The following is a 55,256-nucleotide window of genomic DNA, read 5'->3' on the forward strand; positions in this document are numbered from 1 at the left end:
CGGCCCTCGACCTGGTCGGCGGCGACACCCTCGAAGTCTCCACCGCCCTGGTCAAGGACCCGGCCCGGATCGCCTCCACCGTCGACTACCGGGTCACCGCGCTCGGCGGCCACTACATCTGGACCCGCCCCGACCCCGAGGACCTGGCCGCCGTCGCCCGGCTCGCGGACGACGGGTTGCTCACCGTCCCGGTCGCCTCCACTTTTCCGCTCGGCCAGGCCGCCTCCGCCCAGGCCCTCAACGCCGAAGGGCGCACCCGCGGCAAGATCGTGCTGCTGGTGGACTGAACGGCGCCCGGCGTCGGCGAGAATGGGCCCGCAGAGTCCGCCCCTGAGCGGGGGCCGCGGCTCGCCCACCCTCACCCGTACCACCCGTGGAGCCCCGCCATGAGCACCCACCGGCCGCCCGACCTCGGCCAGGCGGTGATCGGACAGGCCCTCGACGACACCGACCGCCTGCTGCTGGAGCACCTCAGCCGCGACGGCCGCGCCTCCTACGCCGAGATCGGGTTGCTCACCAACCTGTCCGCCACCGCCGTCCGCCGCCGCATCGACCGGCTGCGGGCACGCGGCGTGGTCCGCGGCTTCACCGTGGTGCTCGACCCCGCACTGCTCGGCTGGGGCACCGAGGCGTTCGTCGAGGTCTACTGCCGGCCCCGCACCTCGCCCGAGGAGCTGCTCGCCTCGCTGCGCCAGTTCCCCGAGGTCGCCGCCGCCTGGACGGTCACCGGCGACCCCGACGCGCTTGTCCACCTGCGGGCCGCCGACACCCGCCACCTGGAAGCCGTCATCGAACGCATCCGCAAGGAGCCCGGCGTCCAGCGCAGCCGTTCTTCCGTGGTGCTCTCCCAGCTCATCTGACGCAGGAATCCTGCGCCGCACCCCCCGAACACGCACGAAACCGGCCCTGACCGGCCCCGTTCCGACGCGCGCCCGCTCTGCCCCGCTGCCTACGCTGATCACGACCCCCACGCACCGCAGCAGCGAAGAGGACACCCGTGTACGCAGCGCCCGACCGCATGCACAAGCCGGACGACGAACTGGTCGAGCTGGTTTTCGACTACATGCGCGAACGGCTCCAGTACGACCCCGTCCCGCTCGACCACCCCGGCGACGGCGCCCACCTGCGGGACGTGCTCGCCGGGCTGCTGAACGACCACGGCAACAGCCCCGCCGACGTGCTCAGGCTGTACGACCACGAGCTGTCCCGCGCCGTCATCTCCGCCGACAGCCCCCGCTACCTGTCCTTCATCCCGTGCGCCCCCACCAAGGCCGCGCTGCTGTTCGACATGGTGGTCTCCTGCGCCTCCCTGCAGGGCATCTCCTGGCTGGAGGCGGCCGGTGCGATCGCCGCCGAGAACCAGGTGCTGCGCCTGATAGCCGACCGGGCCGGGCTGCCCGCCACGGCCGGCGGCGTCTTCGTCTCCGGCGGCTCGGCCGGCAACCTGTCCGCGCTGGTGGTCGCCCGCGACACCGCCCGCCGCCGGCTGAACCTCGGCCCCGGGGCCCGGCTGCGGATCGCCGTCGCCGACCAGGTGCACTCCTCGGTCAAGAACACCTTCAACATCATCGGCGTCGAGGCCTTCCCCGTCCCCGCCGTCGAGCGCCGCCTCACCGGCGCCGCGCTGCGCGCCGCCCTCGACGCCGACCCGCACCCCGAGACCGTCATCGCCGTGGTCGGCACCGCCGGCACCACCAACGAGGGCATCATCGACGACCTCGCCGGCATCGCCGAGGTCGCCCGCGAACGCGAACTCTGGTTCCACGTGGACGGCGCGTACGGCGGCGCCGGACTGCTCGCCCCCTCGGTGCGCGAGCGCTACAACGGCATCGAGCACGCCGACTCCTTCGTGGTCGACCCGCACAAGTGGCTGTTCGCCCCGTTCGACTGCGCCGCGCTGCTCTACCGCGACCCGCGCCTGGCCCGCGCCGTGCACACCCAGGACGCCGGCTACCTGGACGTCCTGCACACCGAGGGCGACGAGTGGAACCCCACCGACTACGCCTACCACCTCACCCGGCGCGCCCGCGGCCTCCCGCTCTGGTTCTCGCTCGCCGTCCACGGCGTCCAGGCCTACACCGACGCCATCGAGACCGGCCTGCGGCTGGCCAAGGACACCGCGCAGCTGATCCGCGACACCGAACACCTCGAACTGCTCCACGACCCGCAGCTCACCGCGGTGTGCTTCCGCCGCACCGGCTGGACCCACGACGACTACTACCGCTGGTCCCGGCAACTGCTCGCCGACCAGATCGGCTTCGTCACCCCGACCGGCTGGGACGGCGAGACCGTCGCCCGGTTCGCCTTCCTGCACCCCGGCACCACCATGGAGATGGTCCAGGAGATCCTCGACACCATGCGGTGACGGACGCGTGAGAACGGCGGCTACAGGTAGCCGCCGTTCGGCACGTACGGCGCCGGCGGGCGCATCCCGCGGACCGCCAGGTACCCGCGGGTGGTCAGCGACAGGCCCAGGTCGAGGCCCACGTCCACCGCCCACTCCTGCTCGGCGGTCAGGAACGACACCTCCGCTTCGACGCCCTCCGGCACCCGGGCCAGCGCCTCCCGCAGCAGCCGGGTGGCGATCCGCTTCGAGGTCGCGGCCACCAGCTGGACGGTCCCGCCGTCCCGGTAGCAGTAGCCGGTACCGGCCAGGGTGTCCGCGATCAGCAGCTCCTCGAAGTGCGCCAGCATGAACAGGTGGTCCGGGCCGTGCGCCGCGCCCCGCAGCCGCCGGTCCACCGAGTCCAGCAGGTGCAGGTGCGAGGCGTTGCCCGCGTGCACCGGAATGTCCCCCGGGTCCAGCAGCCGCTCCCGGTCCACCCGGCCGGTCAGCCGCATCGTCGGATGCAGCGTGAACCCGGCCGCCCGGTAACGCCGCGCCGCCGCCGGGGACGGCGAGGCGCACAGCATCCCGCGCAGGCAGCCCCGCCCGTACGCGGCGGCCCGCTCCAGCAGCAGTCGCCCCACGCCCTTGCCCTGCGCGGACGGCAGCACCACGAACAGCGCCAGCACCCACACGCCCTCGCGGCGCAGCGACAGCGCCGCCCCCACCGGCTCGCCGTCCTGCTCCGCGATCCAGCACCCCTGCGGGTCGGTGACGGCCAGGTGACGCGAGCGCGCGAGCCGGCGGACCCGGGCCGCCGCGTCCCCGGGCTCCGGCTCGGCGTCCAGCGGCCGCCCGTCCAGGTCGCGGAACGCCGCCCGGGAGACCCGGTTCACCGCTTCGGCGTCCTGGGCGGTGTCTCTCAGCTGACGAATGATCACCGTCACATCCTGCTGTGCCCACCACGCGGGCGGTAGCGGTTTGCCCAAGAGGGCGGTGACCGCCTCCGCCCGGTTGTGCGAGCATGGGGTACGTGGGGGAGTGGGCGACGAAAAATGTCCCCCGAACGCACCACCTCCCGGAAATGAATCCGGGAGGCCGCTGGTTGGCACTGGCGGATCACAGTCGTCACAGACCGGGAGTAAGCATGACCGTCCAGGACGAGACCACCGTCGAGAGTGGCATCCTCCTCACCGATGCCGCCGCGGCCAAGGTCAAGAGCCTGCTGGAGCAGGAGGGCCGCGAGGACCTGTCGCTGCGCGTCGCCGTGCAGCCCGGTGGCTGCTCGGGCCTGCGCTACCAGCTGTTCTTCGACGAGCGTTCGCTGGACGGCGACGTCGTCAAGGACTTCAACGGTGTCAAGGTCGTCACCGACCGGATGAGCGCCCCGTACCTGGGCGGCGCCACCGTCGACTTCGTCGACACCATCGAGAAGCAGGGCTTCACCATCGACAACCCAAACGCCACCGGCTCCTGCGCCTGCGGCGACTCGTTCAGCTAAGCCCTCTTACGGCGCGAACGACGAGGGCGGCTCCCCACTCGGGGAGCCGCCCTCGGGGCTTTCCGGGGTCAGCGCGGGCCGCCGTTGCCCACCGAGTCGCCCTGCGGCGGGACTTGGTCGCCGGTGGCGGTGTCCACCACACCGCCGCCGTTCATCGGCCGGGGCAGGGTGACCGTCGCCTGCTGCTCCTTCATCAGCTGCGGGCAGGCCTGGCCGGGCTCGGCGGTCTTGGTGACCACGATCCGCAGCTTCACGGTCGGCGGGGCGTCCTCCTCCAGGCGCACCCCGTACTTGTCGCACACCCCGGCCGTGTAGAACACCGTCAACTGGGTGGGGCTGTCCTGCCGGTAACCCGTCACGGGGATCTTCACCGCCGTCGGCGGGCGCTCGCCCACGGCGATCCCGGGACCGGTCGGCGAGGGCTGGCCGGTACCGGTACCGGCGCTCGGGGACGGGGAGGCGGACGGCGAGTCGGGGGCCGCGGTTCCCGGGCCGGGGGTCGCGTCGCCGGCCGCGGTCGGCGCGGGTGAGGCCGAGGTCGGCGAACCGGAACTGCCGCACGCGGCCAACAGCCCGGCGGCGAGGGACGCGGCGGCGAGCGCCAGGACGGTCCGGCGCGCGTGCGAGGGCTTGGCGGAGACGGCTGCGGTCCTGTCGTCCATGATCTGCGTTCCTCCCGGGGGTCGCGCGGCACCACCGGGAGCGGCACCGCGCCGGTTCGACGTGTTCGGGAGGAAACCGGTTCCCGCTACTCGCCGAACTCCGGCATCCCCGCCACCACCCGGCGCGCCTCCACCGGCACCCGGACGCCAAGCGCCGCCGGCACCGACCGCACCGGACCCGGACCGGTGGCCGGCCAGAACCGGCCCAGCCGCCGCGAGGAGTCCAGCAGATCGGCCAGCGACTCGGCGTCGGCCTCGTCCGGGCCGGTGAGCAGTCGGCGGGGGGAGTGATCGATCACCATGCGGAACTCAGCTCCGATCGCCGCGCCGCGGCCACGGCACCGCGGACTGGACGGGGGCCGCGTCCGGCCCCCGTACTCGCGACCCTAGGACGCTCCGGGCCCCGGCGACAGGCCTACCCATCGGTAGTACCGGATCGGGCGGGTACCTTAGGTGAGTTGATGTTCGTCGCTCCGGCCACCGCCGGGCCGCCCGAGGAGTACCCCCGTGCGCATCGCCGTCGCCGGCTCGATCGCCACCGACCACCTGACGACCTTCCCCGGCCGCTTCTCCGACCAACTGGTCCCCGAGCAGCTGCACACGGTGTCCCTGTCGTTCCTGGTCGACACCCTGGACATCCGCCGCGGCGGCGTCGGCGGCAACATCGCCTTCGGCATGGGCGTGCTCGGCCTGCGCCCGATCCTGGTCGGCGCGGCCGGCGCGGACTTCGCCGAGTACCGCAGCTGGCTCGACCGGCACGGCGTGGACACCGACGCCGTGCACATCTCCGAGACCCGGCACACCGCCCGGTTCATGTGCACCACCGACGAGGACCACAACCAGATCGCGTCCTTCTACACCGGCGCGATGGCGGAGGCCCGCAACATCGAGCTGAAGCCGATCGCCGACCGCGTCGGCGGCCTCGACCTGGTCCTGATCGGCGCGGACGACCCCGCCGCGATGGTGCGGCACACCCAGGAGTGCCGCACCCGCGGCTATGCCTTCGCCGCCGACCCCTCCCAGCAGCTCGCCCGCCTGGAGGGCGAGGAAATCCGGGAGATCGTCAACGGCGCGGCCTACCTGTTCACGAACGAGTACGAAGCCGCACTGATCGAGTCCAAGACCGGCTGGTCCTCGGACGAGATCCTGCGCCGCGTCGGCACCCGGGTCACCACCCTCGGCGCGAAGGGCGTGCGCATCCAGCGCGAGGGCGAGCCCGACATCCTGGTCGGCTGCGCCGAGGAGGAGCTCAAGGCCGACCCCACCGGCGTCGGCGACGGCTTCCGGGCCGGCTTCCTGGCCGGCCTCTCCTGGGGCCTCGGCCTGGAGCGCGCCGCGCAGGTCGGCTGCATGCTGGCGACCCTGGTCATCGAGACCGTCGGCACCCAGGAGTACGAGCTGCGCGGCGGCCACTTCCTGAAGCGCTTCGAGGCGGCGTACGGGCCGGAGGCGGCCGCCGAGATCCGCACCAAGCTGTAAGTATTCAGGGGCTCGGGGGAACGCGAGGCCGAGACCGCTGACGGTCGGAGTCCCCCGTTGCCCGCCGGCAGTCACGTCCCGGCCGTTCCCCGGGCCCCTGACTGCTTGACCACGACGTACGCCGTGCCGTGATCGGCGCCGTATTCGGTGGCCGGGGTCTCGCCCGCGTAGGTGTGGCCACACATCTCGCACCAGGCGGGGATGTCGTGGCGGGCCGCTTCGTCGTCGGAGAGGACGGCGATGCGGCCGCCGGGGGCGACCTCGGGGATGCGCTTGGCGAGCTCGATGACCGGCAGCGGGCAGCGCTTGCCGAGGGTGTCGAGGACCAGGGCGTCGGCGGTGGTGCCGGCCGGGGCGGGGAGGTCGAGGCCGAGCGGGGCGCGGATCTCGGCGACGACGCGGGGGAGCACGTCGAGGAAGCGCTCCACGTCGGCGGCGGCGCTGCCCGGGGGGAGCGAGACGCGGACGTTGCCCTCGGTGAGGACGCCCATCGCGGCCAGGACGTGGCTGGGCGTCAACGTGCTGGAGGTGCAGGAGGAGCCGGAGTTGACCGCGAAGCCGGCCCTGTCGAGCTCGCCGAGCAGCACCTCGCCGTCCACGTACAGGCAGGAGAAGGTGACCAGGTGGGGGAGCCGGAGCTCGGGGTGGCCGACCACCTCCACCGCGGGGACCAGCTGCGGGACCCGGCGCCGGATCAGTTCGACCAGGGCGTGCAGCCGGGCGTTCTCGGCCTCGGCCTCGGCCCGGACGGCGCGCAGCGAGGCGGCGGCGGCCACGATCGCGGGGACGTTGACGTAGCCCGGGACCCGGCCGTTCTCCCGGTCGTCGGCGGGCAGCGGCGAGACGTACCGGACGCCCTTGCGGACCGCCAGCACCCCGACGCCGGCCGGGCCGCCCCACTTGTGCGCGCTGGCCGTCAGCACCGACCAGCCGCCGGGCACCGGCAGCCGGCCGGCGCTCTGCGCGGCGTCCACCAGCAGCGGGACGTCCCCGCTCAGCGCGGCGGTCTCGGTGACCGGCTGCAGGGTGCCGACCTCGTGGTTGGCGGACTGCAGAACGGCCAGCGCGGTGTCCGGCCGCAGCGCGGCGGCGAACTCGGCGGCGTCCACCCGGCCGTGACGATCGACCGGGACGGCGGTGGAGCTGCCGCCGTCGGCCTCCCAGCGTTCGGCGGTGTGCAGCACGGCGGAGTGCTCGACCGCGGAGTGCACCAGGTGGGCGCCGCGCCGGCGGTTGCCGCGCAGGGCGCCGAGGATGCCCAACTGGACGGCCTGGGTGCCGGATGCGGTGAAGACGATCTCGTCGGTCCGGGCCCCGAGGGCCTCGGCGACGGTCTCCCGGGCGGCGTCCAGCAGCATCCGGGCCTGTCGGCCGGAGCGGTGCAGCCGGGCCGGGTCGGCCCAGCCCTCGTCGAGGGCGGCGAGCAGCGCCTGCCGGGCGACGGGGTGCAGGGGAGCGGTGGAAGCGGCGTCGAAGTAGGGCACGGGGCCACCGTAGACGACGCCCCATACGGGGGGATTCCTCCCGGCTTCCGGGGGAGCCGACGGCCCGTCACCCGCGTGTCGTAGTGCGGTCGCCCGTTCGGTCGTGAGAGGCTCGGAAGTCCGCCATGACCTGCGACTCCGTCCGCTCTTCCGGGGTGCTTCACCCCTCGGGGGCTGATCGGGTAGCCGGGCGGCGCGTTAGCGGGGGCTGCCCGTGAGTGCCGCATAAGGATGGAGTAGCGTTTGGCCCGCATAAGCATTCAAACCGTGCCCGTGGCCGGACCGCCGGGGAGACCAGACAACGGACTCCTGAGGGTGGTGCGTTCGCGGGCGAGACTTCGGGAAGGCGCTACGTGAGTCCCAACGGCTCCGACCGCTCGCCGCGGCGCACGATGCGGCGGAAGCTGCCTCAGGCGCTGGCACTGGGCCTCGTCATCGCGACCGCCACCGGCTGCTCGGCCAACGACCTGCCCAGGCTTGGCCTCCCCAGTCCCGTCACCAAGGAAGGCCCGCTGGTCCTTCACATGTGGCAGGGCTCGTGGATCGCGGCTCTGGTTGTTGGTGCATTGATGTGGGGTCTGATCCTCTGGAGCGTGATTTTCCACCGGCGCAGCCGCACCAAGGTGGAGATCCCTGCTCAGACCCGGTACAACGTGCCCATCGAGGCGCTGTACACCGCGGTCCCCCTCGTCATCGTCTCGGTGCTGTTCTACTTCGTCGCGCGCGACGAGTCCACCCTGACGAAGGTCTCCGAGAAGCCCCAGCACACCATCAACGTGGTGGGCTTCCAGTGGAGTTGGGCGTTCAACTACGAGAACAGCGAAATCCCCGACCCGTCGAGCACCACGGCGGCGTACGAGGTCGGCAGCACCAAGGAGGCTCCGACCCTCTACCTGCCGATCAACGAGTCGGTGAAGTTCAAGCTGACCTCCAACGACGTCATCCACGACTTCTGGCCCGTCAACTTCCTGTTCAAGATGGACGTTGTGCCGGGCGTGGTCAACGAGTTCGAGGTGACCCCGACCGCGTACGGCACCTACCGCGGTAAGTGCGCCGAGCTCTGCGGCGTCGACCACTCGCGGATGCTCTTCAACGTGAAGGTCGTCTCGCACGACGAGTACGAGGCGCACCTGAAGGAACTCCGCGACAAGGGCCAGGCCGGCGCGGTTCCCGCAGGCATCCTCCCCACGGGAAGTAGTGAACAGAAGTGACCATCCTCAACGAGCCCGCCGCGGCCGGTGGGGCTGCCGGGGCCGTCACCTCGGGGACCCCTCGCGTGCGCAAGCCGGGCAACGCGATCATCAAGTGGCTCACCACCACTGACCACAAGACGATCGGCACCCTCTACCTGGCGACCTCGTTCGCGTTCTTCCTGATCGGTGGCGTGCTCGCCCTGGTCATGCGCGCCGAGCTCGCCCGGCCGGGTACCCAGATCCTGTCGAACGAGCAGTTCAACCAGGCGTTCACCATGCATGGCACGATCATGCTGCTGATGTTCGCCACCCCGCTGTTCTCGGGCTTCGCCAACTGGATCATGCCGCTCCAGATCGGCGCCCCCGACGTGGCGTTCCCGCGTCTGAACATGTTCGCCTACTGGCTGTACCTGTTCGGCTCGATCATCGCGATCGCGGGCTTCCTGACCCCGCAGGGCGCCGCCGACTTCGGCTGGTTCGCCTACTCCCCGCTGTCGGACGCGGTCCGCTCGCCGGGCATCGGCGCCGACATGTGGATCATGGGCCTGGCCTTCTCCGGCTTCGGCACCATCCTCGGTGCGGTCAACTTCATCACCACGATCGTCTGCATGCGCGCCCCCGGCATGACGATGTTCCGGATGTCGATCTTCGTCTGGAACACCCTGCTGACCGCCGTGCTGATCCTGCTGGCCTTCCCGGTGCTGGCCGCCGCGCTGTTCGCCCTGGAGGCGGACCGCAAGTTCGGGGCACATGTCTTCGACCCGACCAACGGTGGCGCCATGCTGTGGCAGCACCTGTTCTGGTTCTTCGGTCACCCCGAGGTGTACATCATCGCGCTGCCGTTCTTCGGCATCGTGTCCGAGATCATCCCGGTCTTCAGCCGCAAGCCGATGTTCGGCTACTCCGGCCTGATCGCCGCGACCATCGCCATCGCCGGCCTCTCGGTGACGGTGTGGGCGCACCACATGTACGTGACCGGCCAGGTTCTGCTGCCGTTCTTCTCGTTCATGACCTTCCTGATCGCGGTCCCGACCGGTGTGAAGTTCTTCAACTGGGTCGGCACCATGTGGAAGGGCTCGCTGAGCTTCGAGACCCCGATGCTCTGGACGATCGGCTTCCTGGTCACCTTCCTGTTCGGTGGTCTGACGGGTGTTCTGCTGGCCTCCCCGCCGCTGGACTTCCACGTCTCGGACTCGTACTTCGTCGTCGCGCACTTCCACTACGTGGTGTTCGGCACCGTCGTCTTCGCGATGTTCGCCGGCTTCCACTTCTGGTGGCCCAAGATGACCGGCAAGATGCTGGACGAGCGCCTCGGCAAGATCACCTTCTGGACGCTGTTCTTCGGCTTCCACACCACCTTCCTGGTCCAGCACTGGCTCGGTGCGGAGGGCATGCCCCGCCGCTACGCCGACTACCTGGCCGGCGACGGCTTCACCACGCTGAACACGGTGTCGACCGTCGGCTCGTTCCTGCTGGGCCTGTCGATGCTGCCGTTCCTCTACAACGTGTGGAAGACCGCCAAGTACGGCGAGAAGGTCAACACCGACGACCCGTGGGGCTACGGCCGTTCGCTGGAGTGGGCGACCTCCTGCCCGCCGCCGCGGCACAACTTCACCACCCTGCCGCGCGTCCGCTCGGAATCCCCGGCGTTCGACCTGCACCACCCGGAGATCGCCGCGCTGGACTACCTCGAGAACCACGGTGAGATGGCGAAGCACTTCGAGGGTGTGACCCCCGCGCAGTACGACGGCCGCGCCCTGGGCAACGGCAAGGACGGTGGCGCCCGATGAAGGAACAGGGAAAGATCTTCGCGGGTCTGGCCGTCTTCACCCTGGCCATCGCCATCACGTACTTCGTGTGGACCACCAAGTCGGAGCACGGCCTGGAGGCCGCTGGTACGACCGCGCTGTTCCTGGCGTTCGGCCTGTGCGCCTTCATCGGCTTCTACCTGGCGTTCACCGCCAAGCGGGTGGACACCGGTGCGGGTGACAACCCCGAGGCCGAGGTCTCGGACGACGCCGGCGAGCTGGGCTTCTTCGCCCCGCACAGCTGGCAGCCGCTCTCCCTGGCTGTTGGTGGCGCGCTGGCCTTCCTGGGCGTCATCTTCGGCTGGTGGCTGCTGTTCTGGTCGATTCCGGTCCTGCTGATCGGTCTGTTCGGCTGGGTCTTCGAGTTCTACCGCGGCGAGAACCAGAACCAGTAAGGGTTCCGGATCGAGCAAGCCGTACGGCGGGCCGGGTACTCCCCTCGGGGAGTGCCCGGCCCGCCGGCGTTGGGGCCCCTCCCCGAAATTCCCCCGCGCGGGTTACCCGGAGTGCCACCGGGGTGACGCCTTCCTACGCTTCGAGGCAGGTTCCAACCTGGGAGGTTCCGTTGAAGGGCTCTCGGATAGTCAGTACCCGGACCACGCTGGTCGCCCTGCTGGTGATCACACCCGCCGCGGCCTGTTCCACCAGCGGCCCGTCCGCGAAGTACGCGCACCAGATCGACGTGGCACCGCTGATCCACACCTCGGCCGCCGGGGAGAAGGCCGACCCGGCGAAGGCGTTCAGCATCACCACGGAGGGCACCGCCAAGCTCGGCGAGATCACCGTCACCGGCCCCGACGGAAAGCCCGTCGCCGGACAGCTCTCCGCCGACCAGCAGCACTGGCAGACCACCGACCCGCTCCGGGCCGGCGCCGGATACACCGTCAAGGTCACCGCCGAGGACGGCAAGGGCGGTCACGGCGAGGCCGACTCCACCTTCACCACCGCGCCCGCGCAGCACGTCGTCAGCGCCGAACTCGGCCCCGACAGCTCCGGCAGCGGCGTCTACGGCGTCGGCCAGCCCCTCACCGTGACGCTGTCCGAGAAGGTCACCGACCCGGCGGCCCGGCAGCAGATAGAGCGCGGCCTGAGCGTCACCTCGCAGCCCGCCGTGACCGGCGCCTGGTACTGGGTCGACGACCAGAACCTGCACTTCCGCCCGGAGGAGTACTGGCCGGCCAACACCACCGTCAAGCTCGCCTACGACCTGCCCGGCATCCGGATAGCCGACGGTGTCTACGGAGGCGACCAGCAGACCCTGGCGCTGCGGACCGGCGACCGGGTCGAGGCGGTGATCGACGCGGGCACCGACGAGCTGACGTACAAGCGCAACGGCGAGGTGGTCAGGACCATCCCGGTCACCACCGGCAAGCCCGGCTTCGACACCCGCAACGGCGTCAAGGTGGTGCTCGGACAGGAGGCCGACGTCCGGATGAGCGGCGAGACCATCGGCATACCGAACGGCAGCAGCGAGTCCTACGACCTGGACGTGAAGTGGGCGACCCGGGTCACCTGGAGCGGTGAGTACGTCCACGCGGCGCCCTGGTCGACCTGGGCGCAGGGCCGGGAGAACGTCAGCCACGGCTGCACCGGCATGAGCACCGACGACGCGAAGTGGTTCTTCGACAACACCCGGGTCGGCGACCTGGTGCAGGTGGTCAACAGCATGGGCCACGAGATGGAGCCGTTCGGCAACGGCTTCGGCGACTGGAACGTGGACTGGGACGAGTACGTCAAGCACAGCGCCCTCGGCAAGCCGGTGAACACGGCGGAGCCGGGGCCGGAGACGAACACCGCGCCCGTTCCCGACCTCGGCGCACCGGCCGCGGGGCAGTAGCGGCACCGTGGTGAGGTCCGCCCGGTGGGAGCACAGGCTCCTGCCGGGCGGTCCTCGTGCCGCGTGCGCTCAGCGGTGGGCGGCGTCCAGCGCGGTCAGGACGGCGGCCAGCGCCTCGTCGCGGGTGAGGCCGAGGCGGGCGGTGCGGGCGGCGTACTCGGCGGCGGCGTCGGCCGCCAGGCGGTGCGAGGTGTCGCCGGTGGGGGCGATGGTGGTGCCGGCCCGGCCGCGGGTCTCGACCACGCCGTCCGCCTCCAGCTCGCGGTAGGCGCGGGCCACCGTGTTGGCGGCCAGACCGAGTTGCTCGGCCAGCGCGCGGACGGTGGGGAGCTTCAGGCCGATCGGGAGTTCACCCGTGCGGGCCTGGGCCGCGATCTGCGAGCGCACCTGCTCGTAGGGCGGCGTGGAGGACTGGGGGTCGATCGCCACGTGCACCCGGTCAAGATAACAGGGCGTCGGGCCGGTGCCGGAGAAATATGCCAGAACCCCCACCGGCCGGAGCCGATGGGGGTTCTGACGTGGCGTGACAGCTAGGGATCAGTGGTGGCCGTGGCCGCTGGTGATCTCCAGGTACTCCTCGGAGGTGGGCTTGGCGATCTGGTTGCCCTCGCCGTAGAAGCCCTCGGAGAGCTTCGTCCGGGTCTTGGCGACCACGCCGGCCTTGCGGGCCACACCGTTCTCGTCCACCTCGGCGGGCAGCTCCAGCGGCTGGGGCTGCTCGTGCGCGGTGAGGGTGTGCAGGTCCTTCGGCGACAGCGGCGCGTGGACCTCGACGAACTCACCGTGCGGCAGGCGCTTGATGATGCCCGACTCGCGGCCGTGCAGCACCTTGTCCTTGTCGCGGCGCTGCAGGCCGAGGCACCAGCGCTTGGTGACGAAGAAGGTGACGACCGGCACCACGAAGAAGCCGACCCGGACCATGTAGGTGATCGTGTTGATCGACATGTGCAGGTGAGTGGCGAACAGGTCGTTGCCACCACCGACCAGCAGGACCAGGTACAGCGAGATCCAGGCCGCGCCGAGCGCGGTGCGGACCGGGGCGTTGCGCGGGCGGTCCAGGATGTGGTGCTCGCGCTTGTCGCCGGTGATCCAGGACTCGATGAACGGGTAGACCGCGATCGCGACCAGGACCAGCGGGAAGAGCATCAGCGGGATGAACACACCCAGGTTCAGGGTGTGGCCGCCCCAGACGGAGACCTCCCAGCCCGGCATGAAGCGGATCAGGCCTTCGGCGAAGCCCATGTACCAGTCGGGCTGGGCGTCGGTGGACACCTGGTCCGGACGGTACGGGCCGTACGCCCACACCGGGTTGATGGTGGCGACCGCCGACATCACCGCGATGATGCCGAACACCAGGAAGAAGAAGCCACCGGCCTTGGCCATGTAGACCGGCATCAGCGGCATGCCGACGACGTTCTTCTCGGTCTTGCCCGGGCCCGCCCACTGGGTGTGCTTGTGGTAGAAGACCAGGATCAGGTGCGCCACCAGCAGGCCCAGCATGATGCCCGGGATGAGCAGCACGTGGATGGTGAAGAAGCGCGGGATGATGTCGGTGCCCGGGAACTCGCCGCCGAACAGGAACATCTGGATGTAGGTGCCGACGATCGGCACCGCCAGGATCGCGCCTTCCATGAAGCGGATACCGGTACCCGACAGCAGGTCGTCCGGCAGCGAGTAGCCGAAGAAGCCGTCGAAGAAGCCCAGGCACAGCAGCAGGAAGCCGAACAGCCAGTTGATCTCGCGGGGCTTGCGGAACGCGCCGGTGAAGAAGACGCGCATCATGTGCACGAACATCGCGGCGACGAAGACCAGCGCGGCCCAGTGGTGGATCTGGCGGATCAGCAGACCGCCGCGGATCTCGAAGCTGATGTCGACCGTGGAGGCGTACGCCTCCGACATCCGGATGCCGTTCAGCGGCAGGTAGGAACCGTGGTAGACGGTCTCCGCCATGCTCGGCTTGAAGAACAGCGTCAGGTACACACCCGTGAGGATGATGATGATGAAGGTGTAGAGGCAGATCTCACCGAGCATGAAGGACCAGTGGTCCGGGAAGATCTTGCGCAGGTTGGCCTTGGCCAGGGAGTAGATCCCCAGCCGGCCGTCGACCCAGTCCGCGGTCGCCTCGGCCTTGTTGGCGGGCTTGGCGCGCGTGCTGGCCGGCTTGGAGGCACCAGTGGTGCCGCTCGCGGTGCTCATCGCTTGCGCTCCCAGTAACTCGGGCCGACGGGCTCGTCGAAGTCGCCGGTGGCGATCAGGAAGCCCTGCTCATCGGTGGTGATCTTCAGCTGGGGCAGCGGGTGGCCGGCCGGGCCGAAGATGACGCGAGCGCCGTCCGCCAGGTCGAAGGTCGACTGGTGGCAGGGGCAGAGCGCGTGGTGGGTCTGCTGCTCGTACAGCGAGATCGGGCAGCCGACGTGGGTGCAGATCTTCGAGTAGGCGAGGATGCCCTCGAAGCCCAGGCCGGCGGACTTGGCGTCCTTGATGTCCTCCGGAGCGATCCGGACGAGCATCAGGGCGTCCTTGGCGATCTGCTGCTGGAAGTCCTCGTCCGACTCCTCCAGGCCGTGCGGCTTGGCGAAGGTCAGCGAGCCCTGAATGATGTCCTCGGGCTTCATCGGCTGGTCGGTGTTCATGTTGACCAGGCGGATCGGCTTGGCCGGGGTCGCCTCGACCCAGCCGGTGTTGAGGAGCTTCTTCTCCGGCAGCGGGCCGAGGTCGCGCAGCAGCACCACACCGGACAGCGGCACCAGGGCCATCGAACCGATCAGGGTGTTGCGGATCATCTTGCGGCGGCCGAAGCCGGACTCCGCGGCACCGGTCTTGAACTGCTCGATGACGTCGTTGCGGACCTCGTCGGAGGCCTCGATCGGGTGACGCTCGGCGGGCAGCTCGTGGTCCGACATCAGGGTGCGGGCCCAGTGGACCGCGCCCGCGCCGATGCAGAACAGCGCCACGCCGAGGGTCATGCCCAGGGCGAAGTTGAGGGCGCTGACGTGACCCAGCGGGAAGATGTAGACCAGCTTGTCGGCGTCGATCGCGGCGTAGGACGCGATGAAGCCGATGGTCGCCAGCATCGACACCACGAACATCAGCGACACCTGGCGCTCGGCCCGCTTGGCGGCCCGCTCGTCGATGTCGGTCCGACGCGGCTCGTGGGCCGGCAGGCCCGGGTCGGCGAACGGGTCGTCGTGGGTGACGACCTCAGCGCCGTGGGAGGCGTCGTGGGCCTCCGGCAGGTTCTCTGACATGTCGTGGCTCATGACTTCTTGGCCTTGGTGGTGTGGGCGGCGACCCAGATCGCGATCACGATCAGCGTGCCGATACCGAAGATCCAGGCGAACAGGCCCTCAGTGAAGGGACCGAGGCTGCCCAGGGCGAGACCACCGGGGTTCGGCGCGTTGTTGGTGTTCTGGACGTACGCGATGATCTCGCGCTTCTGCTCCTCCGGCATGGTGGTGTCGGGGAACGACGGCATGTTCTGCGGGCCGGTCTGCATGGCCTCGTAGATGTGCTTGGAGTCCACGCCCTCCAGGGACGGGGCGAACTTGCCGTTGGTCAGCGCGCCGCCCTTGCCGGCGAAGTTGTGGCACTGGGCGCAGTTGGTGCGGAACAGCTCGCCACCCTTGGCGACCTGCTCGGCGTTGGTGACCTTGTCCTCGGACGGCTGGTACTGCTCCGTGGTCGGAGTGACCGGGCCCGGGCCGAGCGAGGCCACGTAGGCGGCCAGCTGGTCGATCTCGGACTGGGCGTAGACGGCCTTCTTGCGCGGGACCTGCGCGCCCGGCTGCTGGGCCGGCATGCGGCCGGTGCCGACCTGGAAGTCGACAGCAGCAGAGCCGACGCCGACCAGCGACGGACCGTCAGAAGTGCCCTGGCCGTTCAGGCCGTGGCAGGAGGAGCAGCCGACGGCGAAGAGCTTCTTGCCCTCGTCGATGGCGAGCGACTGCGAGGAGCTGTCGGCCTGCGCCTTCTCGGCGGGCGCGAAAGCGGCGTACAGCCCCCCGGTGGCCGCCAGGGCGAGAAGTAGAACGACGACCGCCGCCAGTGGGTGGCGCCGTCGTGCGGAGAGCTTTTTCACGGAATAACCCCGGTGTCAGGATCTGGTCGGCAGCAGCCTGCCCCCGACTCCCACGCGTCCAGGCGACGCCGGGTCAGGGGCGGGGCGGCTGTTACTTGATCAGGTAGATGGTCGCGAACAGGCCGATCCACACAACGTCGACGAAGTGCCAGTAGTACGACACCACGATCGCCGCGGTGGCCTGCTCGTGGGTGAAGCGCCGCGCCGCGTAGGTCCGGCCGAGGACCAGCAGGAAGGCGATCAGACCACCCGTCACGTGGAGTCCGTGGAAGCCGGTGGTCAGGTAGAACACCGTGCCGTACGGGTCGGAGGACAGCGACAGGCCGTCCTTCTTGACCAGCTCGGTGTACTCGAAGATCTGGCCGCCGATGAAGATGGCGCCCATCACGAAGGTGACCACGAACCAGGAACGCAGCTTCTTCACGTCACCGCGCTCGGCGGCGAACACGCCGAGCTGGCAGGTGAGCGAGGAGAGCACCAGGATCGTGGTGTTGACCGAGGAGAAGGGCACGTTGAGGGCATGGGCCTTCTCGTGCCAGAACTCGGCGCCCTTGACCGAGCGGAGGGTGAAGTACATCGCGAACAGGGCCGCGAAGAACATCAGCTCCGAGCTCAGCCAGACAATGGTTCCCACGCTGACCAGGTTCGGCCTGTTGACCGCTCCGTGCGCGTGTCCGGTTTCTGTTGCTGTTGCTGTCGCCACGACGGACATTATGTCGGTCCCTTATTCCGTCTTCACGCCGGGGGGTCTCCCTCGGAGTGTCCGGTGCGTGAGGTATGCCCGCCTCGCCCCCGGTCCGTTTTCTGACGGTTGTTCGGGCCGGGTGGGCGAACTGGGCTGCCGGGCTGAGCCCGTGGCGCGGCGGCTTGAGCGAGATCGCCTCGGGGTCTCTTCAGGACGGGCCCGCCGGAGTAGCATCCGTCCCAGGACGTGGTCCGGGTCACACTGGGCCGTTCGGCCGGGGGCCGCGCGCGGTCGCGGTCCGCGCGAACACAGTGGACACATATAAGAGGACGAGCACCAGGAAGCAGGGGACATGGCGCAGCACTCCGACGAGACGCTCACCGTTCTCGTCTACAGCGACGACCGCAACACCCGCGAGCAGGTGACCCTCGCTCTCGGCCCGCGCCCCGCCGGGGACGTCCCCGCGCTGGAGTACCTGGAGTGCGCCACCGCTCCCGCGGTGCTGCGGGCCCTGGAGAAGGGTGGCGTCGACCTGTGCGTGCTGGACGGCGAGGCGGTGCCCGCGGGCGGGCTCGGTCTCACCCGGCAGCTGAAGGACGAGATCTACGGCTGCCCGCCGGTGCTGGTGCTGATCGGCCGCCCGCAGGACTCCTGGCTGGCTGCCTGGAGCCGGGCCGACGCGGCGATCTCGCACCCCGTCGACCCGGTCGCGCTGGCCGACGCCGCGACCACGCTGCTGCGGGCCCGGATGGCCCGGCGGGCACCGGCCGTGCGCTGACCGGTCCGCCCGGCGGCCCCGGTCGTCTCAAGCGGCGTCTCAACTGGAGAGAAGGGGACGGCAAGGCAGGGCGGCCGTCCCCGCTCGCTCGATAGGCTGACTCCATTCCTCTGCGACAAGACGAGAGCTGGAGACGGCCATGGTGAACGTGCACTCTGCGAACGGCGGTAGCGACCCCGCGCAGGTGGTCCGCACCTGGCCCGACCTGTTGAGCGCCCTGCTCCGTGGCGAGGACCTCGCCCAGTCCGACACCGCCTGGGCGATGGACCGGATCATGAGCGGCGAGGCCAGCCCGGTGCAGGTGGCCGGCTTCCTGATCGCGCTGCGCGGCAAGGGCGAGACGGTCGAGGAGATCTCCGGCCTGGTCGAGGCGATGTACGCGCACGCCGTACCGCTGGACATCCCCGGGCCGGCCGTCGACATCGTCGGCACCGGTGGCGACCGCGCCAAGACCGTCAACATCTCCACCATGTCGGCGGTGGTCGCCGCGGCGGCCGGCGCGAAGGTGGTCAAGCACGGCAACCGGGCCTCCTCCTCGGCGTCCGGCTCCTCGGACGTGCTCGGGCGGCTCGGCATCAACCTGGACCTGTCGGCCCGGCGGGTCGCGGCGGTGGCCGAGGAGGTCGGGCTGACCTTCTGCTTCGCCGCCAGGTTCCACCCCTCGATGCGGCACACCGCGCAGGCCCGCGCCGAACTCGCCGTCCCCACCGTGTTCAACATCCTCGGCCCGCTCACCAACCCCGCGAAGGTCGGCGCCCACGCGGTCGGCTGCTTCGACACCCGGCTGGCCGGGCTGATCGCCGGCGTGCTGGCCCGGCGCGGCGGACAGGGACTGGTGTTCCGGGGTGACGACGGACTCGACGAGCTGACGATCACCACCACGTCCCACGTCTGGGTGGTCCGGGACGGCCGGGTGACCGAGACCCGGTTCGATCCGCGCGAGGTCGGCATCGAGCTGGCCGGGATCGAGGCGCTGCGGGGTGCGGACGCGGAGTTCAACGCCGGGGTTGCTCGGCGGGTGCTCCACGGGGAGCAGGGGCCGGTGCGGGACGCGGTCCTGCTCAACAGTGCCGCCGCGCTGGTGGCGCTGGAGCTGACGGATGCGCCGCTGAGCGAGCAGCTGGCGGCGGGAATGGTGCGGACGGCGGCGGCGATCGATTCCGGGGCGGCGGGGGAGCTGCTGAAGCGCTGGGCCGACGCGACACAGTGAGCGTCAACGGTCCGCCCGGGGTGGGGAGTTGACCTCCTCGGGCGGACCTTGCCGTTGGTGGGTGGTTGCCCGCGCAGTTCTCCCTCAGCCCTGGCGGGCCGGGAGGTGCCCCCACGCGCCCCTGGCGGGGCGCGGACGGCAGGGCGCGAACTGTGGGGTGGTTTCAGTATGTGGCGCGGGACTTGAGTCAACTGGGGGCTCGTGTATGGTCTTGCGCAGGTCATGAGTGGCAGCGCAAAAGCCCCAGCTTGCTGTCCGGCAACCCTCCGTCCGTGGCGGGGTGCCCTGGGTGAGGACCGGGCTGCGTGGCGATCCGTCCGCGCGGCAAGCGCGGACTTCCGGTTGATGCACCCCGGGGTCCTTACCCTGTGGAGGAGTGCATCCATGTCCGTGACCGCCGAGATCTGTGAGCCGCTGGCCGTGCTGGGCCAGGACGTCGAGGTGCCGTTGGCGTCGGGGGAGAAGGTCGGGTACGCGGCGCTGGACTACGCGGCGAGTGCGCCGGCGCTGGCCCAGGTGTGGGAGGACGTGGCGGCGTACGCGCCGTACTACGGGTCCGTGCACCGGGGGGCCGGGTACCTGTCGCAGCTGTCGACGGACCTGTTCGAGCAGAGCCGGCGGACCGTCGCGGAGTTCCTGGAGCTGCGGGACGGCGACCAGGTGGTGTTCACCCGGGCGACCACCGATTCGCTGAACCTGTTGGCCCGGGTGGTGCCCGCCGGGACCGAGGTGTTCGCGTTCGAGACCGAGCACCACGCCTCGCTGCTGCCGTGGCGGCGCGAGGGCCTGACGGTGCGCTACCTGCGGGCGCCGCGTTCGCACGCCGAGGCGGTGGCCGCGCTGGAGGAGGCGCTGTTGGGGGCCGCCGAGGGGCCGAAGCTGTTCTGCGTGACCGGGGCGTCGAACGTCACCGGCGAGCTGTGGCCGGTCGGCGAACTGACCGGGGTCGCGCACCGGTACGGCGCCCGGGTGGTGCTGGACGCGGCCCAGCTGGCGCCGCACCACCGGGTCTCGGTACGGGAGTTGGACGTCGACTGGATCGCGTTCTCCGGGCACAAGCTGTACGCGCCGTTCGGCGCCGGCGTGCTGGCCGGGCGGTCGGACTGGCTGGACGCGGCGGAGCCGTACCTGGCAGGCGGCGGGGCGAGCCGGACGGTGGCCCGGGAGCTGGACGGCTCGGTGGCGGTGGAGTGGCACACCGGCCCGGCCCGGCACGAGGCCGGTTCGCCGAACGTGATCGGCGCCTACGCGATCGCCTCCGCCTGCCGGGCGCTCACCGAGGCGGGCTTCAAGGAGTTGGAGGCCCGGGAGCGGGCGCTGGTGGCGAAGCTGACGGAGGGGCTGGCGGCGATCCCCGAGGTGCGGGTGCTGAGCCTGTTCGGCGAGGGCTCCGACCGCGTCGGCGTGGTGTCGTTCGTGGTGCGGGGCTGGAACAGCTCGCACTTCTCGGCCGCGCTGTCCGCCGAGTACGGCATCGGCGTGCGGGACGGACTGTTCTGCGCGCACCCGCTGGTGCGGACCCTGCTGGGCGGGGAGGACGCCGCACCGGGCCAGTGCGGGGCGCCCGAGCCGTCGCTGCCGGGGGAGCGCAGCCTGAACGCGATCCGGGTCAGCTTCGGCGCCGGTACCCCCGTCGAGCACCTGGACCGGTTCCTGGCGGCCGTTCGGGACCTGGTGACCGACGGCGCGCGGTGGAGCTACCGCAACGAGGGCGGGCGCTGCGTCGCCACCGAGCGGATCGACCGGGGCCTGCGGCGCTGAGCGCCGGTTACTCGCCCAGGCCGAGTGAGAACGCGGCCTCCAGGTCGTGCTGCGAGTAGGTGCGGAAGGCGATGTGGGTCTCGGTGTTGGAGACGCCCGGGACCTTGTTGAGGCGGCCGGGGATCACGTCGGCCAGATCCTCGTGGTTGCGGACCCGCACCATCGCGACCAGGTCGTAGGTGCCCGTGACGGAGTAGACCTCGCTGACACCCTCGATGGCCGCGATCGCCTCGGCGATCTCGGGGATCCGGTCGACGCTGGTGTTGATGAGGACGATCGCGGTGATCACTGAGCAACTCCTGTTCGAGAAGGTGCGCCCAGGGTATCGCCCGCCGGACGGGCGGCCCAGGCGAACAGCCAGCCCGTCACGAAGCCGATCACATGCACCAGATAGGCCACCCCGCTGCCGCCGGAACTGACGGACCACCACTGCAGCGCGAACCACAGACCGAGCACCAGCCAGGCCGGGAAACGCAGCGGCAGGAACAGCAGGACCGGCACCAGCACCGTCACGCGTGCCCTCGGCCACAGCCGCAGGTACGCGCCCAGCACCCCGGCGATCGCGCCGGACGCGCCGACCAGGGCGCGCATCCCGTCCGCGGTGTGCTCCTCGGCCACCGCGTAGCCGTAGGTGGCCAGGTAGCCGATCGCCAGGTAGCCGGTCAGGAAGCGGATCCGGCCCAGCCGGGCCTCCACGGCCGGGCCGAAGACGAACAGGAACAGCAGGTTGCCCAGCAGGTGCAGCCATCCCGCGTGGACGAACAGCGAAGTGAGGACGGAGAGTTCGGGGATCTTGGAAGGGGTCGGCGGCAGCGCGCAGCCCGGGGTCGCCGGGGCGAGCGAGGACAGCTGCTCGGCCGTCAGGGGCCGGCCGCTCAGCAGCTCGGCGGGCACCGCGCCCCAGCGGTGCTCGTAGCGCTGCTCGGCGCAGATCCGGGCGTCACCACTGCCGTACACCGGGTTCAGGCCGGCCGGGCCGGCCACCAGGACCAGCGCGGACAGCGCGATCAGCAGATGGGCGACGACCGGGGTGCGGGCGGTCCCCCCGGCCGTCGGCGAACCGGCCCGGGCGGGGGCGGAGAGCACCATGCCGGTGAGCATTCCTCGGGGGCGCACCCGCGACACCGGGCGCTGCTCCGATCGGGTGAGCGTCCGGGCAGTGGACCGGTGACCCGGCCGCCCAGGCACAGGCAATAGGGTGGAGGCCCGTAAACGGGGACCAGTCGAGAGGGACCACTGATGACCATTGCCGCGCCGACCGCCGAGACCCGCTGGCGCTGCACCCTGTGCGGCAACCTCACCCGCTTCGACGTCACCCGGTCCGCCCGGGTGATCGACTTCCTGCACTTCGACCTGTCCGGCGAGTCGAAGGTGGAGGAGACCCAGGTGCTCGCCGAGACCATCGAGTCGGTGCGCTGCCGCTGGTGCAACGCCGTGGACCAGGTCGAGCTGGTGGCCCGCCCGGGCGCCGAGGAGCCCACGGACGGCGACCCCGCGCAGGGCTGACGCACTTCCACCGCCCCGCGTCCCCGTCCGCGCCCCGGACCGGGGCGCGGGGCGGACTCGTCGGTGGGGTGCTGTCGGTGCGGCACGGTAGACGGGACAATTGCAAGCAGCGGCGGACACCAACGCCCCCGGCACCCGCCGGGGCCCGCCCGGACCAGGATCGGAGCCGAGAACAGTGGCGGAGGCAGCGAACGCGCCCGCGGGCACGGACGGGACCGCGCACGCTCCGGTCGATCCGGAAACCGGCCCCGTCGAGAGCGCCGAGGCGGCCACCGAGGAGGCCGGCGGTGACACGGCCGGCCGGGTGCTGCCCGAGGGCGTGCGCCGCCGGGTGGTCGGCATCGCCTCCGACGCGCTCGGCGGCATCGCCCCCGGCGAACTGCCTGCCGCGCTGCGCCCGTACGCCAAGTTCACCGCCGCCCGGCGGGCCAAGTACGCGGCCACCGCGCTGGCCGCCGCGCTGGAGTCCGACCCGGCGTTCCGGGTGCGGATAGCCGAGCGGCTGCGGCTCGGCCAGCCCGACCTGGTGCGCGCCCTGGAGGCGGGCACCGTACCGGCCGCCGCCGACCCGATGGACGTGGCCGCCGCCGCCTACCTGGTACGGCCCACCGGCTGGGCCCGGCTGGTCGAGGAGGCCGGCGAGCAGGCCGAACGGGTCGACGCCGAAGGCGCCGCCGCCGAGGCCGCCCGGCTGGCCGAGAAGCTCCAGGAGGAGCTGGCCGAGGCCCGTACCGCCGCCCGCGCCGAACTGGAGCGCCACCGCGCCGAGTCCGAAGGGGTGCGCCGGGAGGCCGACTCGCTGCGCAAGAAGGTCCGCTCGCTGGAGGCCGACACCCGTCGGGCGCAGGCCGAGAGCCGCCGGCTGGCCGCCGAGCTGGAGGCCGCCCGGGCCGCCGCCGCGGCCGAGCGCGGCGCCGCCGAGATCGAGGCCCGTCGGCTGCGGCACCGGGTCGCCGAGCTGGAGGCCGCCGTGGAGACCGGGCGGCGCACCGCCCGGGAGGGCCGCAGCGTCGAGGACATGCGGCTGCGGCTGCTGCTGGACACCGTGCTGCAGTCCGCGCAGGGCCTGCAGCGGGAGCTGGCGCTGCCGGTGACGGCGCTGCGCCCGGCCGACCTGGTGGAGGCGGTGGAGCCCGGATCGGCCTCGCCGCACGACGTGGCCCGGCGCGGCCTGGCCGAGGACGACCCGGCGCTGCTGGACCAGCTGCTGGCCATTCCGCAGGTCCACCTGGTGGTGGACGGCTACAACGTGACCAAGACGGGGTACCCGCAACTGCCGCTGGAGCAGCAGCGGTTGAGGCTGCTGGGCGGTCTGGCGATGCTGGCCCAGCGGACCCAGGCCGAGGTGACCTGCGTGTTCGACGGTCAGGACCTGGACGTTCCGGTGATCATGGCCCCGCCGCGCGGCGTGCGGGTCCGGTTCAGCCGGACCGGGGAGACCGCGGACGAGCTGATCCGCCGCCTGGTGCGGGCCGAGCCGCAGGGCCGGCCGGTGGTGGTGGTCTCCGCCGACAAGGAGGTCGCGGACGGGGTGCGCAAGGCCGGCGCCCGCCCGGTGGCCTCGGTTCTGCTGCTGAACCGGCTGTCGCGCAGCTGAACGTGCTGACGGGCGCTCAGCGTCATTGGGGCGTCCGGAGTGTGTCGGTGTGGTGAAGAGGGGCGGAGAAGCGAATCCGGGAGCCCCCCGGGAGTGGACGCGGAGGTAGGGACTTCACTAGGGTCTGGCGTCAAACCTATATTCCGGACTATCGCTCTAACGGGTGAGTCCAGAGGAAGAAGGAGCACCGCCTTGGCCTCCCACCGCCGTCCCAAGCAGCCGAGTCGCGCCCGGGTGACCGTGCTCACCGCTGCCGCCGCGACCGCGGTCGCCCTGTCGGCCCAGGTGAGCGCGCACGCCGCGCCGGCCCAGCCGAACAAGGACGAGATCAAGGCGCAGGTCGACAAGCTCATGGACGAGCAGGAGCAGGCGGCCGAGAGGTACAACGGTGCCAAGGAGAAGGCCGACCAGCTCCGCAAGCAGGCCGACCAGCTGCAGGACCAGCTGGCCCGCGGCCAGGAGCAGCTGAACGAGCTGGCCTCCGGGCTGGCGGCGGTGGCGGGCGACCAGTACCGGCACGCGGGCGTCGACCCGTCGATGCAGCTGATGCTCTCCGCCGACCCGGACAAGTACCTGGACCAGGCGTCCTCCTTCGACCAGGCCGCCGGCACCCAGGCCGACACCCTGAAGTCGCTGAACGACCAGCAGCGCCGGCTGAACCAGCAGAAGCAGGAGGCGGCGACCGTCCTGGCCGAGCTGGACGGCCAGACCCAGGCGCTGAACGACTCCAAGAACGAGGTCAAGAAGAAGCTGGAGGAGGCGCAGAGCCTGCTCAACCAGCTCTCCTCCGCCGACCGGCTGTCGATCACGCGTGGCGACGGCGCGGCCTCGCGCGGTGCCGAGCGGGTCGACCTGGCCAACCTTCCGAAGGCCGGCGGCTACGCCGGGATCGCGGTGCAGAAGGCGCTCGACAAGCGTGGTGCGCCGTACGTGTGGGGTGCGACCGGCCCGAGCAACTTCGACTGCTCCGGCCTGATGGTGTGGGCGTACGCGCAGGCCGGCGTCTCGCTGCCGCGCACCTCGCAGGCGCAGGGCAGCTACGGCACCAGCGTGGGCACCGACTGGCACAACGCCCAGCCCGGCGACCTGGTGGTCTACTACGGCGACCGGCACCACGTCGGCATGTACATCGGCAACGGCATGGTGGTGCACGCGCCGCACACCGGTGACGTGGTGAAGACCATGAAGGTCGACGCCATGCCGATCTCGACCATCCGTCGGGTCTGACGGCCCGACAAACCAGACATACGCCCTTCAGGGCGACAATTGACGCGCTGTGACACGCCCGGGCGGGTCGAGATCCTGCTGTGATCTCGAACACGTCCGGGCGTCGCGTTTTCCGGGTGGGCGGTGGGAAATGCTACGCACTGTGCAACGGATCCCTTACGTTCGGTCAGATTCGTAATCGAAATTGACTCAGATTCAGATTTTTTTCCGACAAGGATTTGAACGGATCACGGATCGGTTACTAGGGTCATAGTTCGACCGCCGCAGAGTCGATCGCCCAAGGGGGGCGACGGTGGGGGTCGCCGCCGAGTCCGTGACGCAGCGGGCGGATCGTCAGAACGAGATCCGCCGACGGGGATACCCCTGCGGGGGTGCTGTCGAACGGAGCCGGGGAACCACGTTCCCCCGGGGTGAATCGGCGCCAGGTCGGCCGCGACAGTGGCCGGTGAGGCGCTGTAGGGCATCTCTTCCGGCCCGAACCCGTCAGCTCACCCGGTAGGCGGTGTGAGGAAGAAGGAGTCCGCCTTCGTGGCGTCCCATCGCCGTCCCAAGCCCGTCGGCCGTGCCCGGGTCTCGATTCTCACTGCCGCTGCCGCCACCGCCGTCGCGCTGTCCGCCCAGAGTGGTGCGCACGCCGACCCGGCGCCCACCAAGGACCAGGTCAAGCAGCAGGTCGACCAGCTCAACGAGCAGGCCGAGGTGAAGACCGAGGCGTTCAACGCCTCCGTCGAGAAGCAGCAGAACCTGCAGAAGCAGGTCTCCCAGTTGCAGGACCAGCTGGCCCGGCAGCAGGACCAGGTGACCACCGTTCAGGAGCGCCTGGCGACCATCGCGGCCGAGCAGTACCGCAACGGCGGCATCCCGCAGACCATGCAGCTGATGCTCTCCAGCAACCCGGACAACTTCCTCGGGCAGGCCGGTGCGCTCAACACGGTCGGCGCCACCCAGTCCGACCTGCTCAAGAGCTTCAAGGCCGAGCAGGCCAAGCTCGACGGGCAGCGCAAGGAGGCCGAGCAGAAGCTCGCCGAACTGGACACCACCACGAAGGCCCTCAAGGCCGACAAGGAGGACATCCAGTCCAAGCTGGCCCAGGCGCGGGAGCTGCTCAACACGCTCACCCAGAAGGAGCGCGACGAGCTCGCCGCAGCCGAGGCCAAGGCCGCCGACTCCTCCCGCAGCCAGGCCGAGCGCGCCTCCCGCGGCGACAACACCCGCACGGACCTCAGCGCCCCGGCCCCGGCCGGCTACGCGGGTGCCGCGATGAACGCCGCGCTGTCCAAGCTGGGCAGCTGGTACTCCTACGGCGCGGCCGGCCCGACCACCTTCGACTGCTCCGGCCTGATGCAGTGGGCGTACGCCCAGGCGGGTGTCTCGATCCCGCGCACCTCGCAGGCCCAGGCGGGCGCCGGCACCAGCCTCGGCACCAACATCGCCAACGCCAAGCCGGGTGACCTGATCATCTACTACGGCGACCAGCACCACGTCGGCATGTACGTCGGCAACGGGCAGATCGTGCACGCCCCGCACACCGGTGCGCAGGTCCGCTACGAGTCCGCCACCGTGATGCCGATCAACAAGATCGTCCGGATCTGACGGCCGCTCGGAGCCTTCGGCCCGGCACCCCGCGCAAGGGGTGTCGGGCCGCTCTCGTTCCGGTGTCCGATTCGCGGTCGAATATTCGAAGTTGTCAGGGTTTGGACTGAATCCGTCCGACTCGCTAACCTCTGCCCCGGCCCCCCGTGCGGACGGCCGCCCGACCCGCGGGCGGCGGCGGAGGCCGGAGCGCAGGAACGGAGTCGTCGCACGTGCCCGTGCACCGTCGCCCCCCACTGCCCGGTGTCCAACGCCTCGCCCGAGCCCTGGCACTCACCGCCGCCGCGACCGGCGCGATCCACCTCGGCGTCGCCCCGGCCGCCGCCGCCCCGGCCGACCCGCCCGACCGCACCGACGTCAAGGCGCAGGTCGACCAGCTGTACGAGGAGGCCGAGCAGGCATCCGAGAGGTACAACGCCGCCCAGGAGCAGCAGAAACGGTTGCAGCGCGAGGCCGGTGCCCTGCAGACCCAGGTCGCCGCCGGGCAGGACGAGCTCAACCGGCTGCGCGCCGACCTCGGCGCGGTGGCCGCCGCCCAGTACCGCGCCCAGGGCCTCGATCCCACCCTGCGGCTGATGCTCGACAACGACCCGGCGTCCTACCTGGCCGGCGCCCGCTCCCTCGGCCAGGCCACCGCCCGGCAGAACGAGACGCTGCGCGACCTGCACGAACGACAACGCCGGCTGGAGCAGCGCCGTCAGGAGACCACGGTCAAGCTCGACGAACTGGAACAGGCCCGGCACCGGCTGGCCGCCGCCAAGGACGAAGTCCGCGCCCGCCTGGCCCGGGCCCGGCAGCTGCTGGGCGGCCTCACCGCCGCCGACCGCGACCGGCTGGCCTACGACGACGACGCCCGCGCCGCCCGTGGCGCCGGCCGGTTCGACCTCGGCAACGAGCCCCCCGCCTCCGACCGCGCCGCCGCCGCGCTGAACGCAGCCGTCTCGAAGATCGGCTCCTCGTACGTGTACGGATCCACCGGCCCCAGCACGTTCGACTGCTCCGGTCTGATGTACTGGGCGTGGCGGCAGGCCGGAGTGACCCTGCCGCGGACCTCGCAGGGACAGGCCTCGGCCGGCCGGCGGGTGAGCCTCGCCGAAGCCCGGCCCGGAGACCTGGTGATCTTCTTCAAGGACAGGCACCACGTCGGCATGTACGCCGGCGGCGGTGTCGTCGTGCACGCGCCGCACCCCGGCGCCCGGGTCCGCTACGAGAGCGTCAGCGCGATGCCGGTCAACTCGGTGGTGCGGGTCTGAACCAGCACGAGCCCCTGGTCACCGACCTGCCGCAGGCCCCGGCGCCGCGGCAGGCCGGTGCTTCGCCGTCCCGGCGCGCCGCCCTGCTGGTCGCCGCCGGGTGCGCGGCCCAGCTCTCGCTGCCCCGGGTGATTCCCGCCGGGCCCACCGGTCCGGCCGCCGCCCCGCCCGGACCGCCGGTGCAGTCCGGCGTCCGGGACGCCGTGGCGCAGGTGCTGGCACGGCGGGCCGCCGCGATCCTGCTGCGCGACCCCGGCGGGCTGCCGACGGCGGCGGGCGCCGAGGAGGCCGACCGGGACCTGCTCGTCCGTACCGCCGCGATCCGCTTCACCGAGTACACGCTGCGGCTGACCACGTTCACCGAGCCCGCGCCCGGCGCCGAACGGCTGACCGTCGGCGCGGAACTCGGCTACCGGATCACCGGCGTGGACGACTACCCGGCGCTGCTGGAACGGCAGATCGACCTGCAGCGGGAGCCGGCCGGCTGGCGGGTGCTGCGGGAGGTGCCCACCGGCGCGGTGGCGCCCTGGGACCTGGGCACCGTCCGGACCGCGACCGGGCGGCACAGCCTGGTGCTGGGCCTCGGCGAGGACGGCGAACTGGCCGACCTGGCCGCGCTCGCCGACCGTGCGATGCCCACCGTCGAAGGCGTCTGGGGCCCCTGGAAGCCTGGTCGGCTGCTGCTCGAACTGCCGCTCACCGTCCAGCAGTTCGCCCGCCGGATGGACGTCTCGGCGGACGCGTACCAGGGCATAGCCGCAGTCACCCTGGCGGTCGGCGGCGCGCCGACGCACACCCCCGCCGACCGGGTCGTGGTCAACCCCGACGCGTACCGGCAGCTCAGCGAGCTCGGCCGCCGGGTGGTGGTGACCCACGAGGCCACCCATGTCGCCACCCGGGCCGACACCAAGGCGTGCACCCCGCTGTGGCTCTCGGAAGGTGTCGCCGACTACACCGGCTACCAGGGCACCGGACGGACCACCCGGCAGATCGCCCCCGAACTCGCCAAGGACGTCCGGGCCGGGCGGATGCCGGCCGGGCTGCCCACCGACGACGCGTTCACCGCCGGCTCGGCCGGCATCTCCCAGGCCTACGAACTGTCCTGGCTGGCCTGCGACTTGATCGCCCGCCGGTACGGGCCGGACCGGCTGGTGGCGCTCTACCGGGCCGTCGGGCAGAACGGCGCCGGCGGCCTGGAGCGCGCCTTCCGGTCCGAACTCGGCCTCGGTGTCGCCGAGTTCACCAAGGACTGGACGGCCGCGGTGGCCGCCCTGAAGGACTGATCCGGCTCAGCCGGCCAGCGCCCGCTCCAGGCCCGCCGCGTCCAGGAAGGCGGTGTGGGTGCCCGCCGTGGTGCAGGCGAACGCACCGGCCGCCGCGCCCGCCCGCATGCACTCCTCGACCGGGCGCCCGGCCAGCCGCCGGTGCAGGAAACCGGAGACGAACGCGTCGCCCGCGCCGTTGCTGTCCACGATCGGCGCGCCCGGGTCCACCGCCGGGAAGTGCCGGGGGGCCGCGTCCTCGCGGGTGAGCAGGAACGCGCCGTGCGCGCCCGCCGTGGCCACCACCAGCTCGGCCCGGCCCTCGGCCAGGATCGAGCGCATCGCCGCCTCCGGGCGGTTGCCGAGACCGGCCGCGGACAGGAACACCACGTCCGAGCGGAGCGCGTAGAACCGGTGGTGCTCGTTCTCGCCGTTCCAGGCGTGCAGGTCGGTGGAACTGGGGCGGCCCAGGCGCTCGATGTCCGGGTACATGTCCCGGTTGACGCCGGTGATCGACAGGTGGACGTGCTGCGAGCGCTCCAGCAGCGGCAGCCAGAACTCGCGCGGCAGCCGGGCGTCCGCGGGGTGGCGGCCGTCGTAGAAGGAGAACCGCAGGCCGTCCGCGTCCACCAGGTTGACGCTGCGCGGGGTGCCGGCAGGGGCGGGCAGGTGGCTGAAGTCCAGGCCGCGGCGGGCGTATTCGGCCAGCACCAGGGCGCCCTGCGGGTCCTCGCCGAGGAAGTCGGCGAGCTTGGTGCGCAGGCCCAGCGTGTGGCAGGCCAGCGCGACCCCGTTCCCGGTGTGTGCCGGGTAGTCGAGCACCGGGGGGACGTGCACCGAGTCGACGCCCGGCGGGATCTCCAGGCGGTCCACCCGGACGATGGTGTCCACGCCGACGCCGCCGACGATCAGGATGTCGTAGTCGATCATCCGGCGATGGTGGCAGCGAACTGCGCGGCCCTGCAAGCGCTTTCAGAAACTTGCAGGAGGATGCCGGGTGGTCAGGCGCGGTCCGCCGGGGTGAGGTCGTCCAGCAGATCCTGCTCGTAGGCGATGCCCGGCCGCACCGGGTACTGCGGGCCCAGCTGGCCGGCCGGCAGGACCACCGTGGTCAGCACCTCCCGCCGCCGGGTGGAGCGCCAGAGCCGGTACGCCGACAGCAGGGTGGCCGCCAGCAGCACCAGGTTGCGGGCGGTCAGCACCAGCACGCCGGACAGCTCGCTGCGGTTCACCATCCCGAACATCACCGGGAATTCGAGCGTGGTCAGCACCGTGGCCACCAGCACCACCACCGCCACCGGACGCTGGCTGCTGCCCCGTACCGTCAGGCACACCGCCGCCAGGCCGACCACCCAGATCATGTACTGCGGGCTGATCACCCGGCTGGTCGCCGTGAAGATCAGCAGCGCGCACAGCGCCGCGTCGAACGTGGTCGCCGAGGTCCAACGGGCCGCCCGCAGGCGCCAGATCAGCAGCCAGCCGAAACCGGCCACCGTCATGCCGACCATCACCTTGGAGATCACCGGCACCCACGGGCCGAGGAACTCCACCGAGCCGTAGTTCATCGTCACCGTGCCGTGCCACGTCCCCGCCAGCTTCGCGAAGTGCAGCGGCAGCGCGCCCAGCGACTCGATCTCGATGCCCCGCTCGGACTGGAACTTCAGGAACTCGAACGCCCCGTTCATGCCCGCCGTCAGCAGGAAGCCCAGCGCCCCCGCGAAGGTCGCCGCCGAGGTCCACGCCCGCCGGGTGCGCCGGCCGCGCGGCGTGCCGATCAGCGCGATCAGCGGCCAGATCTTCAACAGCCCGCCCAGACCCAGCAGCACCCCGCCCAGCGCCGGGCGGCGCAGCACCACCAGCAGACCCGCCACCGCCAGCGCCGTCACCATGATGTCGTAGCGGCAGTACACCGTCGGCCCGAGCAGCGGAACGCCCACCACCCAGTACCAGGCCCCCAGGTAGCTGCGGCCCTTGCGCACGCCCGCGCGCATCAGCAGCGCCATCGCCGCCGCGTCCACCACCACGCAGATCACGAAGAACGACACCAGGTACGACCACGGCAGCAGCCCCGGCAGCAGGATCACCAGCGCCGCGCCCGGCGGGTACTGCCAGGTCACGTCGTCCAACGGGAACGTGCCGGTGCACAGCACCTCGTACCAGCTGTGGTAGATCACCGAGACGTCCGCCGTCACGTCCGTATTGGCGATCCGCAGCACCCCCGCGACCGTCAGGACGAGCAGCGTCCGGGAGACCGTCCAGCCTGCCGCCAGGGCCCACAGCGGACGACGGCTCGGCGTGGAACCGGACGGGGCAGGCAGCGCCGGGGCCTCCGAGCTGCCGGGCCGTTCGGCCTGGGCTGACTCCACTACGCTCCTTCGGGTCGTCGCGTACGCACCGGTACCGGGCGTCGCGCCGGGGTACCGGTAAGGACCACCAGCACACCGCATCGGTTGCGGCGGTGTCCTCCAACTTCTCCGAACCGTGTCCGAACCGTCCGGTCCTGCGGGTGTCGCCACAGCGGGCGGCACGGGCCGCATTCCCGGCGGACTGGTGCGGTGACCTATCGTACGGACCACTCACGGGTACTCCGAGCACCCCCTGACCGAGCGAGCCGCGGCACATGAACAGAACCCTCATCGTCACCAACGACTTTCCGCCCAGGCCAGGCGGCATCCAGGCGTTCGTCCACAACATGGCCGTCCGCCAACCGGCCGGGTCGATCGTCGTGTACGCCTCCACCTGGCGGGACGGTCGGGAAGTCGCCAAGTTCGACGCGGAACAGCCCTTTCCGGTGATCCGCGACCGCACCAAAATGATGATCCCCACCACCCGGATCACCCGGCGGGCCGTGGAGATCCTGCGCGCCGAGAACTGCACCTCCGTCTGGTTCGGCGCCGCCGCGCCGCTCGGCCTGATGGCCCCCCACCTGCGCCGGGCCGGCGCCGAGCGGCTGCTCGGCATGACCCACGGCCACGAGGCCGCGTGGGCCCAACTGCCCGGCTCCGCACAGCTGTTGCGCAGGATCGGCGGCAACACGGACGTCCTGACCTACCTCGGCGAGTACACCCGTTCCCGGATCGCCCGCGCCGTCGGCCCCCGAGTCGCTGCGCGGATGGTCCAACTGCCGCCCGGTGTCGACGAGTCGACCTTCCGGCCGGACTCCGGGGGCGACGAGGTCCGGGCGCGGCTCGGGCTGACCGATCGGCCGGTGGTCGTCTGCGTGTCGCGACTGGTTCCCCGCAAGGGGCAGGACACGCTGATCCGGGCGTTCCCCCGCGTTCTGGCCGCGCAGCCCGACGCGGTGCTGCTGATCGTCGGGGGCGGGCCGTACCGGGCGGATCTGGAGAAGCTCCTGGACCGGGTCGGGGTGCGGTCGTCGGTGGTGTTCACGGGTGCTGTGCCGTGGGAGGAGCTCCCGGCGCACTACGGGGCCGGGGACGTCTTCGCGATGCCGTGCCGCACTCGTCGCGGCGGGCTGGACGTGGAGGGGCTGGGCATCGTGTACCTGGAGGCGTCGGCCACCGGGCTGCCGGTCGTCGCCGGGGACTCCGGCGGTGCGCCGGACGCCGTCCGGGAGGGGGAGACCGGGTTCGTGGTGCCCGGCAAGAACGGCGAGACGGTGCTCGCGGAGCGGCTCGTGCGGCTGCTCGGGGATGCGGAGCTGCGACGGGAGATGGGCGAGGCCGGGCGCAAGTGGGTCCACGACGCGTGGCGTTGGGACATGCTCGCGGAGCGGCTGACGGGACTTCTTGAGGGGTCGAACAACCGGGGGCGCGGGGAACTGCGCGACTAGCGCAGGTCCGTCCGCAAGGTCGCGATCAAGTGCAGGTCATTGTCCTGCGTCGCGATCTTGCGGGTGGGTGCCTTCCGCTTCGCGCAGTTCTCCCCCAGCCCTGGCGGGCCGGGAGGTACCCCCACGCGCCCCCGGTTTCCCCCTACTTCGCGTAGAGGGCCTCGACGTCGGCCGCGAAGTCCTTCAGGACGACGTTGCGCTTGAGCTTGAGGGACGGAGTGAGGTGGCCGCTGGCCTCGGTGAAGGTGGTGGTGAGGAGGCGGAACTTCTTGACGGCCTCGGCGTGGGAGACGGCCTGGTTGCCGTCGTCGATGGCGGCCTGGATCGCGGCGAGGAGGTCGGGGTCCTCGCGGAGGTCGGCGACGGTCGCGTCGGCGGGCTTGTTGTTGAGGGCCTTCCAGCGGGGGAAGAACTCGTCGTCGACGGTGACCAGGCAGGCGATGAAGGGCTTGCGGTCGCCGACCACCATGACCTCGCCGACGATCGCGTGGGCGCGGATGCGGTCCTCGATCACGGCGGGGGCGACGTTCTTGCCGCCGGCGGTGACGATGATTTCCTTCTTGCGGCCGGTGATGGTCAGGTAGCCCTCGTCGTCGAGGGTGCCGAGGTCGCCGGTGGCGAACCAGCCGTCCTGGAGGGCGTCGGCGGTGGCGGCGGGGTTGTTCCAGTAGCCGGTGAAGATGTTCGGGCCCTTGAGCAGCACCTCGCCGTCCTCGGCGATCCGGACCGCGGAGCCGGGCAGCGGCTGGCCGACGGTGCCGATCTTGGTCTTGCCGTTGGGGTTGAAGGTGGTCGCGGCGCAGGACTCGGTGAGGCCGTACCCCTCCAGGACGGAGAAGCCGATGCCGCGGTAGAAGTGGCCGAGCCGTTCGCCGAGCGGGGCACCGCCGGAGATGGCGGTCCTGCAGCGGCCGCCGAGCGCGTTGCGGAGCTTGACGTAGACCAGCTTGTCGAAGATCGCGTGCTTGATCCGCAGCATGAGCGAGGGGCCGCCGGCGTCCAGGGCGCGGCTGTAGGCGATGGCGGTGTCGGCGGCGCGGTCGAAGATCTTGCCCTTGCCGTCGGCCTGGGCCTTGGCGCGGGCGGTGTTGTAGACCTTCTCGAAGACCCTGGGGACGCCGAGGATCAGCGTCGGCTTGAAGGAGCCGAGCTCCTCGGTGACGTTCCGGATGTCGGAGACGTGGCCGAGCTTGACCGGGGCGATGGCGGCGGCGATCTCGGCGATCCGGCCGAGCACGTGGGCCAGCGGCAGGAACAGCAGGACCGAGGACTCGCCGGTGACGAACAGCTCGGGCATCCGGGCGGTGACGTTGCCCAGTTCGGCGAGGAAGTTGCCGTGGGTGAGCTGACAGCCCTTGGGGCGGCCGGTGGTGCCGGAGGTGTAGACGATGGTGGCGATCGAGTCGGCGTTCGCGATCACCCGGCGTTCGGCGATCAGCTGGTCGGTGACGTCCTGGCCGGCGCGGGTGAGTTCGGCGATGCCGTCGCGTTCGATCTGCCAGGTGTGTTCGAGCTCGGGCAGCGCCTCGCGGACCTCGGCGATCACGGTGGCGTGCTTGTCGGTCTCGGTGACCACGACGCGGGCGCCGGAGTCGCCGAGGATCCACTGCACCTGCTCGGCGGAGGAGGTCTCGTAGACCGGGACGGTGATCGCGCCGGCGGTCCAGATCGCGAAGTCCAGCAGCGTCCATTCGTAGCGGGTGCGGGACATCACGGCGACCCGGTCGCCCGGGCCGACGCCGGCGGCGATCAGGCCCTTGGCGACGGCGTGCACCTCGGCGAGGAACTGGACGGCGGTGAGGTCCTGCCACTGTCCGTCCAGCTTGCGGCTGAGCACAGCGACGCCCGGGTGCCGCTCCGCGTTCTGGTGGACCAGGTCGGCGAGGTTGCCGTCGCTCGGTACCTGGTAGCGGGCCGGAAGGCTGAACTCCTCGAGCAAGACTGCTCCTCGTCTGCGACGCTGCGGGACGACTGGACGTTACTGCTGGGTAGGTAGGTTCGACCAGAGGGGTCGGCCTCGGTGTTCCGATCGTCACATCGCAGGTCGGACGTGCGATGGACCGAAGCGAACCCTACGTCAGACGTGAGGTGACCCGCCGGTAAGGTGCCCGGGCGGAAAGGAGGGGCCCCCGCCCGCGATAGCCTCTGCTGGGCGCACAGCAGCACAGGGAGATCGCGGAGGCCGCAATGGCGGAGCACACCAGGTCGAGCATTGTCATCGACGCCACCCCGGCCGAGGTCATGGCGGTGATCGCCGATTTCGCCGCCTACCCGGAGTGGACCGACGAGCTGAAGGAGATCGAGGTCCTGCAGACCGGCCCCGACGGCCGCGCGGCCGAGGTGCGGCTGCTGCTGGACGCCGGCGCGATCCGCGACGAGCACGTCCTCGCCTACACCTGGGAAGGCGACCGCGAGGTGAGCTGGACCCTGGTCAAGAGCCAGATGCTGCGCTCCCTGGACGGCTCCTACCGGCTCACCCCGGCAGGTCAGGGCCGCACCGAGGTCACCTACCAGCTGGCCGTGGACGTCAAGATCCCGATGCTCGGCATGATCAAGCGCAAGGCGGAGAAGGTCATCATCGACCGGGCGCTGGCCGGCCTGAAGAAGCGCGTCGAGGGCTGACCGGGTTCGTGGCCACCCGCACCGTACTGATCAGCGGCCCGGAATCCGCCAGGATCGCCGCCGCCACCGCCCTGCACCACGCCCGGAGGGGCAGCGAGACCCTGCTGCTGGCCGCCGACGACCCGCACCGGGCCGTCGACGACCTGCTCGGCGTCCGGCTCGGCCCCGACGCCGTCGAACTGGAGCGCTACCTGAGCGCCGCCCGGATCGACGAACAGGCCGCGTTCCGCTCCGCCCTGGACGGCTACCGCGACCGGCTCGCCCCCGCACTCGACCTGATCGGCGCCCAGCCGCTCGACCCCGAGGAACTCGCCCCACTGCCCGGCACCCGCGCCCTCGCCCTGCTGCGCGCGCTGCCCGGGGCCAAGGCCGAGGTCCTGGTGGTCGCCGCCCCGCCGCCCGCCGAACTGATCGCCACCCTCGCGCTGCCCGCCCAGCTGGAGCGCTACCTGACCAGGCTGCTGCCCGAACAGCGGCAGGCCGCCCGCGCGCTGCGCCCGCTGCTGGCCGGGCTGGCGGGCGTCCCGATGCCCACCGACAAGCTGTTCGAGGCCCGGGCCGCCGCTTCCACCGCGCTCGCCGAGGCCGCCGCCGTCATCACCGCGCCCGGCACCACCGTCCGCCTGGTGCTGGACGCCGCCCGCCCCGCGCCGCGCGCCCTCGCCCGGATCCGGGCCGGACTCGCCCTGCACGGCCTGCCGCTGGACGCGGTGGTCGCGCACGGCGCGCACCCCGCCGACGCCGTCGACTCCCCGGACCCGTGGCTGGCCCGCACCGCCGCCCGGCAGCGCGAGCAACTCGACCGGCTGGCAGGGACGCTGGACGTCCCGCTGCTGACCGCCCGGCAGCCCGAGGGCTCCCTGGAAGCGCTCGCCGAGCAGCTGTACCCGGCCGGCGCGCCCCGCATCCCCGCGCCCGCCGAGCCCTGGACCGAGGACCGGCTGGACGCCGAGAACCTGCTGATCTGGCACCTGCCGCTGCCCGGCGCCGACCGCGAGGACCTCGAACTGCTGCGCCGCGGCGACGAACTGGTCCTCGGCGCCGGAAGCTACCGGCGGGTCGTGGCACTCCCGTCCGCGCTGCGCCGTTGCACCGTCAGCGGGGCCGGCCTGGTCGACGGGACGCTGTCGGTGCGGTTCACCCCCGATCCCGCGCTGTGGCCGCGCGGGTAGCGGGATCTGACGGACGGAGCGTGTGATGGGTACGGAACAGCCGGGCGGGACGGGCGAGTTCGCGCCACTGGTGGAAGAGGTCCGGAAGTTCGCGACCGCGCTCGGCGGCAAGGCCGTGGAGATCGGCGGCCGGCTGCGCGAGTCCAACCCCGAGGTGTACGGCCACCTAGCCGCCGCCGGCGGCGAGCTGCTGGCCGCGTACCGGGCCGCGGTGGCCGGTCACGAGCAGCGCTGGTCGGCGCCCCAACACGCCGAGACCGAGCGGGTGGACCTGGACGGGCCCCAAGAGGCCTCCGACAAGTAGTTAAGCCGAAGGTCGGCCAGCGTCACGTTTTGGTTTCAAGCCATCACCGAGCGGGACAGTCGATATGACTTCTGAAGGCAGTTTGCCGCTGAGGCAAGCGTTGCCTTCGGAAAATGTATGCCGGACTGTGTACGTGGGCACCCCTCAGCCGGTACCGTTCCGCCTGAGCGGGAACGAGTGAATAGCTGAGGGACACATGGCTCTGACCATCGGCGTGGACGTCGGCGGTACCAAGATCGCAGCAGGCGTGGTCGACGGGTCCGGCGAGATTCTGGCCAAGACCCGGGTGCCCACCCCGGCCGACCCCCAGTGGGCGGTCGACGCCATCGCCCAGGGCGTGCGGGAGTTGAAGGAGAAGTACCCCGAGGTCGCCGCCGTCGGCGTCGGCGCCCCCGGCTTCGTCAGCCGGGACCGCTCCACCGTCCTGATGGCGCCCAACATCGCCTGGGAGAACGAGCCCCTCAAGCAGCGCGTCGAGGAACTCACCGGCCTGCCCACCGTGGTCGAGAACGACGCCAACTGCGCCGCCTGGGCGGAGTTCCGGTTCGGTGCCGCCGCCGAGTACGAGGACATGGTCCTGATCACCGTCGGCACCGGCATCGGCGGAGGCATCGTCCTCGACGGCCGCCTGCACCGCGGACGCTTCGGCGTGGCCGGCGAGATCGGCCACCTCAACATGGTTCCCGACGGCCTGCCCTGCGGCTGCGGCGGCCACGGCTGCTGGGAACAGTACGGCTCCGGGCGTGCGCTTCGCCGCTACGGCCGCGAGAAGGCCGCCGCCGACAGGATCGCCGGCAAGCGGATGCTCGAACTCAACGAGGGCCTCGCCGAGACCATCCGCGGCATCCACATCACCCAGGCCGCGGAGGAGGGCGACCCGCTGGCCCTCGCCTGCTACGCGGAGGTCGCCGACTGGCTCGGCCGCGGCATGGCCGACCTCGCCGCGCTCTTCGACCCGGCCGTCTTCGTCCTCGGCGGCGGCGTCTCCGACTCCGGCCGCCTGCTGCTCGATCCCGTCACGGCGGCGTTCGAGAAGTACCTGACGGGCGGCCCGGCCCGGCCCCGCGCGAACGTGGTGCTGGCGTCGATGGGGTCGGCGGCGGGGATCGCCGGGGCGGCGGACCTGGCGCGCAGCTGAGAGAGCTGGCGGGCGCGAAACCGGGAGGTGCCCCCCACGCGCCCCTGATGGTGCTCTCCCTGTTTTCGCACCCACCTGCCCCCGATCCAACTGTTACTGTCGGTCAGGTGACGGACACTGATGTTGCGTTGGCGTCCTCCGGGGTGGAGCCGGACGGGGCGCGGCGGGTGCGGGTGATGAGTTACAACGTGCGGTCGTTGCGCGACGACCGCATGGCGGTGGCTCGGGTGATCCGGGCGTGCGATCCGGACGTGGTGTGTGTGCAGGAGTCGCCGCGGTTCTGGAAGAGCGAGAAGGCCGCGGCGTGGCTGGCGCACAGGACCGGGATGGTGATTCTGGCCGGCGGCGGCCGCGTCGCGGCGGGGCCGTTGTTGCTCGGCAGGTTGCGGGTGGACGTGCTGGAGCTGCGGGACGTGCTGCTGCCGAAGACGCGGGGCCTGCATGCGCGGGGCTTCGCGAGTGCGTTGCTGCGGATCGGCGGGTCGCGTCCGTTCTCGGTGACGAGCTGCCATTTGAGTCTTCAACCGGACGAGCGGCTGCGACAGTTCGAGCTGTTGCGGCGTCAACTTCGGCCCGGGGAGCCGGGCGTGGTCGCCGGGGATTTCAACGAGCCGCCGGAGGGCCCGGGTTGGCGGGCGCTCGCGGAGGAGCTGACGGACGCTCACGCGAAGGCGCCGTGGGGCGGGACGTTCACTTCGGTGCCGGCGCAGCCGTATCAGCGGATCGACGGGGTGTTCGCGACGCCCGACATCGATGTGCTGGGTTGTGGGGTGCCGTATCCGCTGCCGGGCGTCTCGGCGGAGGATCTGCGGGCGGCGACGGATCATCTGCCGGTGCTGGCGGCGCTGCGGGTGCCCGCGCCGTGACGGAGCGGTCGGGCCGGGGCTGAGCGGTCGGCGGCCCCGGCGCGCCGGTCAGACGACGGCGCCGCCGTTCGGGTCCTCGGGTTCGTCGTCGTCGCGGTCCTTCATGCGGGAGACCAGGGTGGCGAAGCCGCCGAGGAAGGCGATGCCGCCGACCCAGGCGGGCCAGCCGGAGACCTCGCGCCAGACCAGGGCGTCGAACATGATCAGCGCGGGCCCGCCGAGGACGGCCAGCCAGGCGAACTTGGCGGTGGTTTCGGCCGGGGGCAGCGGCGGGGGCTCGGGCGGGACGAAGTGGCCTTCGTCCTCGTCCTCGGCGACCGAGTAGTCGCGCGGGCCGCCCTCGACGGGGCGGGGGACCGGGCGGGGGGTGAAGTCGCCGAGGCCGGTGGGGCCGGTGGGGCCGGTGGGCGCGCTGGGCCGGCGGGGGCGCTCGCGGACGTTCTCCGCGTCGGGCCAGGCCTGCTCGGTGGCGTCCACCGGTTCGTCGAACTGGGCGACCAGCGCGGCGAAGATCGCGTCCTGCTCGGCCTGGCTGCCGGCGGCGGGGCGCCGCGGGGCGGGCTCGGGCGCGGCTTCTTCGGCGGGTTCGGCCGCCTTCGGGTCGTCGCGGGGCAGGTCGTCGTCGTTCGCTTTGCTGGTCTCGTTCACTATCGGCCTTTCAGCCCGAGTGGTTCCCGGCATCGACCGCCGCTGCCGGGGCCAGCCGCCGGACGAAGTCGAGGCTCGCCCCGAAGATCAGACCGGCGTCGTGGTCCAGCGTGGCCACGTGGAAGCTGCGGTCGAGCAGCAGCTCCGTCACATCGGTCGAGGATATCCGGGCGAGCACCATCGCCGAGTTGCTCGGCGAGACCACGTGGTCCTGCGGACTGTGCAACAGCAGAACGGGCTGGGTCACCGCGGGCATTCCCGCCTGGACGCTCTTCCACAGCCTGGCGAGTGACCAGGCGGCGTGCAGCGGGATCCGGTCGTAGGCGACCTCGGCGGTGTCGGGCCTGGCGATGTCCGAGGCGATGCCGGGCAGCGAGGGCAGCAGGTGGCGCAGCACCGGAAGAAGTACCGTCGCGGGGTTGTCGGCGCGCACCGACGGGTTGACGAGCACCAGTCCGGAGATCCGGTCGCCGTGCTTCTCGGCGAGCTTGAGGGCGAGCGCCGAGCCCATCGACAGCGCGAAGACGAAGGTCTGTTCGCAGCGGTCGGCGAGCTCGGTGAGGGCGGCCTCCGCGGTGGCGTACCAGTCTTCCCAGCGGGTCGGCTGGAGGTCCTGCCAGCGGGTGCCGTGGCCGGGCAGCAGCGGGACGCTGACGGTGAGTCCGGCGTCGGCCAGGTGTTCGGCCCAGGGCCGCATGGACTGCGGGGACCCGGTGAAACCGTGGACGAGCAGTACACCGACCGGCCCCCCGTCGTGGCGGTACGGCTCGGCTCCCGGCATCAGCGGCATCGGCGGAACTCCTGGAAGTGCGGGGGTTTTTCCTCGATCGTCCCACGGGCGGGTTGCCCCGTACAGAGGCCCGCTGCGGCCCCGGATCGGGTCGCCGGTGCACGGGCGGGCGGGCACAAGCATTAGGATCGTCCGGTCCGCACAACAGGAGGCCCCGGTTGTTCTACCGACTGATGAAGATGATCGTCGCGCCGCTGCTGCGGATCTTCTTCCGGCCGTGGATGGAGGGCGAGGAGAACATTCCGGACGAAGGCCCGGCCATCCTCGCCAGCAACCACCTGTCCTTCTCGGACTCGTTCTTCCTGCCCGCGCTGCTCAAGCGGAGGGTGACGTTCATCGCGAAGGCCGAGTACTTCACCACGCCCGGCATCAAGGGCCGGCTGACCGCGGCGTTCTTCAAGGGCGTCGGCCAGCTGCCGGTGGACCGCTCGGGCGCCCGCGGCGCCGGTGAGGCGGCGATCCGCAGCGGCATCGCGGTGATCGAGCGCGGCGAGCTGTTCGGCGTCTACCCGGAGGGCACCCGCTCGCCCGACGGCAAGCTGTACCGCGGCAAGGTCGGCGGCTTGGCCCGGGTCGCGCTGGCCACCGGTGCGCCGGTGATCCCGGTCGCGATGATCGACACCGAGAAGGTGCAGCCGCCCGGCCAGGTGATCCCCAACTTCGGTGTCCGCCCCGGCATCCGGATCGGCCGTCCGCTGGACTTCTCCCGCTACCAGGGCATGGAGAACGACCGGTTCATCCTGCGCTCGGTCACCGACGAGGTGATGTACGAGATCATGCGGCTGTCCGGCCAGGAGTACGTGGACATCTACGCCACCGCCGCCAAGCGGCAGCTCGCCGAGGAGAAGAAGGCCGCCGACGCGGACCGCAAGGCGCAGCAGAAGGCGGAGAAGGCCGCCGCGGCCGAGCAGGAAAAGGCTGAGCAGGAAAAGGCCGAGCAGGAGAAGGCCGACCAGGAGAAGGACGCCGGGGCCTGACCGGCCGTCAGGGGGCTTGCCGTGGGGGAGCACAGACCCGCCGTGTCGCGGCCCGGGCCGTCCGGGCCGGCGGCGGCCGTGGTGGCCGGCGGGATGTCGGTGGAACTGCCGCTGTGGCGCGCCATGGGGTACTTCCGGGTGCTGGCGCTCGCCTACGCGGTGCTGCGGTTCTTCAGCGCGTACCGGGAGTTCCTGCACCCGGTGTCCGGCTGGATCTACCTGGGCGCGCTGACCCTGTGGACGCTGGCCAGCACCCGGGCGTTCGCCGGGCCCAGGCGGTGCACCTGGGCGGTGCTCGGCACCGACCTGACGTTCGCGGTGTTCGGCATCGTGCAGAGCGGCTTCATCGACACGCCCGCCCGGATCCACGCCGGCGCGCCGACGCTGCCCACCATCTGGGCGGCCGGCACGGTGCTGGGCTTCGCGGGCAAGGGCGGCTGGCGGCCCGCCGCGTTCGCCGGGGCGGTGATCGGCGCCGCCAACATCCTCGGCCACGGCGGGATCAGCCCCGACAACCTGCACAACATCGTGCTGCTGCTGGTGGCCGGCTGCGCGATCGGCTACGTCATCGAACTCGCCCGGGCCAGCGAGGCGGTGCTCACCCGGGCGCTGCAGGTGGAGGCCGCCACCCGGGAACGCGAGCGGCTCTCCCGGGACATCCACGACGGCGTCCTGCAGGTGCTCGCCCTGGTGCACCGTCAGCAGGGCGACGCCGCCGAACTGGGACGGCTGGCGGGGGAGCAGGAACGGGCGCTGCGGGCCCTGATGACAGGCGCTCAGCAGCCGGAACTCGACGACGGCGAGGCGGACCTGGGCCCACTGCTCGCCCGGCACGCGGACGAGCGGATCACCGTCGCCGCGCCCGCCACGCCGGTGCTGATGCCCGCGCCGGTGGCCGCCGAACTGGCCGCCGCCGTCGCGGCCGCGCTGGACAATGTGCGGATGCACGCGGGCGCGGGCGCCCGGGCGTGGATCCTGCTGGAGGACGAGCCGCAGGCCGTGACGGTCTCGGTCCGCGACGACGGCCCCGGCTTCCCGTCCGGGCGGCTGGCGCAGGCACAGCGCGACGGCCGACTGGGCGTGTCGCAGTCGATCCGCGGCCGGATGCTGGACCTCGGCGGCAGCGCCGAGCTGTACTCGGTGCCCGGGGAGGGCGTCGAGGTGGAACTGCGATGGCCGCGGAGGGGTGGCGATGACTGATCAGCCGGTGCGGGTGATGGTGGTGGACGACCACCCGATGTGGCGCGACGGGGTGGCCCGGGACCTGGCGGAGGCCGGGTTCGCGGTGGTCGCCACCGCCGGGGACGGCGAGGAGGCGGTGCGCCGGGCCCGGGCGAGCGCCCCGCAGGTGGTGGTGCTGGACCTCAACCTGCCCGCGCTGCCCGGCGTCGAGGTGTGCCGCCAGGTGGTGGCCGCCGACCCGGCGGTGCGGGTGCTGGTGCTGTCCGCGAGCGGCGAGCACGCCGACGTGCTGGAGGCGGTGAAGTCCGGGGCGACCGGCTACCTGGTGAAGTCGGCGGGCCGCGAGGAGCTGATCGACGCGGTGCGCCGCACCGCCGTCGGCGACCCGGTCTTCACCCCCGGCCTGGCCGGGCTGGTGCTCGGCGAGTTCCGCCGCCTCGCCACCGAGCCCGGCACCCCCGCCCAGCCCGCCGCGCCGCAGCTGACCCCCCGGGAGACGGAGGTGCTGCGGCTGGTCGCCAAGGGCCTGTCGTACCGCCAGATCGCCGACCGGCTGGTGCTCTCGCACCGCACCGTGCAGAACCACGTGCAGAACACCCTCGGCAAGCTGCAGCTGCACAACCGGGTCGAGCTGGTGCGGTACGCGATCGAGCAGGGGCTGGACGAGGAGCTGGGCTAAGCGGAGCAGCGGTCGCCGACCGAGGTGGTGACCGGCTGGAAGGTGTCGCGGATCTCCTCGTTGGTGAAGTCGTCGAGCCCGAGGTCCTCCTTCAAGGTGGTGGTCCAGTCGGTGTCCTTGAGGTACTCGGCGATCGCCTGGCGGAGCAGCTGGCAGGCCTTCTGATGCCCCTTGGGCAGCATCATCATCAGGTACTGCGGCCTGCCGATCCGGGCGTGCCGGGCGACCCGGTACGCGTGCTCGGTGCCGGAACCGGAGTTGATCGCGATGCCCTGAAGCACCACGTAGTCGGCGAGCACGGCCTCGGCGGTGCCGTCGTTGAGCCGGTCCATGCATCCGGTGAGGTCGGTGGCGGTGACGGGGGGCCGACCGCCGTTCTGCACCAGGGTGTTGTAGGCGGTGGTGTTCTCCTGCGCGCAGACGGCGAGCGGCCGGAGGTCCTCGGCCTTGGTGATCTCCCGGGTGTCGGAGGCCTTCAGCAGGACGCCGAGGGGGGTCTGCAGGTAGGGGCCGGCCAGGTCGAAGTCCTTTTTCAGGTCGTCCCGTTCGGAGATGTCGGCGATCACCAGGTCGACCTTGTTGTGGTTGGTCTTGCCGTCGAGGAGGGCTTCCTTCCAGTTGGCCGTGGTCACCGGCAGCGAGGTGAAGTCGCGGTGCAGCAGGCCTTGCACCACCTTCTGCGCCACGTGTGGCTCGAAGCCGTCGTAGTTGCCCTTGCCGGTGAGGACGGACATGCCCGGGCGGCCGTCCTTGAAGCCGATCTTGATCGGATCGCTGTCGAACGGATCCGGCTTGCTGCCGTCGGAGCAGCCGAACGCGGCGGCGGCCAGCAGGAGCAGACAGGCCGCCAGACGGATGGTGCGTGGTGCGTGCACGGGAACCTCCTATCGTTCGAACTCGACGCGCTGGGTGTCTATGTGCCGCTCACAGCCGCCGGGGGCCTCCAGATACAGGTAGATGGTCAGATCGGTGTGGCCGGGCGGCACCGTGACGGACAGCGGGACGCCCGGGTCCTGCCAACCGGTGGGAGTTCCCTCCCGATCGGTGGAGAGGGCGACGTGCAGGTCGCCGCAGCTGCCGGTGTTCGGGTGCGGATCCGTCAACTGGATGTTTGCCACCAGGCGGTGCGCCCCCGCCGGGACGTTCACTTTCGCGGAGGACGCGCTACCCGGCTGTACGACGGCCGGATCCCAGCTCACCTCCCGGTCGGGCAGCGGCGCCGGCCCCCCGTCCACCAGCAGGGCCGCCAGCCCGCCCGCCAGGGCCAGCAGCGCCACGGCGACCGCCACCACCAGCCAGGGGCGGGGCGGCGGGGGCGGCACACGCTGGACGTAGCGGCGTGAGCGGTCCACCGCGGTCCGGGCCTGCTGGGCCAACTGCGCCTCGACCCGGTCGATTTCGAGAAGCAGCACGGTGGGGCTGCCGCCGGCCAGGGCCCGTTCGGCCAGGCCGAGCAGTTCCAGGCCGGTGGCGCGCTCCGACGGTGGCGTCGGGAAGCACAGCACCTGGGCGATCACCACGAAGTCGGCCCGCTGGTCCATCGTCAGCCCCCGGGCGTCCTGCACCCGGCCGAGGAACCGTACCCAGTCGCCGCGCAGTTGGGAGCCGAAGGCGTCGGTCAGCCAGTCGTACAGGTGGCTGATCGCGGCGGCGGGCTGGGCGTGGTCCTCGGCCAGGTACTTGGCGATCCGGCGGGCGGAGTGCGGGAGGCCGTCGTGGTGCACCTGGACGACGTAGTCGGTCTGTTCGGCGAGGTGCTGTTCCAACTGGGGCAGCGACAGGGCGAGTTCGTGCCAGCCCGACAGGATGCGCTGCAACATGTGGCGGGTCTCCCTGGTGCAGCGGTCCATCCCTCACCCCTCCGGGTCGATGTGCAGCAGTCTTCCGAGGTCGTCGAGCGCCTGTTGCGGTCCGCACATGGTGAACGCGGCGTCCAGCAGGGCGCGCAGGGCGGTGGTCGGGTCGCGGTGGTTCAGGCAGGCAGCGGCGATGCCGCTCAGGTGCAGGAATGCATGCCCGTGGTAGGGGACTCTGATCTCCGCCGTCGGGCCGAGTTCCGCGTTGACGTACTGGATCAGCCCCAGGCGGGCCGGCGGGTCCTGGAGCAGCGGCACGTCGGCCAGCAGCCGGGCGCAGGCCTGGGCGGTGACCTTCCGGGGCGGCGGTGCGGGCGGGCGCTCGCCGAGCAGCGGCAGCAGCACGGACACCGGGGTGATCCAGCCGCCCCTGGTGTCGGAGCTGTGCGCGGTGGCCTTCACCATGCCGACCACCCGGCCGGTCCCGTCGATCACCATGCTGCCGCTCAACCCGAACGGGATCGAGCCGAGTTGTACGCGCAGGCCGAGCCCGGAGGGGCCCGCCACGGTCAGCTGGGCGGACTCCGGGCCGACCTCGCGGGTCAGCTCGTTCACCGCGAAGCCGTGCACCAGCGCGGCGGCGCCGTTCGCGATGTCCCGGTCGGCGACCGGCACCGCCGGTGCGCCCACCAGGCCCGGGACGTCCAGCACCGCCAGGTCCGGCGGCGGGTGCACGGCCGCGCCCGGCGGGCGTTCGGGCGGGGCCAGCAGCAGCACCCGGGCCGGGTGTGCGGCGCCGGCGTGGTGGGCCGTGAGCGTCGAACACCCGGCCACCACGTGGGCGCAGCTGATCACCCGGCCCGCGCCCAGGTGGAAGCCGCTGCCGAGGAACTCCCCGTCCGGCCCGGCCAGCCAGAGCGCGGCGGCCGGTGCGCCGTGCGCCGTCACTCGGCGGGGCGATCGTCCGGGCGCGACCAGCCCAGCCGTACCACCAGGCTGGCCTCGCCGGACGCCTCCGCCAGTACGCTGATCAACTGGCCGGATTTCACGCCCAGGGTGAGCCCGAACTCCACCTCGAAGGAGTCCGGGTCGCCGGCCTCCCGCGCGGTGTCCCGGGCCCAGCGGCCCACCGCGCGGACCGTCCGCCGCACCTCGCCCAGGCTGTGCGTCACTGCCCTGGAGATCGCCCCCGCGTCCCCGGCCGTCGGCTGGGAGCCCGCGCGGACGGCCGCGTGCAGGACGGTGCCGTCGTCGAGGACGATCTCCACTGTGTCGTGTTCTGCCGAATGCGCCATGTCCCCCTCCATTCCCGCTCGCGAAGCAGGATATGAATATCAGTCAACTCCGCTTCGTACTATGCGTTTTAAGGGTTCGTGGCGGGTGGGGCGGGTGGGTCAGCCGTGCACGGCCGGGACGGCGCCCAGCAGTTCGGCGACGATCTCCACACCGTCCCTGGTCAGCACCGACTCGGGGTGGAACTGCAGCCCCGCGAAGCCCGGCCCGCGCAGCGCGTGCACGTCCCCGGTGCGCGGATCGCGGGCCACCTCGATGCCCTCGGCGGCCAGCCGCTGCGCCGCCGCGTCGTCGCAGCGGGCGGTGAAGGTGTTGTAGAAGCCCACGGTGCGGCGGACGCCGAACAGGTCGATCGCCTCCTGCGCGCCCTGGTACGGCACGGCCTTGCGGGCCAGCGGCAGGCCGAGCCGGGCGGAGAGCAGCTGGTGGCTGAGGCAGACCGCCAGCAGCGGGGCGGTCCGGGAGCCGTCCCGGGCGGCGGCCAGCGCGTCGGCGACGATCGGGCGCAGCAGCGCCATCTTCGGGTCGGCCGGGTCGGCGGGGTCGCCGGGGCCGGGGCCGAGCACCAGCGGGCCGGGGTGGGCGGCGGCCCGTTCGCGCAGCCCGGGCGTGTCGTGGCGCAGCACGGTGACGGTGTGGCCGAGCGAGCGCAGCAGGTGGGCGAGCATCGCGGTGAAGGTGTCCTCGCCGTCGATCACCAGCGCGTGGGCGCCGGGGCGGGGCTCGGCGGGCTGCTGCATCCGCAGCCAGAACGGGGCGAGCCCGGCCCGGCGGGAGCCCAGCGCGGCCTGCACCCGGTGGTCCTCGGCGAGCCGGGGCCGGGCGGCGGCCTTCGCCGACCCGGCCGGGCGGGCGCCGATCGCGGAGAGCACGCCGGCGGCCTTGGCGTGCGTCTCGGCGACCTCCGAGTACGGGTCGGAGTGCCGGACCAGGGTGGCGCCGACCCGGACCACCAGCGAGCCGTCGGCGGGGTCGATGTCGGCGGCCCGGATGCAGATCGGCGAGTCCAGCTGCTGGCCGCCGCCGGCGGAGCGCCCGATCAGCGCCAGTGCGCCCGAGTAGTAGCCGCGCCCGCCGCGCTCGTACCGGTCGATGACCCGGGTGGCGTTCTGCACGGGGCTGCCGGTGACGGTGGCGGCGAACATGGTCTCCCGCAGCACCTCCCGGACGTCCAGCGAGGTGCGGCCGCGCAGTTCGTACTCGGTGTGCGCGAGGTGCGCCATCTCCTTCAGCCGCGGCCCGAGCACCTGCCCGCCGAGGTCGCCGACCGCGCACATCATCTTCAGCTCCTCGTCGACCACCATGGTGAGCTCCTCCAACTCCTTGGGGTCGCGCAGGAATTCGAGGAGGGATTCGGCGGTCGGCCCGGTTGACGGATAGCGGTAGGTGCCGGAGATCGGGTTCATCACCACGGTGCCGCCGGACTGCCGGACGTGGACCTCGGGGGACGCGCCGACCAGCACCCGGTCGCCGGTGTGCACCAGGAACGTCCAGTAGGCGCCGCGTTCGTGCTCCAGCAGCCGCCGGAACAGGGTCAGCGCGGTGGCGGTGGAGAAGCCCGCCAGCTCGGCCCGGAAGTCGCGCCGGATCACGAAGTTGGCGCCCTCGCCGCGCCCGATCTCGTCCTCGATCACCCGCCGGACGATCCCGGCGTACTCCTCGTCCGCGATGTCGAACTCCCCGCCACGCAGCTCGACCGGCGCGTCCGGCAGCGCCGCCAGCAGCTCGGCCAGCGGCAGCGCGTGCTGCTCCTCGACGGCCAGGGCGCGCAGCGGGGTGCCGTCCTGGCGGGCGGCGAAGCCGCGTTCGCGCAGCTGGGCGTAGGGGACCAGGGCGAGCAGGTCGTGCCGGGGCCCGTCGGCGGGCACGCCGAGCGGGACCGGCAGTTCGGCCAGCGTGTCGTGCTCGGAGACGGTGCCGAGCAGCAGTTCGACGGTGTCGGGCGCGAGCCGGGGCGCGCGGCGGTGCAGCAGGGCGAAGGCGGGGGCGCCGGGCGCGGTGAGCCGGGCGAGCAGGGCGGCTGCGGTGGTGGTCACGACTGCGGTGTTCCTTCCGGGAGTTGGCTGCGGGTTTCTGCCGCCGCCTCCGGGGAGGGCCGTGACGCTGGACACAGACGCCGACGGCCGCCCCGAAGGGCGGCCGTCGTTCGTCTCTAGGGACGCGCGATCCGTGGGCCGCCCAACGGGCAGGCCCACCACCAGGAGAAGGTGTGCGTCGCGGTCACGGAGCAGACCATAGCCCACCGGCCGGACGCCCGGGGCGATGTCCACAAGCTGTCTCACCCACCGGGCGGCGTCCCCGGACGGCTGGGACAAACCCGTAGCCTTGCTCCTGTGACCGTGACTAACCACACCTGGCAGTCCCTGCCCGCGGCGCAGCAGCCTGAATGGCCGGACCAAGAGGCTCTGCGCAAGACCCTTGCGGAGCTTGCCTCCTATCCGCCGCTCGTCTTCGCCGGCGAGTGCGACCAGCTGCGCGCCCGGCTCGGCGCCGTCGCGCGTGGTGAGGCCTTCCTGCTGCAGGGCGGTGACTGCGCCGAGGCGTTCGACGCCGTGTCGGCCGACCAGATCCGCAACAAGCTGAAGACCCTGCTCCAGATGGCCGCGGTGCTCACCTACGCCGCCTCCGTGCCGGTGGTGAAGGTCGGCCGGATCGCCGGCCAGTACTCCAAGCCGCGTTCGAAGAGCACCGAGACCCGTGACGGCGTGACGCTGCCGGTGTACCGCGGCGACTCGGTGAACGGCTTCGAGTTCACCCCCGAGTCGCGGATCCCGGACCCGGAGCGCCTGAAGCGGATGTACAACGCCTCCGCCTCGACGCTGAACCTGGTGCGCGCCTTCACCACCGGTGGTTACGCCGACCTGCGCCAGGTGCACGCCTGGAACCAGGACTTCGTGCGCAACTCCCCGGCCGGTCAGCGCTACGAGCAGCTGGCCCGGGAGATCGACCAGGCGCTGGCCTTCATGAACGCCTGCGGGGTGGCCCCGGAGGAGTTCAAGACGGTCGAGTTCTTCTCCTCGCACGAGGCGCTGATCCTGGACTACGAGACGGCGCTGACCCGCACCGACTCGCGCACCGGCGACCTGTACGACGTCTCCGGCCACATGGTGTGGATCGGTGAGCGCACCCGCCAGCTGGACCACGCGCACATCGAGTTCGCCTCGAAGATCCGCAACCCGATCGGGGTGAAGCTCGGCCCGACCACCACGGTCGACGAGGCGCTCACCCTGATCGACCGGCTGGACCCGGACCGCGAGCCCGGCCGCCTCACCTTCATCACCCGGATGGGCGCGGGCAAGATCCGCGACCACCTGCCCACCCTGGTGGAGAAGGTCACCGCGTCCGGCGCCCAGGTGGTGTGGATCAGCGACCCGATGCACGGCAACACCTTCGAGGCGTCCAGCGGCCACAAGACCCGCAACTTCGACGACGTGCTGGACGAGGTCAAGGGCTTCTTCGAGGTGCACCGCGCGCTCGGCACCCACCCGGGCGGCATCCACATGGAGCTGACCGGCGACGACGTCACCGAGTGCGTCGGCGGCGGCGACGAGGTGCTGGTCGACGACCTGCACCAGCGCTACGAGACGGCCTGCGACCCGCGGCTCAACCGCAGCCAGTCGCTGGACCTGGCGTTCCTGGTCGCGGAGATGTACCGCAACCAGTAGCCCCGGCCGACCGGTGTGACGAAGGCCCCTCCGTTTTCGGGTGATCCGAGGCGGAGGGGCCTTCTTCGTGTCCGAAGCATCGAGTAAGGTAAGGCTCAGTAAACAACGCCGAGCACGGAAGGGGCCGCACATGTACGTGTGCATGTGCCATGCGGTCACCGAGGCCCGGGTCAAGCAGGAGATCGACGAGGGTGCCACCACCCCGCGTCAGATAGCCCGGGGCTGCAAGGCCGGCACCGACTGCGGTTCCTGCGTGCGGCGCATCCAGGCGCTGCTCGGCGAGCACGGCGCCCGCCCGTGTCCGACGGCCCGGTTGGCCGAGCGGCTGGGCCTGGCCGGGCCGGCCGCCCCGCAGGCCGCCTGACCGGCTCGGTCGGCTCAGGTCTCCGGCTGTTCGATCAGCTGCGCGAGGTAGAGCGCCTCGCCGAGCTTGTCCAGCAGTTCCAGCTGGGTGTCCAGGTAGTCGATGTGGTGTTCCTCGTCGGCCAGGATGTCCTCGAAGATGTTCGCCGAGGTGACGTCGTTCTTGGCGCGCATCACCACGATCCCGCGCTTGAGGCGGTCGATCGCCTCCAGTTCGACCTGCCGGTCGGCCTCGAACATCTCCTTGACGGTCTGCCCGACCCGGACGTGGAACAGCCGCTGGTAGTTCGGCAGGCCCTCCAGGAACAGGATCCGGTCGGTGAGTGTCTCGGCGTGCTTCATCTCGTCGAAGGACTCGTGCCGGGTGTACTTGGCGAGCTTGGTCCAGCCGTTGTTCTCCTGCATCTTCGCGTGCAGGAAGTACTGGTTGATCGCGGTGAGTTCGGCGGTCAGCTGCTCGTTGAGGAACTCGACGACCTCGGGATCTCCCTGCATGGCCTGCCTTCCTGGCTCGTCAATTCCGGCCGGTGCCGGGTTTGCCCGCATCGTGGCAGCCGGTCGGGTTCACTTCCAGTAAGTTCACGCTTACCGGGCGGCCGGGAATCGGCGTTTCCTCCGGCTCGGTAATTCGCTGACCTGCGTGGATGCCAAGCGGATTGGACCGTCCGGAGGTATCTGGCCCGAACGTCTGCGCGGATTCGCTTCGTGTTGCCCCCCTCCGCCGGAATGCGTTCCGGGAGGGGCGCGCGGCGGGGGCGCGCATGGTTTGCCGAGCGCCGTCTGTCACCATGGAGCCATGGGTCAGCACCAATCGGAACAGCCGCCGCCGTCTGACCCGAGGCTCCCGCCGGGCCAGCGCCGGCAGCGCGGCTGGCCCGTTCTGCACTACGGGCCGGTGCCCCGGTTCAAGCCGGACAGCTGGGACTTCCAGGTGTTCGGGGCGACCGCGGACGCGGAGAAGGCCAGGTGGGACTTCGCCGCCTTCCACGCGCTGCCCAAGGTGACCGTCCGCGGCGACTTCCACTGCGTCACCAAGTTCTCCATGCTCGACAACGAGTGGTGCGGTGTCGCCGCCCGGACGGTGCTCGACCTGGTCCCGCCCGACCCGCGCGTCACCCACGTGATGGTGTGGGCCGAGTTCGGCTACAGCGCCAACCTGCGGCTCGCCGACTTCGCCGACCCCGCGACGGTCTTCGCCACCCACCACGACGGGCAGCCGCTCACCCTCGAACACGGCTTCCCCGTCCGCCTGGTGGTGCCGCACCTGTACGCCTGGAAGGGCCCCAAGTGGGTGCGCGCCGTCGAGTACATGCGCGCCGACCGCCGCGGCTTCTGGGAGGAACGCGGCTACCACAACCGGGCCGACCCGTGGCAGGAGCAGCGCTACTCCTACCAGGAGCAGGACGGCGACGGCCCGCTGCGCTGAACCCCGGCGGGCGGGGCTCAGAACAGGCTGCGGGGCTCAGAACAGGCTGATGGTGATGGTCACCGTCGAGCCCTGCGGGCGCGGAGTCCCCGCCGCCGGGGATTGCTCCGTCACCTTGCCGAACGGCAGCAGACCGGCCACCTGCGCGGTGAATCCCGCGTCCTGCAACGCCTTCGCCGCGTCGTCCTTGGACATCCCGGTGACATCCGGCACCGGGCGCATGCCCTTGGAAACCGTCAGCGCCACCGGCGAGTTCGGGGCCAGCGCCGTGCCGGGCACCGGGCTGGTGGAGATCACCGCGCCCTTCGGCACCGCGTCGCTGAACTGCTCGGTGGTGGTGCCCGCCGTCAGCCGGGCGGCGGTCAGCGCCTTGGACGCCTCGGCCAGCGGACGGTTCGCCACGTCCGGCACCGGCACCCGCTCCGGGCCGCGCGAGACGACCACCTTCACCGCGTCGCTCTTGCGGACCTTGGCGCCCACCCCCGGATCGGTGGAGATCACCTGCCCGGCCTGCACCGACTCGCTGAACTGCTCGCTGAACGTGCCGTGCAGGCCCTGCTTGTCCAGCACGGTGACGGCCTGCTGCCGGCTCTGCCCCAGCACGCTCGGCACCGTCGCGTACACCGCGCTGGACAGCGTGTACGTCACGCCGCCGACCAGCAGCACCACCGCGAGCGCCACCGCCGACCAGATCAGCGGCATGCGGCTGCGCGGGCGCGCGGTGCGGCGGCGGCGCGGGGGGAGGTCCTCCTCGTCCACCGGGCGGATCGGCGGCAGCAGCTCCGGCGGGACGTCCAGCACGCTGGTGCGCTCCAGGCCGGGCGGGGCGCTGATCACCGCGGTCGCCTCGCCCGGGCCGAACTGCGGGGTGGGCCGGCTCGACGCGGGCGGCTCGGCGTCCAACTGCCCGGGCGGCAGCGTCCGGCGCACCCGCTGGACGGCCGCCAGCAGCTCCACCGCGTCCCACGGCCGGGCCTGCGGGTCACGGGCGGTGGCGGCGGCGACCAGCGCGTCCAGCTCCGGGCCGACGGCGGGGGCGGTGCGGGACGGCGCGGGGACGTCCTCGTGCAGGTGGCGGTACATCACCTGGGCGGCGTTCTCGCCGGTGTGCGGCTTGCTGCCGGTCAGCATCTCGTACAGCAGGATGCCCGCCGCGTAGACGTCCACCCGCTGGTCGGTGGCCGCGTCCTGGCGGATCTGCTCCGGGGCCAGGTACGAGACGGTGCCGAGCAGTTGGCCCGCCTCGGTGGCGGCGGTGGCGCCGGAGTCGGCGGCGCCCATGATCCGGACCAGGCCGAAGTCCGCGACCTTCACCAGGCCGTTGTCGGTGATCAGCACGTTCTCCGGCTTCACGTCCCGGTGCACCAGACCCGCCCGGTGCGCCGCGCCGAGCGCCGCCAGCACCGGCTCCAGGATGTCCAGCGCGGCCCGCGCCGAGAGCGCGCCGCGATCGCGCAGCAGGTCGCGCAGGGTGCGGCCGGGGACATACTCCATCGCCATGAACACCGCGCGCGGATCCGCGCCCTGGTCCAGCACGTTGACCACGTTGGGGTGCGCGAGCCGGGCCACCGCCTTCGCCTCGCGGATGAAACGCGCCGTGAAGTCGGCGTCGCCCGCCAGCGAAGGGTGCATCACCTTCAGCGCGACGGCACGGTCGAGCCGGGTGTCGGTGCCGCGGTAGACGGTCGACATGCCGCCGACGGCGATCCGCTGCTCGACCCGGTAGCGCCCGTCGAGCAGCACGCCGAGCAGGGGGTCGCCTATGGTCATGTCCACCCGAGGAGTCTAGGGGCCACACCGGCCACCGACGGGCAGGGGCCCGGTGTCGGGCCGGTCACCAGGGGATGCGCGGCGGGAAGAGCATCAGCAACGCGAGCCGCAGCGCCAGTTGCAGTCCGTGCCCGAACAGTGCCCCGGGTGCGGGAGCGGTCGCGGGGCGGACCGTTTCCGAACCGGGACACGGCGGGGAACCCGTCGTCAGAACGCCGGGCGCTCGCGGGTGTCGGCCAGGCCCGTGGTGGGGGAGGAGGCCTCGGCGTAGTAGCGGCGTGGGATCCGGCCGGCCCGGTGGGCGAGGCGGCCGGCCTCGACGGCGCGGCGCATCGCGTCGGCCATCAGCACGGGATCCTGGGCGCGGGTCACGGCGGAGGCCAGCATCACGGCGGAGCAGCCGAGTTCCATCGCCAGGGCGACGTCGCTGGCGGTGCCGGCGCCCGCGTCGAGGACCACCGGGACGTTCGCGGACTCCACGATCAGCTGGAAGTTGTGCGGGTTGCGGATGCCCAGGCCGGAGCCGATCGGCGAGCCGAGCGGCATGATCGCCGCGCAGCCGACGTCCTCCAGCTTGCGGGCCAGCACCGGGTCGTCGTTGGTGTACGGCAGCACGGTGAAGCCGTCGTCCACCAAGGTCTCGGCGGCGTCCAGGAGTTCGATCGGGTCGGGCAGCAGGGTGCGTTCGTCGGCGATCACCTCCAGCTTCACCCAGTCGGTGCCGAGCGCCTCGCGGGCCAGGCGGGCGGTGAGCACGGCCTCGCCGGCGGTGTAGCAGCCGGCCGTGTTCGGGAGGATCCGGATCCCGTTGCGGGCCAGCACCTCCAGCACCGAGCCCTGGGTGGCGGTGTTGACCCGGCGCATCGCCACCGTGGTCAGTTCGGTGCCGGAGACCCGCAGCGCCTGCTCCAGCACCTCCAGGCTGGGTGCGCCGCCGGTGCCCATGATCAGGCGGGAGGTGAAGGTGGTGTCGCCGATGGTCAGCAGGTCGTCGGCCATCTCAGCCTCCCTGTACGGCGGTGAGGATCTCCACCCGGTCGCCCTCGCCGAGCGCCGTGGCGGGCCACGAACTGCGCGGTACCACGGCCTCGTTGACGGCGGCGGCGACGCCGGTGTTGGCGGCGGACACCTCGGCGACCAGCACGTCCAGGGTGGTGGCGGCGGGCAGCGTGCGGGGTTCGCCGTTGACGGTCAGGGCGACGGTGTTCATGCGGGCACCTCGGTGCGGAAGCGGTCGGGGGTGAAGTCGGCGGCCAGCGGGTCGAGTTCGCCGGTGGCCAGGTAGTCGGCGAGCAGGTCGGCGGTGACGGGGGTGAGCAGCACGCCGTTGCGGTAGTGCCCGGTGGCGGCGGCCAGGCCGGGCAGCGCGGTCGGGCCGAGCAGCGGCGCGTTGTCGGGGGAGCCCGGCCGCAGGCCCGCGCCCGTCTCCACCAGCGGCAACTCGGTGATGCCGGGGACGAGTTCGTGCGCGTCCCGGAGCAGCTCGTACACGCCGCCCGCGGTGACGGTGGTGTCGTGGCCCATCTCCTCGG

At 71.8% G+C, this 55,256-nt stretch carries 56 protein-coding genes and 2 riboswitches (2 of these 58 cut by a window edge); of the genes, 30 read left to right on the plus strand and 26 right to left on the minus strand.

Annotated elements, in window-relative coordinates:
- The 3 genes from ACZ6R9_RS29590 to ACZ6R9_RS29600 all read left to right on the plus strand — a co-directional run.
- Positions 1–287 carry the end of an NADP-dependent oxidoreductase gene (locus tag ACZ6R9_RS29590; RefSeq protein WP_380481154.1) on the plus strand. It extends 640 nt beyond the left edge of the window, so the window shows 287 of its 927 coding nt (coding positions 641–927); its start codon lies beyond the left edge, outside the window; its stop codon occupies positions 285–287.
- Positions 288–386: 99 nt separating this feature from the next.
- Complete coding sequence (locus ACZ6R9_RS29595; protein ID WP_380481151.1) at positions 387–860, plus strand: Lrp/AsnC family transcriptional regulator; 474 nt, start codon at positions 387–389, stop codon at positions 858–860.
- 137 nt (positions 861–997) lie between these two features.
- The gene (locus ACZ6R9_RS29600) at positions 998–2,365 is read left to right on the plus strand and encodes a pyridoxal phosphate-dependent decarboxylase family protein (protein WP_465541540.1); all 1,368 of its coding nucleotides are present in this window, start codon (positions 998–1,000) and stop codon (positions 2,363–2,365) included.
- Between the two features lie 20 nt (positions 2,366–2,385).
- On the opposite strand, the gene ACZ6R9_RS29605 is transcribed toward ACZ6R9_RS29600, so the two are convergent.
- A complete protein-coding gene (locus ACZ6R9_RS29605) occupies positions 2,386–3,267 on the minus strand; it encodes a GNAT family N-acetyltransferase (protein WP_465541542.1) in 882 nt (293 codons plus the stop codon).
- 206 nt (positions 3,268–3,473) lie between these two features.
- Here ACZ6R9_RS29605 and erpA point away from each other — a divergent pair, with 206 nt between their 5' ends.
- Positions 3,474–3,827: an iron-sulfur cluster insertion protein ErpA gene (gene erpA, locus ACZ6R9_RS29610; RefSeq protein ID WP_380481143.1), complete on the plus strand. Its 354-nt coding sequence runs from the start codon at positions 3,474–3,476 to the stop codon at positions 3,825–3,827.
- Between the two features lie 68 nt (positions 3,828–3,895).
- On the opposite strand, the gene ACZ6R9_RS29615 is transcribed toward erpA, so the two are convergent.
- Both ACZ6R9_RS29615 and ACZ6R9_RS29620 read right to left on the minus strand, forming a co-directional pair.
- Positions 3,896–4,489 (minus strand): hypothetical protein, encoded by a 594-nt coding sequence (locus tag ACZ6R9_RS29615; protein ID WP_465541544.1) that lies wholly within the window; start codon positions 4,487–4,489, stop codon positions 3,896–3,898.
- Positions 4,490–4,575: 86 nt separating this feature from the next.
- Positions 4,576–4,791: a hypothetical protein gene (locus tag ACZ6R9_RS29620; RefSeq protein WP_380481137.1), complete on the minus strand. Its 216-nt coding sequence runs from the start codon at positions 4,789–4,791 to the stop codon at positions 4,576–4,578.
- A 205-nt stretch (positions 4,792–4,996) separates the two neighbouring features.
- On the opposite strand from ACZ6R9_RS29620, the gene ACZ6R9_RS29625 reads away from it, so the two are divergent.
- Complete coding sequence (locus tag ACZ6R9_RS29625; protein WP_465541547.1) at positions 4,997–5,968, plus strand: carbohydrate kinase family protein; 972 nt, start codon at positions 4,997–4,999, stop codon at positions 5,966–5,968.
- A 71-nt stretch (positions 5,969–6,039) separates the two neighbouring features.
- Here the strand turns inward: ACZ6R9_RS29625 and ACZ6R9_RS29630 are convergent, their stop codons facing one another.
- The gene (locus tag ACZ6R9_RS29630; RefSeq protein WP_380481131.1) at positions 6,040–7,452 is read right to left on the minus strand and encodes a cysteine desulfurase/sulfurtransferase TusA family protein; all 1,413 of its coding nucleotides are present in this window, start codon (positions 7,450–7,452) and stop codon (positions 6,040–6,042) included.
- Positions 7,453–7,805: 353 nt separating this feature from the next.
- On the opposite strand from ACZ6R9_RS29630, the gene ctaC reads away from it, so the two are divergent.
- The 4 genes from ctaC (at position 7,806) to ACZ6R9_RS29650 (ending at position 12,290) form a co-directional block, all read left to right on the plus strand.
- Complete coding sequence (gene ctaC / locus ACZ6R9_RS29635) at positions 7,806–8,663, plus strand: aa3-type cytochrome oxidase subunit II (RefSeq protein WP_380481128.1); 858 nt, start codon at positions 7,806–7,808, stop codon at positions 8,661–8,663.
- Positions 8,660–10,435: an aa3-type cytochrome oxidase subunit I gene (gene ctaD / locus ACZ6R9_RS29640; protein WP_380481125.1), complete on the plus strand. Its 1,776-nt coding sequence runs from the start codon at positions 8,660–8,662 to the stop codon at positions 10,433–10,435. The genes ctaC and ctaD overlap by 4 nt, the downstream gene beginning before the upstream one ends.
- Positions 10,432–10,848, plus strand: a complete 417-nt coding sequence (locus ACZ6R9_RS29645; protein WP_380481124.1) for a cytochrome c oxidase subunit 4 — start codon at positions 10,432–10,434, stop codon at positions 10,846–10,848. The genes ctaD and ACZ6R9_RS29645 overlap by 4 nt, the downstream gene beginning before the upstream one ends.
- Before the next feature lie 170 nt (positions 10,849–11,018).
- Positions 11,019–12,290, plus strand: a complete 1,272-nt coding sequence (locus ACZ6R9_RS29650; RefSeq protein ID WP_465541550.1) for a L,D-transpeptidase — start codon at positions 11,019–11,021, stop codon at positions 12,288–12,290.
- A 69-nt stretch (positions 12,291–12,359) separates the two neighbouring features.
- Here the strand turns inward: ACZ6R9_RS29650 and ACZ6R9_RS29655 are convergent, their stop codons facing one another.
- From ACZ6R9_RS29655 to ctaE, 5 genes are all read right to left on the minus strand, one after another.
- Entirely contained in the window at positions 12,360–12,725 is a 366-nt protein-coding gene (locus ACZ6R9_RS29655) for a GntR family transcriptional regulator (RefSeq protein ID WP_380481118.1), read from the minus strand.
- Positions 12,726–12,827: 102 nt separating this feature from the next.
- Positions 12,828–14,486, minus strand: coding sequence for a cytochrome bc1 complex cytochrome b subunit (gene qcrB, locus ACZ6R9_RS29660; protein WP_380481114.1), 1,659 nt, complete (start codon positions 14,484–14,486; stop codon positions 12,828–12,830).
- Positions 14,483–15,538 carry a cytochrome bc1 complex Rieske iron-sulfur subunit gene (gene qcrA, locus ACZ6R9_RS29665; protein ID WP_380481112.1) on the minus strand — a complete coding sequence of 352 codons (1,056 nt, stop codon included), beginning with the start codon at positions 15,536–15,538 and terminating at the stop codon, positions 14,483–14,485. The genes qcrB and qcrA overlap by 4 nt, the downstream gene beginning before the upstream one ends.
- An 8-nt stretch (positions 15,539–15,546) precedes the next feature.
- Positions 15,547–16,368: a cytochrome bc1 complex diheme cytochrome c subunit gene (qcrC, locus tag ACZ6R9_RS29670; RefSeq protein ID WP_380481109.1), complete on the minus strand. Its 822-nt coding sequence runs from the start codon at positions 16,366–16,368 to the stop codon at positions 15,547–15,549.
- A 91-nt stretch (positions 16,369–16,459) separates the two neighbouring features.
- Positions 16,460–17,080, minus strand: coding sequence for an aa3-type cytochrome oxidase subunit III (ctaE, locus tag ACZ6R9_RS29675; protein ID WP_380481106.1), 621 nt, complete (start codon positions 17,078–17,080; stop codon positions 16,460–16,462).
- Positions 17,081–17,405: 325 nt separating this feature from the next.
- Between ctaE and ACZ6R9_RS29680 the strand changes: the two genes are divergently transcribed.
- From ACZ6R9_RS29680 to ACZ6R9_RS29690, 3 genes are all read left to right on the plus strand, one after another.
- A complete protein-coding gene (locus ACZ6R9_RS29680; protein WP_465541554.1) occupies positions 17,406–17,831 on the plus strand; it encodes a hypothetical protein in 426 nt (141 codons plus the stop codon).
- Positions 17,832–17,970: 139 nt separating this feature from the next.
- Positions 17,971–19,041: an anthranilate phosphoribosyltransferase gene (trpD, locus tag ACZ6R9_RS29685; RefSeq protein ID WP_465541556.1), complete on the plus strand. Its 1,071-nt coding sequence runs from the start codon at positions 17,971–17,973 to the stop codon at positions 19,039–19,041.
- 218 nt (positions 19,042–19,259) lie between these two features.
- Positions 19,260–19,378: riboswitch (SAM riboswitch) on the plus strand.
- Positions 19,379–19,425: 47 nt separating this feature from the next.
- Positions 19,426–20,802, plus strand: a complete 1,377-nt coding sequence (locus ACZ6R9_RS29690; RefSeq protein WP_465541558.1) for an aminotransferase class V-fold PLP-dependent enzyme — start codon at positions 19,426–19,428, stop codon at positions 20,800–20,802.
- A 7-nt stretch (positions 20,803–20,809) separates the two neighbouring features.
- Here ACZ6R9_RS29690 and ACZ6R9_RS29695 read toward each other — a convergent pair whose 3' ends face one another.
- On the minus strand, positions 20,810–21,091 hold the full coding sequence (locus tag ACZ6R9_RS29695; RefSeq protein WP_380481097.1) for an Lrp/AsnC ligand binding domain-containing protein: 282 nt from the start codon (positions 21,089–21,091) through the stop codon (positions 20,810–20,812).
- Positions 21,088–21,918, minus strand: a complete 831-nt coding sequence (locus tag ACZ6R9_RS29700; RefSeq protein WP_380481094.1) for a rhomboid family intramembrane serine protease — start codon at positions 21,916–21,918, stop codon at positions 21,088–21,090. The genes ACZ6R9_RS29695 and ACZ6R9_RS29700 overlap by 4 nt, the downstream gene beginning before the upstream one ends.
- A gap of 123 nt (positions 21,919–22,041) precedes the next feature.
- On the opposite strand from ACZ6R9_RS29700, the gene ACZ6R9_RS29705 reads away from it, so the two are divergent.
- The 6 genes from ACZ6R9_RS29705 (at position 22,042) to ACZ6R9_RS29730 (ending at position 29,261) form a co-directional block, all read left to right on the plus strand.
- Positions 22,042–22,308 carry a hypothetical protein gene (locus ACZ6R9_RS29705; protein WP_380481092.1) on the plus strand — a complete coding sequence of 89 codons (267 nt, stop codon included), beginning with the start codon at positions 22,042–22,044 and terminating at the stop codon, positions 22,306–22,308.
- A gap of 304 nt (positions 22,309–22,612) precedes the next feature.
- Positions 22,613–23,905 (plus strand): NYN domain-containing protein, encoded by a 1,293-nt coding sequence (locus tag ACZ6R9_RS29710; protein ID WP_465541626.1) that lies wholly within the window; start codon positions 22,613–22,615, stop codon positions 23,903–23,905.
- Positions 23,906–24,097: 192 nt separating this feature from the next.
- Entirely contained in the window at positions 24,098–25,132 is a 1,035-nt protein-coding gene (locus ACZ6R9_RS29715; RefSeq protein WP_380481089.1) for a C40 family peptidase, read from the plus strand.
- A 336-nt stretch (positions 25,133–25,468) separates the two neighbouring features.
- Positions 25,469–25,650: riboswitch (cyclic di-AMP (ydaO/yuaA leader) on the plus strand.
- A 10-nt stretch (positions 25,651–25,660) separates the two neighbouring features.
- Positions 25,661–26,725, plus strand: coding sequence for a C40 family peptidase (locus ACZ6R9_RS29720; RefSeq protein WP_465541561.1), 1,065 nt, complete (start codon positions 25,661–25,663; stop codon positions 26,723–26,725).
- Between the two features lie 212 nt (positions 26,726–26,937).
- A complete protein-coding gene (locus tag ACZ6R9_RS29725; RefSeq protein WP_380481084.1) occupies positions 26,938–27,978 on the plus strand; it encodes a C40 family peptidase in 1,041 nt (346 codons plus the stop codon).
- Positions 27,979–28,106: 128 nt separating this feature from the next.
- Entirely contained in the window at positions 28,107–29,261 is a 1,155-nt protein-coding gene (locus ACZ6R9_RS29730) for a hypothetical protein (protein ID WP_380481081.1), read from the plus strand.
- A gap of 6 nt (positions 29,262–29,267) precedes the next feature.
- On the opposite strand, the gene ACZ6R9_RS29735 is transcribed toward ACZ6R9_RS29730, so the two are convergent.
- Positions 29,268–30,170, minus strand: a complete 903-nt coding sequence (locus ACZ6R9_RS29735) for a carbohydrate kinase family protein (RefSeq protein ID WP_465541564.1) — start codon at positions 30,168–30,170, stop codon at positions 29,268–29,270.
- A gap of 71 nt (positions 30,171–30,241) precedes the next feature.
- Complete coding sequence (locus ACZ6R9_RS29740) at positions 30,242–31,606, minus strand: glycosyltransferase 87 family protein (protein WP_380481076.1); 1,365 nt, start codon at positions 31,604–31,606, stop codon at positions 30,242–30,244.
- A 254-nt stretch (positions 31,607–31,860) separates the two neighbouring features.
- Between ACZ6R9_RS29740 and ACZ6R9_RS29745 the strand changes: the two genes are divergently transcribed.
- Positions 31,861–33,033, plus strand: coding sequence for a glycosyltransferase family 4 protein (locus tag ACZ6R9_RS29745; RefSeq protein ID WP_465541566.1), 1,173 nt, complete (start codon positions 31,861–31,863; stop codon positions 33,031–33,033).
- A 142-nt stretch (positions 33,034–33,175) separates the two neighbouring features.
- Here ACZ6R9_RS29745 and ACZ6R9_RS29750 read toward each other — a convergent pair whose 3' ends face one another.
- The gene (locus tag ACZ6R9_RS29750; protein WP_465541568.1) at positions 33,176–34,972 is read right to left on the minus strand and encodes an AMP-dependent synthetase/ligase; all 1,797 of its coding nucleotides are present in this window, start codon (positions 34,970–34,972) and stop codon (positions 33,176–33,178) included.
- Between the two features lie 248 nt (positions 34,973–35,220).
- Between ACZ6R9_RS29750 and ACZ6R9_RS29755 the strand changes: the two genes are divergently transcribed.
- The 5 genes from ACZ6R9_RS29755 to ACZ6R9_RS29775 all read left to right on the plus strand — a co-directional run bounded on the left by ACZ6R9_RS29755 (position 35,221) and on the right by ACZ6R9_RS29775 (position 39,135).
- On the plus strand, positions 35,221–35,655 hold the full coding sequence (locus tag ACZ6R9_RS29755) for an SRPBCC family protein (RefSeq protein ID WP_380481067.1): 435 nt from the start codon (positions 35,221–35,223) through the stop codon (positions 35,653–35,655).
- 8 nt (positions 35,656–35,663) lie between these two features.
- On the plus strand, positions 35,664–36,827 hold the full coding sequence (locus ACZ6R9_RS29760) for an ArsA family ATPase (RefSeq protein WP_465541570.1): 1,164 nt from the start codon (positions 35,664–35,666) through the stop codon (positions 36,825–36,827).
- Between the two features lie 25 nt (positions 36,828–36,852).
- The gene (locus ACZ6R9_RS29765; RefSeq protein ID WP_380481062.1) at positions 36,853–37,131 is read left to right on the plus strand and encodes a DUF5304 family protein; all 279 of its coding nucleotides are present in this window, start codon (positions 36,853–36,855) and stop codon (positions 37,129–37,131) included.
- Between the two features lie 196 nt (positions 37,132–37,327).
- A complete protein-coding gene (locus tag ACZ6R9_RS29770) occupies positions 37,328–38,269 on the plus strand; it encodes an ROK family glucokinase (protein ID WP_380481059.1) in 942 nt (313 codons plus the stop codon).
- A 107-nt stretch (positions 38,270–38,376) separates the two neighbouring features.
- On the plus strand, positions 38,377–39,135 hold the full coding sequence (locus ACZ6R9_RS29775; RefSeq protein ID WP_465541573.1) for an endonuclease/exonuclease/phosphatase family protein: 759 nt from the start codon (positions 38,377–38,379) through the stop codon (positions 39,133–39,135).
- Positions 39,136–39,183: 48 nt separating this feature from the next.
- Here ACZ6R9_RS29775 and ACZ6R9_RS29780 read toward each other — a convergent pair whose 3' ends face one another.
- Both ACZ6R9_RS29780 and ACZ6R9_RS29785 read right to left on the minus strand, forming a co-directional pair.
- Entirely contained in the window at positions 39,184–39,783 is a 600-nt protein-coding gene (locus tag ACZ6R9_RS29780; RefSeq protein ID WP_465541575.1) for a hypothetical protein, read from the minus strand.
- 10 nt (positions 39,784–39,793) lie between these two features.
- Complete coding sequence (locus ACZ6R9_RS29785; RefSeq protein WP_380481050.1) at positions 39,794–40,573, minus strand: alpha/beta hydrolase; 780 nt, start codon at positions 40,571–40,573, stop codon at positions 39,794–39,796.
- A 173-nt stretch (positions 40,574–40,746) separates the two neighbouring features.
- Here ACZ6R9_RS29785 and ACZ6R9_RS29790 point away from each other — a divergent pair, with 173 nt between their 5' ends.
- The 3 genes from ACZ6R9_RS29790 to ACZ6R9_RS29800 all read left to right on the plus strand — a co-directional run bounded on the left by ACZ6R9_RS29790 (position 40,747) and on the right by ACZ6R9_RS29800 (position 43,411).
- Positions 40,747–41,550, plus strand: coding sequence for a lysophospholipid acyltransferase family protein (locus ACZ6R9_RS29790; RefSeq protein ID WP_465541628.1), 804 nt, complete (start codon positions 40,747–40,749; stop codon positions 41,548–41,550).
- Between the two features lie 93 nt (positions 41,551–41,643).
- Positions 41,644–42,750: a MacS family sensor histidine kinase gene (macS, locus tag ACZ6R9_RS29795; RefSeq protein ID WP_380481532.1), complete on the plus strand. Its 1,107-nt coding sequence runs from the start codon at positions 41,644–41,646 to the stop codon at positions 42,748–42,750.
- Positions 42,743–43,411, plus strand: a complete 669-nt coding sequence (locus ACZ6R9_RS29800; RefSeq protein ID WP_380481047.1) for a response regulator — start codon at positions 42,743–42,745, stop codon at positions 43,409–43,411. Before macS ends, ACZ6R9_RS29800 begins: the two co-directional genes overlap by 8 nt.
- On the opposite strand, the gene ACZ6R9_RS29805 is transcribed toward ACZ6R9_RS29800, so the two are convergent.
- The 5 genes from ACZ6R9_RS29805 to ACZ6R9_RS29825 all read right to left on the minus strand — a co-directional run bounded on the left by ACZ6R9_RS29805 (position 43,408) and on the right by ACZ6R9_RS29825 (position 48,536).
- The gene (locus ACZ6R9_RS29805; protein ID WP_465541578.1) at positions 43,408–44,286 is read right to left on the minus strand and encodes a transporter substrate-binding domain-containing protein; all 879 of its coding nucleotides are present in this window, start codon (positions 44,284–44,286) and stop codon (positions 43,408–43,410) included. The genes ACZ6R9_RS29800 and ACZ6R9_RS29805 overlap by 4 nt on opposite strands.
- Before the next feature lie 9 nt (positions 44,287–44,295).
- Complete coding sequence (locus ACZ6R9_RS29810; protein ID WP_465541580.1) at positions 44,296–45,231, minus strand: hypothetical protein; 936 nt, start codon at positions 45,229–45,231, stop codon at positions 44,296–44,298.
- A gap of 33 nt (positions 45,232–45,264) precedes the next feature.
- Entirely contained in the window at positions 45,265–46,155 is an 891-nt protein-coding gene (locus ACZ6R9_RS29815; RefSeq protein WP_380481039.1) for a trypsin-like peptidase domain-containing protein, read from the minus strand.
- Positions 46,152–46,502, minus strand: a complete 351-nt coding sequence (locus tag ACZ6R9_RS29820) for a CU044_2847 family protein (protein ID WP_465541582.1) — start codon at positions 46,500–46,502, stop codon at positions 46,152–46,154. Before ACZ6R9_RS29820 ends, ACZ6R9_RS29815 begins: the two co-directional genes overlap by 4 nt.
- A 99-nt stretch (positions 46,503–46,601) precedes the next feature.
- Positions 46,602–48,536 (minus strand): anthranilate synthase family protein, encoded by a 1,935-nt coding sequence (locus tag ACZ6R9_RS29825; RefSeq protein ID WP_465541584.1) that lies wholly within the window; start codon positions 48,534–48,536, stop codon positions 46,602–46,604.
- A gap of 297 nt (positions 48,537–48,833) precedes the next feature.
- Here ACZ6R9_RS29825 and ACZ6R9_RS29830 point away from each other — a divergent pair, with 297 nt between their 5' ends.
- Both ACZ6R9_RS29830 and ACZ6R9_RS29835 read left to right on the plus strand, forming a co-directional pair.
- A complete protein-coding gene (locus ACZ6R9_RS29830; protein ID WP_380481032.1) occupies positions 48,834–50,165 on the plus strand; it encodes a class II 3-deoxy-7-phosphoheptulonate synthase in 1,332 nt (443 codons plus the stop codon).
- Positions 50,166–50,295: 130 nt separating this feature from the next.
- Positions 50,296–50,529, plus strand: coding sequence for a (2Fe-2S)-binding protein (locus ACZ6R9_RS29835; protein ID WP_380481029.1), 234 nt, complete (start codon positions 50,296–50,298; stop codon positions 50,527–50,529).
- Between the two features lie 14 nt (positions 50,530–50,543).
- Here ACZ6R9_RS29835 and bfr read toward each other — a convergent pair whose 3' ends face one another.
- Positions 50,544–51,023 (minus strand): bacterioferritin, encoded by a 480-nt coding sequence (gene bfr / locus ACZ6R9_RS29840; protein WP_380481026.1) that lies wholly within the window; start codon positions 51,021–51,023, stop codon positions 50,544–50,546.
- 301 nt (positions 51,024–51,324) lie between these two features.
- Between bfr and ACZ6R9_RS29845 the strand changes: the two genes are divergently transcribed.
- Positions 51,325–51,954 (plus strand): sulfite oxidase-like oxidoreductase, encoded by a 630-nt coding sequence (locus ACZ6R9_RS29845; RefSeq protein ID WP_465541587.1) that lies wholly within the window; start codon positions 51,325–51,327, stop codon positions 51,952–51,954.
- Between the two features lie 36 nt (positions 51,955–51,990).
- Here the strand turns inward: ACZ6R9_RS29845 and pknB are convergent, their stop codons facing one another.
- From pknB to thiO, 4 genes are all read right to left on the minus strand, one after another.
- The gene (gene pknB / locus ACZ6R9_RS29850; protein ID WP_465541630.1) at positions 51,991–53,724 is read right to left on the minus strand and encodes a Stk1 family PASTA domain-containing Ser/Thr kinase; all 1,734 of its coding nucleotides are present in this window, start codon (positions 53,722–53,724) and stop codon (positions 51,991–51,993) included.
- Positions 53,725–53,931: 207 nt separating this feature from the next.
- A complete protein-coding gene (locus ACZ6R9_RS29855) occupies positions 53,932–54,723 on the minus strand; it encodes a thiazole synthase (RefSeq protein WP_380481022.1) in 792 nt (263 codons plus the stop codon).
- A 1-nt stretch (position 54,724) separates the two neighbouring features.
- Positions 54,725–54,934 carry a sulfur carrier protein ThiS gene (gene thiS, locus ACZ6R9_RS29860; RefSeq protein WP_380481019.1) on the minus strand — a complete coding sequence of 70 codons (210 nt, stop codon included), beginning with the start codon at positions 54,932–54,934 and terminating at the stop codon, positions 54,725–54,727.
- Positions 54,931–55,256: the end of a glycine oxidase ThiO gene (gene thiO / locus ACZ6R9_RS29865; protein WP_380481017.1), read on the minus strand. Its footprint extends 820 nt past the window's final position; 326 of the gene's 1,146 nt are visible here — the last part of the coding sequence; its start codon lies off the right edge, out of view; its stop codon occupies positions 54,931–54,933. Before thiO ends, thiS begins: the two co-directional genes overlap by 4 nt.

Source organism: Kitasatospora sp. NPDC048662, assembly GCF_055587065.1.

Excerpts from the sequence above, each read along its gene's own strand:
- ACZ6R9_RS29595 (WP_380481151.1), top strand. The coding sequence starts at position 387 with ATGAGCACCCACCGGCCGCCCGACCTCGGCCAGGCGGTGATCGGACAG.
- erpA (WP_380481143.1), top strand. The coding sequence starts at position 3,474 with ATGACCGTCCAGGACGAGACCACCGTCGAGAGTGGCATCCTCCTCACC.
- ACZ6R9_RS29615 (WP_465541544.1), bottom strand. The coding sequence starts at position 4,489 with ATGGACGACAGGACCGCAGCCGTCTCCGCCAAGCCCTCGCACGCGCGC.
- ACZ6R9_RS29620 (WP_380481137.1), bottom strand. The coding sequence starts at position 4,791 with ATGGTGATCGATCACTCCCCCCGCCGACTGCTCACCGGCCCGGACGAG.
- ACZ6R9_RS29645 (WP_380481124.1), top strand. The coding sequence starts at position 10,432 with ATGAAGGAACAGGGAAAGATCTTCGCGGGTCTGGCCGTCTTCACCCTG.
- qcrB (WP_380481114.1), bottom strand. The coding sequence starts at position 14,486 with ATGAGCACCGCGAGCGGCACCACTGGTGCCTCCAAGCCGGCCAGCACG.
- qcrA (WP_380481112.1), bottom strand. The coding sequence starts at position 15,538 with ATGTCAGAGAACCTGCCGGAGGCCCACGACGCCTCCCACGGCGCTGAG.
- ctaE (WP_380481106.1), bottom strand. The coding sequence starts at position 17,080 with ATGTCCGTCGTGGCGACAGCAACAGCAACAGAAACCGGACACGCGCAC.
- ACZ6R9_RS29680 (WP_465541554.1), top strand. The coding sequence starts at position 17,406 with ATGGCGCAGCACTCCGACGAGACGCTCACCGTTCTCGTCTACAGCGAC.
- trpD (WP_465541556.1), top strand. The coding sequence starts at position 17,971 with ATGGTGAACGTGCACTCTGCGAACGGCGGTAGCGACCCCGCGCAGGTG.
- ACZ6R9_RS29690 (WP_465541558.1), top strand. The coding sequence starts at position 19,426 with ATGTCCGTGACCGCCGAGATCTGTGAGCCGCTGGCCGTGCTGGGCCAG.
- ACZ6R9_RS29705 (WP_380481092.1), top strand. The coding sequence starts at position 22,042 with ATGACCATTGCCGCGCCGACCGCCGAGACCCGCTGGCGCTGCACCCTG.
- ACZ6R9_RS29735 (WP_465541564.1), bottom strand. The coding sequence starts at position 30,170 with ATGATCGACTACGACATCCTGATCGTCGGCGGCGTCGGCGTGGACACC.
- ACZ6R9_RS29745 (WP_465541566.1), top strand. The coding sequence starts at position 31,861 with ATGAACAGAACCCTCATCGTCACCAACGACTTTCCGCCCAGGCCAGGC.
- ACZ6R9_RS29755 (WP_380481067.1), top strand. The coding sequence starts at position 35,221 with ATGGCGGAGCACACCAGGTCGAGCATTGTCATCGACGCCACCCCGGCC.
- ACZ6R9_RS29765 (WP_380481062.1), top strand. The coding sequence starts at position 36,853 with ATGGGTACGGAACAGCCGGGCGGGACGGGCGAGTTCGCGCCACTGGTG.
- ACZ6R9_RS29770 (WP_380481059.1), top strand. The coding sequence starts at position 37,328 with ATGGCTCTGACCATCGGCGTGGACGTCGGCGGTACCAAGATCGCAGCA.
- ACZ6R9_RS29785 (WP_380481050.1), bottom strand. The coding sequence starts at position 40,573 with ATGCCGCTGATGCCGGGAGCCGAGCCGTACCGCCACGACGGGGGGCCG.
- ACZ6R9_RS29790 (WP_465541628.1), top strand. The coding sequence starts at position 40,747 with ATGAAGATGATCGTCGCGCCGCTGCTGCGGATCTTCTTCCGGCCGTGG.
- macS (WP_380481532.1), top strand. The coding sequence starts at position 41,644 with ATGTCGGTGGAACTGCCGCTGTGGCGCGCCATGGGGTACTTCCGGGTG.
- ACZ6R9_RS29800 (WP_380481047.1), top strand. The coding sequence starts at position 42,743 with ATGACTGATCAGCCGGTGCGGGTGATGGTGGTGGACGACCACCCGATG.
- ACZ6R9_RS29810 (WP_465541580.1), bottom strand. The coding sequence starts at position 45,231 with ATGTTGCAGCGCATCCTGTCGGGCTGGCACGAACTCGCCCTGTCGCTG.
- ACZ6R9_RS29820 (WP_465541582.1), bottom strand. The coding sequence starts at position 46,502 with ATGGCGCATTCGGCAGAACACGACACAGTGGAGATCGTCCTCGACGAC.
- ACZ6R9_RS29835 (WP_380481029.1), top strand. The coding sequence starts at position 50,296 with ATGTACGTGTGCATGTGCCATGCGGTCACCGAGGCCCGGGTCAAGCAG.
- bfr (WP_380481026.1), bottom strand. The coding sequence starts at position 51,023 with ATGCAGGGAGATCCCGAGGTCGTCGAGTTCCTCAACGAGCAGCTGACC.
- ACZ6R9_RS29845 (WP_465541587.1), top strand. The coding sequence starts at position 51,325 with ATGGGTCAGCACCAATCGGAACAGCCGCCGCCGTCTGACCCGAGGCTC.
- pknB (WP_465541630.1), bottom strand. The coding sequence starts at position 53,724 with ATGACCATAGGCGACCCCCTGCTCGGCGTGCTGCTCGACGGGCGCTAC.
- ACZ6R9_RS29855 (WP_380481022.1), bottom strand. The coding sequence starts at position 54,723 with ATGGCCGACGACCTGCTGACCATCGGCGACACCACCTTCACCTCCCGC.
- thiS (WP_380481019.1), bottom strand. The coding sequence starts at position 54,934 with ATGAACACCGTCGCCCTGACCGTCAACGGCGAACCCCGCACGCTGCCC.